Origin of the sequence: Pseudomonas paraglycinae (assembly GCF_021601625.1) — a bacterium.
Taxonomy (GTDB): domain Bacteria; phylum Pseudomonadota; class Gammaproteobacteria; order Pseudomonadales; family Pseudomonadaceae; genus Aquipseudomonas; species Aquipseudomonas paraglycinae.
Window position 1 is genome coordinate 115344 of the sequence record NZ_BQHR01000012.1, and the last position, 57671, is coordinate 173014.

Genomic DNA, 57671 nt, shown 5'->3' on the forward strand with positions numbered 1-57671 from the left:
TATGAAAAACGACGACCTGCGCGCCGACCGCGACGATCTGGATGACTTCATCCCCCGCGCCCCGGCCAAACGCGGCAACAACCTGGTGCTGCAAGTCGCGGCCGGGGTGTTTCTCGGCGGGCTGGCGCTGTGGCTGGTGCAACTGGGCGCAACGATGCTGTACGCCAAACTGATGCTCGGCACCTTCACGTTCGGCGGTTAAGCCAGTTCCGCTGCACGCTGAGTCGCCGCATCGTCATAAACGACGTAGAGCGATTCCGCGATCTGGCTCTTGATGGCCTTGGTGCTTTCCAGACCGAGGACAAAACCTTCGGCCTTGCCGCCTGCACGGTTCAGCTCTTCAGCCGTGGCGGCCTGAGTGATCGCGTCGAAAAGCTTTTCGGCGTGTGTACCGACGCCTTTGGGCAGGCTGATTTGTGCGGTGCTCATGCGAACACCTCGACAGGACGATGAGTGAGGATGGGGCTATTCATGGCGCGTACCTTTTCGGCGAATGGCCGGCAGCGCGTGTGACCACTTCCGGGCGGCCATGGTAGACCTCTGCTACGGTTCTGGTAACCGCCAATCGCCGATAAACCGCCGCCCGTCCTGACCTTTCCAACAAATTTACATCTCGCGCTTGACTAGTCTTTTTAAATCAGTAACATACGCACCAATTCCGCAATAGCTCAGTTGGTAGAGCAAGTGACTGTTAATCACTGGGTCCCTGGTTCGAGTCCAGGTTGTGGAGCCAAATACAGAGCCCCTGAATCGAGAGATTCAGGGGCTTTTTTGTGGGCATTGAAAAAGTCAGCGCCATAAAAAGGGCCGATCAGTTTCGCAACTGATCGGCCCTTTTCATTCAACTACAACGGTCAGACGTGCTCGCTGCTCTTGGCATGTACCTTCGGCACGCCGTGACCGTGATCCGCATCCGGATCGATCACCGGCACTTCATTGCCGTCGCAGTCATGCAGTTTGCCGTCGCTGAAGTAGTCGCCTTCACGCAACGCTGCCAGATCGCGATAACGCAGGGTCCGCTCTTCTGCCGCCGCAAACACCGACTGCTGATCCGAGTTACCCGCCGTGAAGTGGTTGAATGCCAGGTTCAGCAGGATCGCCATGATTGCCGACGAGCTGATGCCCGAATGGAAAATGGTCGCGAACCAGCTCGGGAAGTGATCATAGAAGTTCGGTGCGGCAATCGGGATCATGCCGAAGCCGATCGAGGTGGCGACGATGATCAGGTTGACGTTGTTGCGATAATCGACCTTGGACAGCGTGCGGATACCGCTCGCCGCCACGGTGCCGAACAGCACGATACCGGCACCACCGAGTACCGAGGTCGGCACCGCTGCGATGACCCGGCCCATGAACGGCAGCAGGCCGAGGATCACCAGGAAGATACCGCCGGTCGCCACCACATAGCGGCTCTTGATCCCGGTCACCGCCACCAGCCCGACGTTCTGGGCGAAGGCGCTTTGGGTGAACGAGCCGAAGATCGGTGCAAACATGCTCGACAGCATGTCCGCCCGCAGGCCGTTGCCCAGGCGTTTGGAGTCGACCTTGGTGCCGATGATTTCACCGACCGCCAGAATGTCCGCCGAGGTTTCCACCAGGGTCACCATGACCACGATGCACATCGACAGGATCGCGGCGAAGTGGAAGGTCGGCATGCCGAAATGGAACGGCGTCGGGAAGCCGAACATCGGGCCCTGGGTGACGTTGGAGAAATCCGCCATGCCGAGGAACACCGCCAGCACCGTGCCGATCACCATGGCCAACAGGATCGACAGACGCGAGATGGTGGAACTGCCGACCTTGCTCAGCAGCAACACCAGCACCAGCGTGACCGCCGCCAGACCGATGTTCTGCATGCTGCCGAAGTCAGGCGCGTGGCTGTTACCGCCCATGGCCCAGCGTGCGGCCACCGGCATCAGCGTCAGGCCGATGGTAGTGATCACGATGCCGGTAACAAGCGGAGGAAAGAACTTGGTGATTCGCGAAAAAACCGGCGTGATCAGCAAGCCGATCAGCGACGCCGCAATCACCGCGCCAAGCACCGACTGGAAGCCGCCCTCCCCGCCACTGCTGACAATCGCCACCATGGTGGCAACGCCGGAGAACGACACGCCCTGCACCAGCGGCAACTGACAGCCGAAAAACGGTAAACCCAGGGTTTGCAGCAACGTGGCCAGCCCCCCCGCAAACAATGAAGCAGCAATCAACAGACCGATGTCCGCCGGCGAAAGCCCGGCGGCCTGACCGATGATCAGTGGCACCGCGACGATACCGCCATACATGGTCAGAACGTGTTGCAGGCCGTAAGCCATATTCGCGCCGACCCCGAGATTCTCGTCCTCGGGCCGTTGGTGTGAAACATGGGGCGTTTTCATGGTGGGGGAGTTCCCTGGTTTTTGTTATGCGCACACTGTATGCAAGAGTCAGGACAAATGTCCATAGACTTGTATACAACTTATCAGTCACATAATGGTTAGCTAGCCACCCAACCTTCTAACCCGCTGCTTTCATCCCACAAATTCGGCAACACATCCCCAATCGAGTCCACGCTTTATCCGTCCAAGCTGAAGTGTTCATGGCGACCGACGGCGCGGTCGCGTTCTTTTTATACATATAAAGTATGCATAATGAAGTCATTCAAGATTCAGTTCGATAAAAGCAAGAATACTGCCAACGCATTCGAGCCCAGCGAGCGATGGCAACTTTGTGCAGAGGTGATCAATGAAAGATGAATACAATTTCAGCGACGGTAAACGCGGCGCCATTGCTCCCACCAAGGGTAAAACGCGCATCACCATCATGCTCGATGACGCGGTGATCGAAGCCGCGCGCGAGGTCGCTGAAAGCGAGGGGTTTGGCTATCAGACGGTCATCAACAACACCCTGCGCCACGCATTGCTTAACAGCCGTGGCGCTACCGAGGAACTCGAAAATTCCAGCGGGCCATTCAAGCAAGGCATCACCGCCACCGACCTCAAGAGCCTTGAGAAAAAACTGTCGGCGGCCGTGAACGAGATCCGGCGGGTGCTGGAACCGGACGTCAAACCGTAGCGTTCAAACTGGCTGAATCAAGCGCGCCAGAGCCTCTCGTGCACCGGGCTGGTGCGGCAAGTGCAGGCCGAACTCCCGTTCCAGCAATTCGATCAGTTCATCGACATCCGTCACTTCACGCCGCTCGCTCTCGGCGCCCATGCGATGGATCGCGAAACTGCCGTTGTTCAGTGTGCGCCGCCAGCCGTCGCCGGTACGCGCAACCATCAGGCGCTGAGCAAATGGCGAGTCCGGGTGGGTCGAGACGTACCAGTTGCCGAGGGTGTAATCGATGTCTTCCTGGCGTTGCAGGTCGAACAGATACATCGGCCGCCATTCGCCAGCAACCTTGGCTCGCAGCATGTAACCATCCGCCTGCACTTCGATGCGATACGGTTCGTGCGGCGTGGATTGCTCGGCGTCGGTATCGAGCACCAGCGGCGCGGTCGGCACCATGCCGCCGAAGCCGACGTCGGTGATGTAGCGCACGTCGTCAATGGTCACCAGGCTCAAGCGGTGAGTGCGCGCCGTCCAGCTGCCCTCGGGCTGATTCATGACCACGCGCCCGCTGATCCCCCGCGCATCGAACCCCAGCTCCAACAGCAACGCCAGAAACAGATTGTTCAGCTCGTAGCAGTAACCGCCCCGGGCGTCATTCAAAACTTTTCGCTCGATGGACGGCAGATCGATCAGGACGGGTTCGCCACTGAGCGTCGACAGGTTTTCGAAAGGAAAGGCGCCGGTGTGGCGCAATTGCAACGAGCGCAGGGTTTCAAGGGTCGGTGCCGGGGGCGCATCGAATCCCAGGCGTTGCAGGTACTGTTTCAGATTCGTCAGGCGTGGCTCGCTCATGGCTGGGTCCTTCTGCATGGGGGCGCGGATCGTTCCGCCGATGGTCGCCATGTATACGGGATCCGGGCATCGAATCGACAATTGAATTAACCAATCACCTGCTAGCGCCTTTTACGCGAATCGATGCGAATCCACGTCGGCGCGTGGTCGCTGGCATGCGGTTCGTTGCGCACCCAGGCATCCACACCGGCCTCGTGCAGATAAGGGCTCAGCTTTGGATTGAGCAGCAGATGGTCGATCCGCAGCCCGGAGTTCTTCTGCCAGTGTTGGCGGAAATAATCCCAGAAGGTGTACAGCCGATCTTCGGGATACAGATGCCGCAAAGAGTCCGTCCAACCCTGATCCAGCAGGCGCTGATAGCACTCGCGGCTCTCCGGTTGCAACAACGCATCCTTGAGCCACGAACGGGTGTTGTAGATATCCAGATCGGTAGGCACCACGTTGTAATCGCCGGCCAGTACCACCGGATGATCGCTGCTTTGCAAATCCCGGGCGTATTTGATCAGGCGTTCGAACCAGGCCAGTTTGTAGTCGAACTTCGGCCCCGGTTGCGGGTTGCCATTGGGCAGGTACAGGCACCCCACCAGCACTCCATGCACCGCCGCTTCGAGGTAGCGGCTGTGTTTATCGTCGGGATCGCCGGGCAGGCCGCGCCGGCTCTCCAGCGGTTGCGTATCGCGGGCAAGAATCGCCACGCCGTTCCATGACGCCTGGCCGTGCCAGATAGCGCCGTAACCGGCGGCCTCCAGATCGGCGGCAGGAAACGCGCTGTCCACCAGTTTCAGCTCCTGCAAGCAGACGATGTCCGGCTGCTCGCGCCTGAGCCATTCCAGCAGATTCGGCAGTCGAGCCCGCAGGCCGTTGACGTTGAACGTGGCAATGCGCATTTTTTTCATCGTCCGGTTTCCTGCCATTGACCGATAAAAACTGTGACATCCGCCCACCGCGACGGTTGCGTCTGATCCATCCAGTACGGCGTAATAAGCCCTCGCCCGATCCGCCGAGAATCCCCATATGCAAACCACGTTGCAAGGCCAGGGAATCGTTCTGCGCCCGCTTCAATACACCGACGCCGATGCCCTGCTCCACGCGGCTGCCGACGGGGAACTGTGGAACCTCACGGTCACCGTGGTGCCGTCGGCCACCACCGTCGACGCTTACCTGAAAAAGGCCCTCGACGGCCGTGAGGCTGGGACGGTCATGCCGTTTGTCATCGTGCTGAAGGAAACCGGCGAAGTGATCGGCTCGACCCGCTTCTGGAAGATCGACCCGCTCAACCGCAAGCTGGAGATCGGCAGCAGCTGGATTTCGGCACGTTTTCAGAAGACCTTCGTCAACACCGAGGCCAAGTACCTGATGCTGCGCCACGCCTTCGAGGTGCTCGATTGCGTGCGCGTGCAGTTCACCACCGACGAAAACAACCAGAAATCGCGTAATGCGATCCTGCGGCTCGGCGCGCAACAGGAAGGCATCGTCCGCCACGAACGCATCATGCCGGACGGCCGCAAGCGCAACTCGGTGCGCTTCAGCATCATCGATGACGAATGGCCGCAAGTACGCCTGAACCTGGAACGCAAACTGGCGGATTACGGCCTGCACTGAACGGTCAGACGCGATTGCGCAGCCATTGCAGGAAACCTTTCTTCGGCGCAGCTACCGGCGTTTCTTCGGTCAGGGATTGCGCCTTGTGCAGACGGAAATCGAGCAGCGCCTGCATCGCGTCGTTGATGTCGTGACGGGCGTCCAGGCACGGCTTGAGATAAGACTTCTCGATGCGGTACAGCGCGCAGAAAGTCTTGGCGGAGAAGTCGGCCGGCAATGATGTATCGGACAGAATCCCCGCCTCGCCGATCACTTCGCCCGGGCCCATCCGCCCGGACTCGAACGGTGTGCCGTGGCGTTTGAGCGTCACCGAGACCACGCCGGATTCGATGATGAACAGGTGATCGCTGACCTCGCCGCCCGCGAGGATCATCTCGCCGGCACGGAAAGTCTGCAGGTTCATGTTCTGGCTGAAGGTTTCTTTCTCCTCCTGACGCAGGGTGGAGAAAATCGGCGAGCTGTCGAGCAACGCCCGTGGCCTTGAGAGATTGCTCGGCACGCCAGGCTCATCGCTCGACAGCAGATTGACCCCGGACGCTTGCAGGTGTCGGTACGCCAGGTCGAACAGCTGATTGCGCACCACACGTTTTTCACTCATCGAGGCGACAAACCCGCTGATTTCATATTCGGTGCCGGCACTGCTGGAGTTCTTCAGCGCAACGCTCGGCGCGGGGCTCTCCAGCAATTGGCGGCAACCCTGCATCGCCCGCTCCAGGGCATCAATCACCGAGCTGGGCCGAGCATGGGGACTGACCTGCACGCTGACGGCAACCCCGAACATATTGCTCGGCCGGCTGAAGTTGATGATCTTGGCCTTGGCCGCCAGCGAGTTGGGAATCACCGCCATGCTGCCCTGACTGGTTTGCAGCCGCGTGGCGCGCCAGTCGATGTCGGTGACCCGGCCTTCGGTGCCGTCGATGGAGATCCAGTCATCCAGTTGATAAGGCTTGGTGGTGTTGAGCACGATCCCGGAAAACACGTCACTCAGGGTACTCTGCAACGCCAGACCGACGATGATCGCCAACGCCCCGGACGTCGCCAGCACGCCTTTGACCGGCAGGTCCAGCACGTAGGCCAACGCCGCAATGATCGCAATCAGGAAGATCACCGCGCCCAGCAGATCCTGCAACAACCGCCCGGTGTGCCCGACCCGCTGCATCATCACCGCGCCGATCAACACCGTCAGGGTGCGCGCGCCGAACAGCCACCAGCCGATCTGCAGCCCGGTCGCCGCCAGGTGCAACGGCACGTTGTCGGCCCACGGCGCAGGCTCCATCGGATTGAGCCCTTCGTTGAACAGCAAAATGCTGAACAGGGCAAAAATCAGTACCCGCACCAACAGTTTCCACGAACTGCCGTGGGAGCTGATCAGACGCCACAGACCGAGATCGATCAGGATCAGGATCAAGGCGCAAAACAACGGATGATCGGTGAGCAGAGACAGCATCAAACAACTCCGACAGGGGCCAGTCGCGAGAAGATCGCACAGATTGGGCTCAGTGTAGGAGTAATTGATTTGGCGGGATGAGCGCCACCGAACGCGCTCGAAAAAAACCGGCAGGCGCACGTGGCACCTGCCGGGATTTTCAGCCGTGCATCTGGCCGAAACGGCCGGACTGGAAGTCGGCGAAAGCCTGATGGATTTCCTGCTCGGTGTTCATCACGAACGGGCCGTGGCCGACGATCGGCTCGTCGATCGGCTCGCCGCTGAGCAGCAGCACTACCGCGTCCTGGCTGGCTTCGAGGGTGATGCGATCGCCATCACGCTCGAACAGCGCCAGTTGCCCTTCGCGCATCGACTCCACACCGTTGATCTGTACCGAACCCTTCAATACCACCAGCGCGGTGTTGCGGCCTTCGTGCAGATCGAGCGTAAGCAGCTTGCCGGTGTTCAGGCGCAGGTCCCACACGTCGATTGGCGTAAACGTGCGGGATGGGCCCTTGTGACCGTCGAACTCACCGGCGATCAGGCGCAGGCTGCCGGCACCGTCCTTGAGCGCGATATTCGGAATCTCACTGTCCAGAATGGTCTGGTAACCCGGCGCGGCCATTTTGTCCTTGGCCGGCAGATTCACCCACAGCTGCACCATTTCCAGATTGCCGCCGGTTCGGGCGAAGTTTTCCGAGTGGAATTCCTCATGCAGGATTCCGGAAGCCGCCGTCATCCACTGCACATCGCCCGGGCCGATGGTGCCGCCACTGCCAGTCGAGTCGCGGTGCTGCACTTCGCCTTCGTAAACGATGGTCACGGTCTCGAAGCCACGGTGCGGATGCTGACCCACGCCACGGCGTTCGGTGGTCGGGGTAAATTGCGCCGGGCCGGCGTGGTCCAGCAGCAGGAACGGACTGATGTGCTTGCCCAGGTTGTCGTAGGAAAACAGGGTACGCACCGGAAACCCATCGCCGACCCAGTGGCCGCGAGGGCTGGTGTAGAGACCGATCAGGTTTTTCATGGTGGACTCCGTCATCAGGTTGATCATGGAGCGATCATAAATTCGCCACGCATTTAGTACTAGTCAGCCAAAACCGTCCTCATCGTTCTATTGGTGGAACGATACCGATTGCGGTGATTCGTGACTTCCAGTCAACAGTACTTTGCCCCGACAGCGGTTTTTCCCAGGGAATCAGACGCGGATACTTCTGCCCATTCCCACTGCAACCCTGGAGTTCCTGCATGTCTGTTCCCGCTTTCGGTCTTGGTACGTTTCGCCTGCAAGGTCAGGTGGTCATCGATTCGGTGAGCACTGCCCTTGAACTCGGTTACCGGGTCATCGACACCGCTCAGATCTACGAAAACGAAGCCGACGTTGGCGAGGCCATCGCTGCCAGCGGCATCGCCCGTGAGAAGCTGTTCATCACCAGCAAGATCTGGATCGCCAACTTCGCCAAGGATCGCTTGATCGAAAGCCTCAAGGAGAGCCTGCAAAAACTGCAGACCGATTACCTCGACCTGACGCTGATCCACTGGCCGTCGCCGGAAAATCAGGTGCCGGTCGAAGAATTCATGGGCGCGCTGATGGAAGCCAAACGCCTGGGCCTGACCCGACAGATCGGCGTGTCCAACTTCACCATCGACCTGATGAAACAGGCGATTGCTGCGGTCGGCGCGGAAAATATCGCTACCAATCAGATCGAATTGCACCCGTACCTGCAAAACCGCAAGGTTGTCGAGTTCGCGCAAAGTCAGGGCATCCAGATCACGTCGTACATGACTCTGGCCTATGGCGAAGTGCTGAAGGATCCGCTGATCGTGCAGATCGCCGAGCGTCTGCAAGCCACCCCGGCGCAGGTCACCCTGGCGTGGGCGATGCAATCGGGTTACGCGGTGATTCCGTCGTCGACCAAACGCGCCAACCTGCAAGGCAACCTCGACGCCACGGCGCTGATCCTGAGCGACGCCGACATGGCGCGGATCGCCACACTGGATCGCGGCCATCGCCTGACCAGCCCCAAAGGCATCGCGCCGCAGTGGGATTGACCGATCAGGCCTGAAGCTGCTGCGCGAGGTCGTGCATGGCCACGCGCAGCAATTCGATGGCGGTCGTCAATGCCGCTTCGGGCTCATCGTCACGGCAAGCCTGTTCGAGCACCCGACACGCCGAAACCACGCGTTCGGCACCGATCATGTGCGCCCCGCCTGTGACGTGATGCGCCAGATCACGTAAATCTGCGCGATCACTTTTACGGCCCGAATCATCCAGACGCTTCAGGTCGATGCGCAGACTATTCAGTACTTCCTCACGCAATTGCCCGATCAGCGGGTTGTCCGCACCCGCCAGTTGCAACAGCGCACTCAGATCGAATTCGGCCACTGCCGGATCGTCTACGCTCTCGACTGGCGCTCCCCCGGATGCGGCGGCCATCAGCGCCTGGCTCAATTCACGCAGCAGCACCGGCTTGAACAGGCAATCGTCCATCCCGGCCGCCCGGCATCGCTGCTTTTCTTCCATTTGCGCATTGGCGGTAAATCCGAGGATCAGACAGGGCGCCCTGCCCGTCGCGGCCTCTTCCTGACGCACCGCTCGCGTCAGCTCGTAACCGTTGAGCCCCGGCATGTTGCAGTCGCTGATCAGTGCATCGAAGGCGTGCCCGCGCCAAAGCGCCAGCCCCTCCTCACCGCCACCGGCGTCAAAGGCACGATGCCCGAGTTCACTCAACTGCCGACACAGCAGCAGGCGATTCACCGGATGGTCATCCACCACCAGCACGCTCAGCGAATTAACCATCGTCGCCGCTGGCGCCGGCGCGGCCTCTTGCACAAGCGGCGCCAGCACCGGCAGTTCCATTCGCAGCATGACCTGAGTGCCCCTTCCCGGTTCGCTGGTCATCCACAAATCACCGCCCATCATCCGGCACAGGTTGCGGCTGATAACCAGCCCCAGACCAGAACCTCCATGCGCCACAGACTGATGATCGCCGACCTGCACAAACGGGCGGAACAACCGCTGCTGATCCTCGGCGCTGATCCCTCGGCCACTGTCTTCGATGATCACGCCCGCTTCAATCAGCCCGTCCTGTTCGCCGAACACGCGCAGGCGCAGGCTCACCTCGCCGTCCTCGGTGAACTTGATTGCATTGCTCAGCAGGTTCGACAGCACTTGTTTGAACCGCAGGGGATCGAGCATCACCACGACGTTGCTGCGCTCATCCATTTCTACATGCCACAACAATTGTTTCTGCCGGGCCAGGCCTTCGAAAATCCGACACACCGACGCCACCACTTCATGCAGATTGACGCGCTCGGGGGCCAGTGACAGATGCCCGGACTCGATGCGTGCGATGTCGAGAATATCGCCGATCAATGCCAGCAGTTGCTGCCCGGCGCTGGACGCCACCTCGATCGCCTGGCGATCGGTCACGCCTTCATCGGCACGCTTGAGGGCCAGTTCGAGCATGCCGATCAGGGCGTTCATCGGTGTGCGGATTTCATGGCTCATGGTCGCCAGAAACGTGCTCTTGGCGCGATTGGCTTCATCGGCTGCGTCCTTGGCCTCCTGCAATTGCCGTAGCCATTGCTGGCGCTGGCGGATCTGCCGACGCTGAAAGCCGATCCAGCCCAACGCCAACAGCAACAGCCCTGCCGCCACTGCAAACCCGCGCAGTATTTGCGTTTGATGACGCTGCCAATAGCTGTCTTGCAGCACCACGTTACGACTCCAACGCGCGACCAGTCCGTCGATTTCCTGGGGTGCGATGCTCAGCAGTGCCTTGTTCAGAATCGATTGCAGCTGCGGGGCCTCAAGCGACGTCGCCATGGCAACCCGCGCCGGCAAATCACCCAGCGTGGAGACAATCCGCAAACGATCGCGGTACTGGTGATCGATCTGGTAGCGCGCCACCAGCAACGAACTCAATGTCGCGTCAGCCTTGCCGTCGAGCAGCGCCTGCGTGCCGTCGGCCGGACTTGGCAACTCGATCAGGCGGATCTGCGGCACGTTCTCCAGCAGATAATCGTGCAACGGACTACGGCGATAAAGCGCCAGACGTTTACCCGCCATGTCGTCCAGACTGCGCGGCGCCTGCGCCTTCGAGTCGGTAATGAGCACAAAGGGGCTGTTCACGTACGACCGAGTGAACAGCATTGCAGTTTCACGCTCGCGGCTCGGTGTCATCACCGGCAACAGGTCCAGCTCACCGCTTTTGAGCTGCTCGACCTGATGATCCAGAGTTTGACCGCGCACCACCTCGAAGGTCAGACCGCTGCGCTGACTGATCAGGTTGAGCAATTGAGCGGCCAGACCACTGAAACGGCCATCGGCGTCAAAGTATGTCAGCGGGGCAAAATCATCGACAGCGCCGACCCGTATCACCGGATGCTGATCCAGCCATTGTTGCTCGCTGTCGCTCAGGCTCACCCGCGACTGCGCCGCCATGTCGGCGCGACCGGCGCTCCAGCGCAGCTCCATGGCCAGGCGCTGCTCCATGGGAATGGCCAGCAGGGCCTTGTCGACCAGACGTTTCAAACGCGGGTTGCTGCGGGCCAGGGCAAAGCCGAAAGGGTTGGCATCAAGGCCCGAAGGCCCGGCCAGTTGCAAGTCGTTGTGAAAATGGGTGTTGATCAGGTAACTGGCGCTGATGAAGTCGCCCAGGTACAGATCATCCCGACCGAACGCGACAGCGCCGAGGGCATCGAGAATCGATCGATAACGCTGCAGGGAAGCTTGCGGGTAAGCCTCTTCGATGGTCGAGGCTGGCAGGTAGTCGTCCACCATGGCAATGCGCTTGCCAGCCAGATCGCCAGGCAACGGATTGTCGATCCGAGTGACCCACATCGGCTGATCTTCAGCGTAGGCACGGGACAGCATCAGGCGAGGATTAGCGTCTTCAAACTTGTTCGACGTGCCCAGAAGGTGCACTTTACCAGCCACGAGCGCAGCCATGGCGCTTGCGCGGTCGGGATAGCACCAGACTTCGACGCCGATGTTCAAAATCTGTGCAATCGCGTCGGCGTAATCGGCCGTAAGACCTTCCAGTTCATGGCGTTTGCGGGTCAACTCAAACGGCGGGTAATCCGGCCAGGAGGCGCCGATGCGCAATACCGGGTTGGCGCTCAGCCACTGTTTATCCTGCTCATCAAGGCGGACCTGCACGCCTTCCAGACGGGTGCGGGAGACTATTTCCAGCCTTTGCGCGCTAGTCGCCGCCTGCGCTGTGCCCGCAAGCAGCATCAGCAGCAGGACGCATCGCAAAAGGCTCATCATGGGGATCCTCTCAGAGCAAATGGTTGCGAATGGCAAACTCTCGCAGTACCACCGACGACTTGATCCCGAGCTTGAGCATCAAGCGGGTCTTGTAGGTGCTGATGGTTTTGTGACTTCGGTTCATATCCTCGGCAATCTGCTTGTTCGATATGCCTCGCGCCAGCTCTATCAGGATTTGCAACTCGCGATCGGACAGCGACGCGATCAGCTTGCCTTCATCACTGTGCAACTCAGTCTGCCCTGCGGTGACGTTCGGCAAGTCCAGGAAATAGCTATAGCCAGCGCGGACAGCCTTGATCGCACTCTGCAGCTGCTGCAATTCGGCGGATTTGGTGACGAAGGCCATCGCACCGGCTCGCCGGCAACGCATCAGAAATTGATCGGGATTGGCAGTGGAAAAAACCACGACTTTACAGGACAGTCCGACTTTCTTTAGGTGCTCCAGCGTTTCCAGGCCACCCGGGCCTGGTAAGTTCAGATCGAGCACCATGAGATCCGGCTCGTATAAACGGACCAACGACACCACCTCACTACTGTCCGAGGTGACATAAACTGGCTTGTAGCCGAGCGACTCCAGAACCAGCCGAACGGCACTGACCACAACGGGATGATCATCGACGATCAATGCTGAACCCATGAACACTCCCGGGGCGAATACATGACATGACGCCACCGATCTTGCATGAACGGGACTATTGGTAGCTGCGCCACAACTGTTACACGCTGTGCACGTTGCTTCACCTGTCAGATCTGACAGTTGTGCGCCAGACCGATCTGTGATCGAACACGCGAAGAGCGCCCAAGCGATGCCTCGACTGAGGTCATCAACTGCTCGATGGCTCGGATGGATGGCAACGGCGCAGGACTGGTGATGATCTTTGCCCCGAATTGCCGGGGAACACCTGAAGAATCCGCCGGCTCACCATAGACCAGCGCCCGCCGGATTTGCGGATGGTCAAACAGGAAACCGCGAAGATCCGCGATCCCGACCGCCAGTTCGGCGTTGATCACCAGGACATCGAACGGCTGACAGCCGTAGTCGACCAGCGTCAGCAGTTCGGCAAGGTTTTGCACCGGTGCAATGCGGTAGTAATCGAGGCCGTTGAACATTCGTTCGATCTTCATCCGCTGAAAATGCTGCAAGTCGGCGATCAGGATACGCAGGGTTTTGTCGGTCAACGTGGAGGTCCGGGTAGTCGCTTCAAGTGGCGGCAAGACTACCCAAGCGCCGAGGCGCACTCTGTAGGACTTTTCCGAAAAACACCGTCATTCATCCGCATTGAACGCTTTATTCCGTAGTGCTCGGACTCCAGAAAGCCTGCACCACCAGGCTTGAAGTGGAAATCCGCTTCACCAGTGCATCCAGCTCATCGCCGTCCACCGAAGTGGTCGCCAGCGTCGCTTCGATCTCGATTTCATCGGCCCCGAAGGCGTGCACATCGACGTCACTGGCCGGGTAGTTGCTGCGTTCGAGCTCGGCTTCAAGCAAGGCGAACACGGCCGTTTGCTGCGAACGCCGGGCGATGACGTAGACGATGTTGGTGACTTCCGCCGAGACCACATCGAGCGGCTGACGGTTGATGTTGTTGACGATCGGCCGCAGCAAGGTATTGGCGGCGAGCACGAACAAGGTGCCCAGCACCGCTTCGGCCAGCAGGTCGGCACCAGCGCAGGCGCCGACGGCCGCCGAGGTCCAGAGCGTGGCGGCGGTGTTGAGCCCGCGTACGTTGCCCTCTTCGCGCATGATCACGCCGGCACCGAGAAAGCCGATGCCGGAGACCACGTAGGCAACCACCCGGACCGCGCCTTCGGCAACGGCGAGACGGTTGGCCATGTCGACGAAAATCGCCGCCCCCACCGCCACCAGCACGTTGGTGCGCAAGCCCGCCGTGCGTTGCCGGTACTGGCGCTCGAAGCCGATCAGGCCGCCGAGGATGAACGCCGCGCTGAGGCTGACCAAAGTGTCGAGCAATGAGGTGAGGTTGAGATTGTTGATCGCTTGCATGTCGAACTCCTTGAAACCGCCCCCTTGCTCCCACAAGGGGGGAATCTTGCCTGTTACTGCCAGCCGAAGCGGCGGATGTAGAAGCCTTTGACGGCCTGGGTCAGCGCCATGTACGCCAGCAGGATCACCGGCAGGAACACGAAGTACATCGACGGCAGCGCCTGCAGTTTGAAGTAGTGCGCCAGCGGCCCCATCGGCAGGAAGATGCCGACGGCCATGATGATTCCAGTCATCACCAGCAACGGCATGGCCGCGCGGCTTTGCAGGAACGGAATCTTCGGCGTGCGGATCATGTGCACGATCAGCGTCTGGGTCAGCAGCCCCACCACGAACCAGCCGGACTGGAACAGGGTCTGGTGATCCGGGGTGTTGGCATCGAACACGTACCACATCAAGGCGAACGTTGTGATGTCGAAGATCGAACTGATCGGACCGAAGAACAGCATGAAGCGCCCGACATCGCCCGGCTGCCAGCGTTGTGGCTGTTTCAGCATCTCGTCGTCGACGTTGTCGAACGGGATCGCAATCTGCGAAATGTCATACAGCAGGTTCTGCACCAGCAGGTGCATCGGCAGCATAGGCAGGAACGGAATGAACGCGCTGGCCACCAGCACCGAGAACACGTTGCCGAAGTTCGAGCTGGCGGTCATCTTGATGTACTTGAGCATGTTGGCGAAGGTCCGGCGCCCTTCCAGCACGCCCTCCTCCAGCACCATCAGGCTCTTCTCCAGCAGGATGATGTCGGCCGCTTCCTTGGCGATGTCCACTGCGCTGTCCACGGAAATCCCGATGTCTGCGGTGCGCAGCGCCGGGGCGTCGTTGATGCCGTCGCCCATGAACCCGACCACGTGACCATTACCCTTGAGGATGCGCACGATGCGCTCCTTGTGCGACGGCGTCAGCTTGGCGAACACGTTGGTGGTTTCCACCGCCACGGCCAGTTCAGCGTCGCTCATGCGCTCGATGTCGTTGCCCATCAGCAGGCCTTGCTGGGCCAGGCCGACTTCGCGGCAGATCTTGGCGGTCACCAGCTCGTTGTCGCCGGTCAGCACTTTCACCGCCACGCCGTGTTCGGCCAAGGCCTTGAGTGCCGGGGCGGTGCTTTCCTTCGGTGGATCGAGAAACGCCACGTAACCGATCAGCGTCAGTTCCTGCTCGTCGCTCAGGCTGTAAGTGTCACGCCCCTCCGGCATCGACCGTGCTGCCACCGCTACCACGCGCAAGCCTTCAGCGTTGAATGCTGCAGTGACCTGACGGATTTTTGCCAGCAATTCATCGCTCAAGGCTTCGTCGACTTCACCGTGACGAACCCGGCTGCACACCGACAGAACCTCCTCCACCGCGCCTTTGCAGATCAGTTGATGCGGCTGGCCGCGCCCCTCGACAACCACCGACATGCGCCGGCGGTTGAAGTCGAACGGGATCTCGTCGACCTTGCGAAACGCCGTGCCAACCTTCAGCTCACGGTGGATTTCCACATGTTCCAGCACCGCCACGTCGAGCAGGTTTTTCAGGCCGGTCTGGTAATAGCTGTTGAGGTAGGCCATTTCCAGCACGTCATCGGAGTCTTCGCCCCAGACGTCGACATTGCGCGCCAGGAAGATCTTGTCCTGGGTCAGGGTGCCGGTCTTGTCGGTGCACAGCACGTCCATGGCGCCGAAGTTCTGGATTGCATCCAGTCGTTTGACGATGACTTTCTTGCGCGACAGGAACACCGCGCCTTTGGCCAGCGTCGAGGTGACGATCATCGGCAGCATTTCCGGGGTCAGGCCCACGGCAATCGACAGCGCGAATAGCAGCGCTTCGGTCCAGTCGCCCTTGGTGAAACCGTTGATGAACAACACCAGCGGCGCCATGACAAACATGAAACGGATCAATAGCCAGCTGACTTTGTTCACGCCTTGCTGGAACGAAGTCACCGCGCGATCAGTCGCCCCGACCCGCTGTGCCAGCGCACCGAAATAGGTGCTGTTGCCGGTGGTGAGAATCACCGCCACCGCCGTCCCGGACACCACGTTGGTGCCCATGAACAGGATGTTGTCGAGCTCCAGCGGATTGCGCGTGTCGCAATCGGCCTGACGCGGGAATTTTTCCACCGGCATCGATTCACCCGTCATCGCCGCCTGGCTGACGAACAGGTCCTTGGCGCTGAGCACCCGGCAATCGGCAGGAATCATGTCGCCGGCCGAGAGCACGATCAAATCGCCGGGCACCAGTTGCTTGATCGGCAACTCAGCGCGCGGCGCATCCCGGCGCAGCACGGTGGCGGTGTTGCTGACCATCGCTTTGAGCGCGTCGGCGGCCTGGTTGGATTTGCTTTCCTGCCAGAAGCGCAGCAGCGTCGACAGCACAACCATCGAGAAAATCACGATGGCGGCCTTGAGGTCTTCGGTCAGCCACGAGATCACCGCCAGCAAGGTCAGCAGCAGGTTGAACGGGTTTTTGTAGCAGTGCCACAGGTGGGTCCACCACGGCAGCGGTTGCTCGTGTTCGACTTCGTTGAGGCCATGCTGCGCGCGCAGCACATCGACTTCGAAATCGGTGAGGCCGTCGGTGTGGGTGCCGAGGTTCGACAGCAGCACGCCGCTGTCGCAATGGGCGGCGTCCACCAGTGTATTGGCGAGAGTCGGCGGCACTTCACGGCTGACCGTGGTGTCGCTGAGGGTTTCCAGCAAAGCCAGGCGACGGAAGTGCCGGGCGATGTGGCGGGTCCGCAGGAAGCCTGCGAAAAATTCCTTGAGCGTAAGTTTCATGGCTGTTGCCCCTATGGTCAGCCGGGAAACCGTCGAGCAGGTACGTCCTCGTCTCGGGCACCGGAAAACCGGCACGGCAAGGCGTGGCGCGCCGGTCAGAAAAGACAGGCGTGTCGATAGGGCTGCAATGACGACGATGAAGTCGACTTCACAGGCTTTTCAGTGTCGATGAGAAGGACGTCGGGACATGACCGGGACCGGTCATGATCGGGATGCCGCTGCTCGCTGTTCGGCGAGACAACGGCACAAAGGAATGCGCGTTATCTTGCCGAGAATCCGCCGGTTACAAGGACCGGCCGACAACTGTCACTCGAACAAGTACCCACTGTGGGTCTCCGCTATTGATGAAAACGCGCGAAGCTTACGCCCCGATGTCTGGAGAGTAAACCCGCAAAAGGAAGTGTGTCGGGGAATATGACGGGTGTTCAGGAAGGGTTCAGGATTGCCCCCGAGATCGCCGAGATCGTTCCCACGCTCTGCGTGGGAACGATCAACGGTCTGGTTTAGCTGGCAGTCGCCAACAACAGATCCATCACCGAACGGCTGTGCCCGCGGTTCTTGCCATGCTCATACAGCGAGCCGGCAATCTCGTCCGCGCGGATCGGCAGGATCGACAGCAGCGTATCGCTCAGACCGTGGCTGGCCTGGCAGAAGCCCTGCATGTACAGACCGGCCTTGCAGCGCTCGTCGGTGATCAGCCGGTAATTGCGGTCGACCTCGAAATCGCCCAGGTATTCCTCCAGCGGCGCCAGCAGTTTGCGATGCATCTGACGCTCGTAACCGGTGGCCAGAACGACCGCGTCGTAGGCACGCACGGTGACTTCGCCGGTGGCGTTGTTGTGCACGGTCAGTTCGATACCGCGCTCGGTGGCGGTGGCTTTCTCGACCGTGGTCAGAGTGCGGAACGCATGGCGCGCAACACCGGAAACCTTCTGGCGATAGAAGATGCCGTAGATGCGCTCGATCAGGTCGATGTCGACCACCGAATAGTTGGTGTTGTGGTACTCGTTGACCAGACGCTCACGCTCGCTGCTCTTCTGCTGGAAAATCAGGTCGGTGAATTCCGGCGAGAACACTTCGTTGACGAACGGGCTGTCGTCCGCCGGTTTCAGGGCCGAGCCGCGCAGGATCATGTCGACCTGCACCGACGGGAACGAATCGTTCAAGTCGATGAAGGCTTCCGCCGCGCTCTGGCCGCCACCGATGATCGCGATGCTCATCGGCTGGTTGTTGTTGCACGGCTGCTTGGCCATCTCGGCCAGGTATTGCGAGTGATGGAACACCCGACCGTCGCCCTTCAGTGCCTTGAACGCCTCGGGAATGCGCGGCGTACCACCGGCGCTGACCACCACCGAACGCGCGGTGCGCACGAATTGCTGGCCTTCGGTATCACGGGAAATCACCCGCAGCGCTTCGACCTGATGGTTGTGCAGCACCGGCTCGATGGTCAGCACTTCTTCACCGTAGCGGCTCTGCTCGGTGAACTGCGCGGCGACCCAGCGCAGGTAGTCGTTGTACTCCATGCGGCAGGGGTAGAAGGTGCCGAGGTTGATGAAGTCCACCAGACGGCCGTGGTGCTTGAGGTAGTTGACGAACGAGTACGGGCTGGTCGGATTGCGCAGGGTCACCAGATCCTTGAGGAAGGAAATCTGCAACTCGCTCTGGGTCGACAGGGTGTTGCCGTGCCAGCTGTAGTTGGGTTGTTTGTCGAGAAACAGAACATCCAGTTCCCCCTGGGTCGGGCCGCGCTCCTGCAGAGCGATGGCCAGCGCCAGGTTCGAAGGGCCGAAACCGACGCCGATCAGGTCGTGAACGATGGGCGATGCAATTGCCTGTGTCATTTCCAGTGTCCTCTGGACGAAAAGCCTGAGTGACCTGACCGGCCTTGAGCAGGACAGCAGATCGTCTGTTGAGTAGGAACGAGGACAGTGAAATAAAATTTAACGACGACGGCTCAATGGGCGTCCCATTGTTTGATGCGCAGGCGGCAATGCTTCATGGCGTTGACGATGTGCTTTTCCACCAGAGCCTTGGAAATCCCTAGGTGTTCGGCAATCTCGGGGTGCGACAGACCTTCGATCTTGCGCAGCAGAAAACTTTCGCGGCACAGCGGCGAAAGTTCTGCCAGGGCACGCTGAAGCATCTCCAGGCGCTGACTGTGGTCGAAGGTACTGTGAGGGGACGGAGTGAAATAGCGTTCTTCGCTGTCGAGCACATCCAGTGATTCAACCTGACGCAGGGCATTGCGCCGATGGTCGTCGATTACCAGATTGAGCGCGGTGCGGTAGAGGAAAGCCCGGGGTTGCTCGATCGGCGTGTCGCTGGAGCGCTCCAGCACCCGCACATAAGCGTCATGCACCACATCTTCGGCGACCTGGCGGTTGCCGAGCTTGGCGTTCAGGAAACACACCAATTCGCGATAGTAGTTTTCCAACATGACTCCCGGCCGCGTGGGGTGCGGTTTCTGTCCTTGAGCCCGATCCTGACTGCCCTGGAGGCAGTAGCACGATAGTGGCAACTTGAGGGGCGTAATTTATAGTAATTCTCATATAGATTTAAAGTAGTGATTCTCTTCACCAGACAAATAGTCCTGCCGGGCGACCTGTAACTTCGTGTGTGAGCACTTAAATTCCCTTGCGCATTCATCGTTTACAGGACAGCTCCCCGTGTCTGTCGTGCCTTGCGACAGCGTTCAGCGACCGACCGAACCTGTTCACCTGCTGAACGACGGGCCGAATTCCACTGGCCGGAACCCTGCATGAAACGTCCCCGCCCCGCCCGACGCGCCCTGTTCATCGCCCTTTGCCTGATCCCTGTCATCGCCGTTGCCGCGTGGCAGGTGTTGCCGCCGGGCCGTGAGACCCTCGCCACTGTTCAAGTGACACGCGGCGATATCGAAAACAGCGTGACTGCACTCGGCACCCTGCAACCGAGGCGCTATGTGGATGTCGGTGCCCAGGCGTCCGGGCAGATCCAGAAAATTCACGTCGAGGCCGGCGATGTGGTCAAGGAAGGCCAGTTGCTGGTGGAAATCGACCCGTCCACGCAAAAGGCCAAGCTCGACGCAGGCCGGTTCTCCATCGAGAATCTCAAGGCCCAGTTGCAGGAACAACGCGCCCAGCATGAGCTGGCGCAGCAAAAGTACCAGCGTCAGCAGAAACTCGCCGCCGGCGGCGCCACCCGCGAGGAAGACGTCCAGACCGCCCGGGCCGAAGTGCGCGCCACGCAGGCCCGCATCGACATGTTCCAGGCGCAGATCCGCCAGGCGCAGGCCAGCCTGCGCAGCGACGAAGCCGAGCTCGGTTACACACGCATCTATGCGCCGATGTCCGGCACGGTGGTGGCGGTAGGCGCCCGGGAAGGCCAGACGCTCAACGCGCAACAGCAGACCCCGCTGATTCTGCGGATCGCGCGGCTCTCCCCGATGACCGTGTGGGCCGAAGTCTCCGAGGCCGACATCGGTCACGTCAAACCGGGCATGACCGCTTACTTCACCACCCTCAGCGGCGGCAGCCGTCGCTGGAGCAGTACCGTACGGCAGATTCTGCCGGTGCCGCCGCGCCCGCTCGAACAGAGTCAGGGCGCCAGCCCCACCAGCGGTCGCAGTGGCAGCGAACGGGTGGTGCTTTACACGGTATTGCTGGATGTCGATAACGCCGATAACACCCTGATGACCGACATGACCGCCCAGGTGTTCTTTGTTTCGCAGCAGGCACAGAACACCCTGACCGTGCCCACCGCCGCCCTGCAACACAGCGCTCGCGCGGACTGGCAACTGGCGCAGGTGGTCGCCGCCAATGGCGAGGTTCAATCCCGGGAAGTCCGTACCGGCATCCGCGACCGCTTGCGCACGCAGGTTCTTGAAGGACTTGTCGAAGGCGATCATGTCCTGAGCAGCCCGGCCACAGGCAACGGAGGCTGAATGCAAACGCCCCTGATTGACCTGCGGCAGATCCGCAAAGCCTATGGCGGCGGCGACAGTCCGCGGGTGGAAGTGCTGCGCGGCATAGATCTGTCGATTCATGCCGGCGAATTCGTGGCGATCGTCGGCGCGTCCGGTTCCGGCAAATCGACACTGATGAACATCCTCGGCTGCCTCGACCGACCGACCAGCGGCGAATACCTGTTTGCCGGTGAAGAGGTCGCGCGGCTGGACACCGACGCTCTGGCCTGGCTGCGACGCGAGGCGTTCGGCTTCGTGTTTCAGGGCTATCACCTGATTCCGTCAGGTTCGGCCCAGGAAAACGTCGAAATGCCGGCCATCTACGCAGGCACACCGGCCGCCGAACGCCACGCCCGAGCCCACGCGTTGCTGACTCGCCTGGGTCTTGCCGGGCGCACCGCCAACCGCCCGCACCAACTCTCCGGCGGACAGCAGCAGCGGGTATCGATTGCCCGTGCGCTGATGAATGGCGGTCATATCATTCTCGCCGACGAACCCACCGGTGCACTCGACAGCCAAAGCGGCGCCGAAGTCATGACCCTGCTCGATGAACTGGCGGATCAGGGCCATGTGGTGATTCTCATCACCCACGACCGCGAAGTTGCGCAACGCGCCAAGCGCATCATCGAGATCCGCGACGGCCTGATCATCAGCGACACCGCCGATCCGTCATCGCCCCCCTCGCCCGCCGTCGGTTCCGGCGCATTGCAGGCCGTGGATCTGCGCGAGCGTCTGAACACCGGCAGCACCCAGACCGGCGCCTGGAAAGGCGAATTGGTGGACGCCGTGCAAGCGGCGTGGCGAGTGATGTGGGTCAACCGATTCCGCACCGCGCTGACCCTGCTGGGCATCGTCATCGGCGTCGCGTCCGTGGTGGTGATGCTGGCGGTGGGCGAAGGCAGCAAGCGCCAGGTGATGGCGCAAATGGGCGCCTTCGGCTCCAACATCATTTACCTCAGCGGCGCCGCCCCAAACCCGCGCACGCCACCGGGCATCATCACCCTCGATGACGTCGCCGAACTGGCCGCCCTGCCCCAGGTGGAGCGCATCATGCCGGTCAACGGCTCGACCGCCGGCGTGCGCTTCGGCAATGCCGACCACACCAGTTACGTGGGCGGCAATGACACCAATTTCCCGACCATTTTCAATTGGCCGGTGGTCCAGGGCAGCTACTTCACGCAAGCCGACGAAGACAGCGCCGCTGCCGTGGCGGTAATCGGCACCAAGGTTCGCGACAAGCTGCTCAAGGATGTCGCCGATCCCGTCGGTCAATACATCCTGATCGAAAACGTACCGTTCCAGGTGCTCGGAGTCCTCGCGGAAAAAGGCTCCAGCTCTGGCGACTCGGACAGTGACAACCGGATCGCCGTGCCCTACTCCGCCGCCAGCATGCGCCTGTTCGGCAGCCGCAATCCCGAGTATGTGGTCATCGCCGCGCGGGACGCCCGCAAGGTCAAAGAGGCTGAGCAAGCCATCGAGCAATCGATGCTGCGCCGGCACAACGGCAAAAAGGATTTCGAGCTGACCAACAACGCGGCCATGATTCAGGCCGAGGCGCGAACCCAGGGCACGCTGTCGCTGATGCTCGGCGCGATTGCCGCCATTTCCCTGCTGGTGGGCGGTATCGGCGTGATGAATATCATGCTCATGACCGTGCGCGAGCGTACCCGGGAAATCGGCATCCGCATGGCCACCGGCGCCCGTCAGCGCGACATCCTGCGCCAGTTCCTGACCGAGGCAGTGATGCTCTCGGTAGTCGGCGGCGTTGCCGGGATCAGCCTGGCGATGCTGGTCGGTGGTGTGCTGCAACTCAGCGGCGTCGCCATGGCGTTCCAGTGGATTGCAGTGTTCGGCGCCTTCGGTTGCGCGCTGGCCACCGGTGTCATCTTCGGCTTCATGCCTGCCCGCAAGGCCGCCCGGCTCGATCCGGTCAAGGCCCTCACCAGTGAATGATCGACCTATGAAAGCCCACCTGACACTTCTCGCCGCCAGCGTTTTGCTGGCGGCCTGCGGCAGCCCCGCGCCACGTCCCGACAGCGGCCTGCGACCACCGCCCGCCTGGCAATCGCCCGAACATCCCGGCGCCAGCCAAAGCGATCGACAATGGTGGACGCATTTCGGCAGCACGGAACTCGATCATCTGATCGAACAGGCCCGGCTGGGCAGCCATGACCTGGCCGCCGCCGTCGCCCGGGTGAGGCAGGCGCAGGCCAGCGCGACCATCGCCGGTGCGCCGCTGCTGCCCGAGGTCAAGGCCGGGCTGAATGCCAATCGCCAGAAACTCTTGCGAGGCAAAGGCTACAGCCAGCTCGACGTGAACCCCGACAACCGCTCGCTGGATTACTACGACGCCGAGTTGAGCGCCAGTTACGAAATCGATTTCTGGGGCGGCAAACGCGCCGCCCGGGACAGCGCGGTGTTCGGCGTGCAGGCCAGCGAGTTCGATCGCTCGACGGTGGAACTGACCCTGCAAAGTGCCGTCGCCAATAGCTACACACAGGCCTTGGCGCTGCGCGAACAGGCGCGGATCGCCGAACTCAATCTGACCAATGCGCAAAGCGTTCTGCATCTGGTGCAGACCCGCTACGACGCTGGCAGCGCCACCGCGCTGGAACTGGCTCAGCAGAAAAGCCTGGTCGCCGAACAACAGCGCAAACTGCCGTTGGTGCAACAACAGGCCCGCGAGGCACTGATCACCCTGGCCGCGCTGCTCGGCCAACCGGTGCAGGAGTTGCCGACACCCCGACAGGCTTTCGCCCAACTGCAATGGCCGGACATCGCCAGCGGTGTGCCCAGCGATCTGCTGCAACGGCGCCCGGACATCGCCAGCGCCGAAGCCAGACTGGCCGCCGCCCAGGCCGATGTGACCGTCGCCCGCGCCGCCATGCTGCCCAAGGTCACGCTGACCGCCAGCCTCGGCACCGGCGCGGACCTCGCATCGAATCTGCTGCGCACGACCTTCTACAACCTGTCGTCAGGTCTGGTGGCACCGATCTTCAACAATGGCCGCCTGCGTGCCGAGCGCGACAAGGCCACGGCGCGCCAGGAAGAATTGCTGGAGACCTATCGCGGCGCAATCATCAATGGTTTCGCGGACGTGGAAAAAGCCCTGACGAGCATTCGCGGCCTCGATGAACAGCGTCAATGGCAAGGCGAGGAACTGCGCCAGGCACAGACCGCGTTCGATATCGCCCAGAGCCGCTATCAGGCCGGCGCCGAGGATCTGCTGACGGTGTTGCAGACTCAACGCACGCTGTATGCCGCCCAGGACATGAACGTGCAGCTGCGGCTGTCACGCCTGCAGGCCAGCATCGCGCTGTACAAGGCGCTGGGCGGGGGTTGGCAAGTCATCTGAACAGCGCTTTGTTCAAGGCAAAAAAAATCGCAGCCCGACGCTGCGATTTTTTTTGCCTTCAGAGTTGTCGCCCCTTGACCTTCAGATGCCTGGCGTACCACGGCCGCTGCGGCACTTTGCGGAACAGGTCGGCCATGTTGTCTTCATCGCCGAACGTGATGCGCAATGCCAGCTTCATGGTCTCCGGGTCCATCTCCACCGAACGTCCCGCCTGAAGGCCGGGAACGGTGCTGCAACCATGGGAGTCGGGGCCGAGCCACGGATCATCGACCTCGACCCAGCGCCCCGGTGCAAACCATTGGACGCCATTGACTTGCAGGCGGCTCACTTCACCTGGATGAAAGCGTTCGTGAGCGCGATACCAGTCTTCGATGCGGTCGTCGATCCAGCCATGGAAACGCCAGAACACCGGGTTCACATGGGAGGAAAACGGATCGCCGAGAAAATCGTTTTCCGGGGCATACCAGCGCGCCGCGAAATCAGCCTGATCCCGAGCCATCGGCACTGGAATATCATTGGACGGATCACGGGCCACCGATGCCCAGCGCATGTGCAGCCAGTCGTGCAGGCCCAGCTCGACTTCCGAGCCGAACTGGCCGAGCGTCAGCTTCGAGAGATAGCGCGGATCGGTGTACTGCGATTCCCAGACCTGGAAGTTGCTGTGGTAGGTCTCGGCCGTCTTGATGTCGCTGACCCACTGTGTGTATTCGTCATCGCCTTCCGTCAGCCAGGTCGGCGGCAAGGCATCGCCGTCGTGGTTGTCGAAGTAGCGGGCGAACCCCAGACGATCACGCTCGAGCTCCGGTTGCGGCGCGGGGAATTTCAACCAGGACGGCAAGTCCTGCATTGAGCGGGCGGTGCCCAGCATGTGCCGGTGCATGAAGAAAAAGTCGATGCCCGAGCCGTTGCGATCCTTGCGCGGACCGCGCGCATCACGCTCCTTGTAACGCGGGCCGGGTTGCCAGCCGATGCCGCGCAACGCATCGCGTTTTTTCTCGGACAGTTTGTGCCACTTGTCCCGCGAGGCATGCCAGAGCTGGTGAAACAGGCGATGCTCGGGCGACACCAGCCACGCCAGCAAGGTCGGGTTCAGACCGGTTCGCTCACGCGCCTCGGGGAAGCGACGCTTGATGGCGATGAAACGGTTATCGAGCTCCGGCAGACCCAACGGCCGATCCAGGCGCAGCACCTGCCCGGTGAACGTGCCGCTGCCGGCATTGCCGAAGGCCGCCCAGACTTCGTCCAGTTTGACATCGAGCTCGTAGACCGCCGGCGCCTGTGGCTGGTCCGTGCGCATCAGACGCCAGTACAGCTGCGCGCCATTACCCGAGACCAGATCGCCAATGACGTCATAGCGGGGCAACCCGTCGCCCCGCAACCGCGCGCCGGTGTCGAGACAGCCGCGCAAGCCGCGCCCGCGCTGGGCAATGTCGAGAAACAATTCCAGGCCTTCACGGGGCAGGCCGTCGAGCCCGGCATCGGCACCCGTGAAGCGGATGTCCCAGACCCCGCGCAAGTTGTTGGCCAACTGCTGGCCGGCGGTGTCCGCCAGATCCACCGTGGCCTCGCCGGGCGTGATCGGCTCGTCCTCGCGGGTCAGCTCACGATGTGCATAAAAAGCGGCAGGCAGCGCAGCGCCCGTGAGTGCCATGCCCGCCATGAACCAGCGTCGAGAGATCGTCATTGCCCTACCTGTGTCAGCCATGAAGCAGGCTTTATCCAAGCTAGAACGTTTGCTGGTGCGACAAATTTATCGCCTGCCCGAAAAGATCTCCGAAGGCCCGGACCGCGTTCGCGCGTTCTTTTGCCGCCTCGCTAAATTCTTTGCCTCCCCAGTCGTTCCTCCCAGATAGCAAAGGCCCCTGCGCCTGTACCTCGACGGCGAACCTGAATGAGATGGCAATGACAAAACCGCGTTCGAAAAAGGCTCTATACATCGGCCTGCCGCTGGCCTTGGCGATCAGCGCCGGCGCAGGCTTTCTGGCCTGGGATTACTGGTTCAGGGACAACCCCGGCTACCCGGTCAAGGTGATGAAACAGGCCACCGAACTGCAGGAGCGGATCCTGTCGTTCGACAGCCACATCACCGTGCCCTTGAGTTTCGGCGCCCATGGCAATGAAGCCGACAAGGACGGCTCCGGGCAGTTCGACCTGATCAAGGCCAACCGTGGACGGCTGTCCGGCGCGGCGCTGACGGTGTTCGGCTGGCCGGAAATGTGGAACGGCCCGAACGCGCCTCACCGCCCCACCGACGGTTTCGTCGAAGAGGCCCGCAATCAACAGGAAGTGCGTTACAAGATCATCTCGGGCCTGGTGCGCGACTTCCCCAACCAGGTCGGCATCGCCTATACCCCCGACGATTTCCGCCGCCTGCATGGCGAAGGCAAGTTTGCGATTTTCATCAGCATGCTCAACGCCTACCCGCTGGGCAACGACCTGAGCAAACTGGACCTGTGGGCCGGTCGTGGCATGCGCATGTTCGGCTTCAGCTATATCGGCAACAACAGCTGGGCAGACTCCTCGCGCCCGTTGCCGTTTTTCAATGATTCCCCGGATGCGCTCGATGGCCTCTCGGACATCGGCAAACAGGCCGTGCACCGCCTCAATGACCTGGGCGTGATCATCGACGTCTCGCAGATGTCGACCAAGGGCCTGGAGCAGGTTGCGCAACTGAGCCGTACACCGCTGGTGGCTTCGCACTCCGCGCCGAGAGCGGCGGTGGACATTCCGCGTAACCTAAGCGACAAGGAACTGCAGCTGATCAAGAACAGCGGCGGCGTGGTGCAGGTGGTCGGTTTCTCGCAGTACCTCAAACCGCTGACCCAGGGCACCCAGGACAAACTCAACGCCCTGCGCGCCCGCTTCGATCTGCCGCCTCTGCCGAACCTGGCCATGGCGCTGATGCCGGGCGACCCGATCATCACCGCCTGGTCGGAACAGAAACTCGGTCAGTACGCCAGCGGCCTGTACGGAATTCTCGAAGAGGAACCGAAAGCCACCCTGAAGGACTTCGGCGACGCCATCGACTACACCGTGCGCAAGATCGGCATCGACCACGTCGGCATCTCTTCGGACTTCAATGACGGCGGCGGAATCAAGGGCTGGGAAAACGTCGGCGAGATCCGCAACGTCACCGCCGAACTGATCCAGCGCGGTTACTCCGAAGCCGACATCGCCAAGCTGTGGGGCGGCAACTTCCTGCGGGTCTGGGATCAGGTGCAGAAAGCCGCCAAACCTGCCCTGATCTCCCGTCAGGACACGACCCGACCATGACTGACCGCCGCACTTTTCTGAAGCAGGCCGGCGTACTGGCCGCCGCCCTGCCTCTGGGCGTGAGCCTGGCTGAACCGGCCCGCGCCGCCGCTTCGCCGCAGGACAAATGGGTAGCATTGCGCGGGATGTTCGAACAGGATCCGGACGCGATCCACTTCGCCAACTTCCTGGTGACATCGCACCCAAGGCCCGTTCGCGAGGCTATCGCTCGCCATCGTGCGGACATCGACCGCAATCCGGGCCTGGCCATGGACTGGGATCTGGGCGTCACCGAACAGCGCGAAGAAAACGTGCGGGTCTGGGCCGGCCAGTACTTGCAGGCCAGGCCGAGCCAGATCGCCCTCACCGGCAGCACCACCGAAGGTCTGGCGATGATCTACGGCAGTGTGCACGTGCGCCCGGATCAGGAAATCCTGACCACGGTTCACGAGCATTACTCTACCCGCAACATCCTCGACTTCCGCACCGCCCGCGACGGCACCCGGGTGCGCAAGCTCACGCTGTTCGAGAACCCGCAAAGCGTTTCGACGGATCAGGTGCTCGACATCATCAATCGCAACATCCGCCCCGAAACCCGCGTTCTCGGCATGACCTGGGTGCACTCGGGCAGCGGCGTGAAACTGCCGATCGCCGACATTGCCCGCCTCGTCGACGAACACAACCGAAACCGCGACGACAAGGACCGGATCATTTACGTGGTCGACGGCGTGCACGGTTTTGGTGTCGAAGACCTGAGCTTCCCGCAGATGAACTGCGATTTCTTCATCGCCGGCACGCACAAATGGATGTTCGGCCCGCGCGGCACCGGCATCGTCTGCAGTCGCAGCGACGAAGTGAAATACGTCAGCCCCAGCGTGCCGACCTTCTCCGAAGCCACGACCTTCGCCAAGACCATGACGCCCGGCGGCTATCACGCCTTCGAACATCGCTGGGCGGTGGACGAGGCGTTCAAGCTGCACCTGCAACTGGGCAAGGCCGACGTGCAGGCGCGCATCCATCAGCTCAACAGCTATTTGAAGCAGCGCTTGCTGGAACAGCCGAATGTCGAACTGGTGACCCCGGTCGATCCGGAGTTCTCTGCCGGTTTCAGCTTCTTCCGGGTCAAGGGCCGTGACAGCGATGACATCGCCGCCCGCCTGATGAAACACCGCGTGGTCTGTGATGCCGTCAGCCGCGACGTCGGCCCGGTGATCCGGACCGCGCCCGGTCTGCTCAACACTGAAGCCGAAGTGGACCGTTTCCTCGATTTGCTGGGCAAGACGCTGCGCGCCTGACCCCTGCGCCCCCGGTTTTACTTTAAACAGAGACGACTCATGAAAAAGCCTCACGCCTCAATCACCTTCAAGGCATTGCCCGCCCTGGCCCTGACCGCCCTGTGCGCGGGCCTTCTGCCGGGCGCCGCCCTGGCAGCCACCCCGCCGGCCCCCGGCAAAGTGTTCAAGGACTGCAAGGATTGTCCGGAAATGGTGGTGTTGCCGACCGGCACTTACACCATGGGCACACCGGACGACGAAGTCGGCCGCGAACCCGACGAAGGCCCGCGCCACGAAGTGACCTTCACCCGACCGTTCGCCATCAGCCGCTTTCAGGTGCTGGTCGGCGAGTGGGATGCGTATGTCCGCGAGACCGGCGCCAAGCCCTATGACTTCGATGATCGCCCGGGCCGCCGCTGCACCGCCGGCAAGCCCGAGTTCAAACAGACCAAACGCGACCCGGCCGTCTGCATGAACGTGGCCGAAGCCCAGGGCTACATCGACTGGCTGTCGAAAAAGACCGGCCACAGCTATCGCCTGCCGAGCGAGTCGATCCGCGAATACGCGGCCCGTGGCGGCAGCACCGGATCGTTCCCCTTCCCGTTCGACGAAGGCAGCGACTACCAGATTTCCAAACACGCCAACACCTACGGCGCCGCCGACGGTTACAACTTCACGTCCCCGGCCGGCACCTTCCCGGCCAACGCCTTTGGCGTGTACGACGCCCACGGCAACGTCTACGAATGGACAGCCGACTGTTATCACAAGGATTACTCCGGCGTACCCAACGACGGCCGCCCATGGGTACAGGAAAACTGCGAACGCCAGGTCATGCGGGGCAACGACTGGGGCGAAGCACCGGTGTTTTCCCGTTCCGGCAACCGCAACAGCAGTTGGCCGACCAGCAAGGGTGACTGGCTGGGCTTTCGCGTAGTGCGCGACCTCTGACCACGACTGCCAGCGACCGCAGCCCGTCTGCGGTCGTTTAAAGAAACCCCGTGACCATTCGTTTTCCTTACATACCGGCACTCCCTCCGCACCGAAGCAGGAATCCTCCATGACCAAGCCAACGCGTGGGGCGATCAACGAATTGTTCGCCCTGCTCAAGCCCTTCCGCCTGATTGTCTGCGTATCCATCGTGCTCGGCATGATCGGCGGCCTGAGCGTCACCGTGCTGCTGGCGACCATCAACAACGCCTTGCACTCGGCCGACGGACTGACCCGCACCGTGGTCATGATTTTCGCCGGGCTGTGCGCCCTGGCCTTGCTGACCACGATCCTGTCCGACATCGGCACCAACTACGTCGGCCAGCACATCATTGCCCGCCTGCGCAAAGAGCTGGGGGAGAAAGTGCTGTCGGCACCGATCGACCAGATCGAACGCTATCGCAGCCACCGCCTGATTCCGGTGCTGACCCACGACGTGGACACCATCAGCGACTTCGCCTTCGCGTTTGCACCGCTGGCCATTTCCATGACCGTGACCCTGGGTTGCCTCGGTTATCTGGCGATGCTGTCCTGGCCGATGTTCCTGATGATGCTGGTGGCAATCGCCATCGGCACCACCATCCAGGCGATTGCCCGCGCCAAGGGCATGCGCGGGTTTTACGCTGCGCGCGACTCCGAAGACGAGCTGCAAAAGCACTACAACGCGATCGCCGAAGGTGCCAAGGAACTGCGCATCCATCGCCCGCGCCGCCAGCGCATGTTTGTGTCGGGTATCCAGAAGACTGCCGAAAAGATCTGCGACACCCAGATCAAATCGATCAACACCTTCGTGATCGCCAAGTCCTTCGGATCGATGCTGTTCTTCGTGGTGATCGGCATGGCCCTGGCCCTGCAATCGTTCTGGCCGAGCGGTGACAAGGCCGTGATGAGCGGCTTCGTGTTGGTGCTGCTGTACATGAAAGGCCCGCTGGAACATCTGGTCAGCACACTGCCGATCATCAGCCGCGCGCAGATTGCCTTCCGACGGATTGCCGAACTGAGCGAGCAGTTCTCCTCGCCCGAGCCGCACCTGCTGCTGGAAGACCAGGGCAAGAAGCCCGGTGCCGTCAACCGTCTGGAATTGAACAATGTGCGTTATGCCTTCCCGCCGGTTGCAGGCAGCGAACCGTTCCGCCTCGGACCGGTCAACCTGCGCATCGAGCAAGGCGACATCGTGTTCATCGTCGGTGAAAACGGCTGCGGCAAAACCACCCTGATCAAACTGCTGTTGGGCCTGTATGCGCCGACCGAAGGCGAGATCAAGGTCAACGGCCAGCCGATCACCGCGTTGAACCGTGACGACTACCGACAGAACTTCACCACGATCTTTGCCGACTACTACCTGTTCGACGACCTGATCCAGGGTGACCGCGAAGTGCCGCAGGACGCTACCCGCTACCTCGAACGCCTGGAGATCGCGCACAAGGTCAGCGTGCGCGACGGAGCGTTCACCACCACCGATCTGTCCACCGGCCAGCGCAAGCGTCTGGCACTGGTCAACGCCTGGCTCGAAGAGCGCCCGGTGCTGGTGTTCGACGAATGGGCCGCCGATCAGGACCCGACATTCCGGCGGATTTTCTACACCGAACTCCTGCCCGACCTGAAACGGCTGGGCAAGACCATCATCGTGATCTCCCACGATGACCGTTACTTCGACGTTGCCGATCAACTGGTGCGCATGGAGGCCGGAAAGGTCAAAAGCGAACTGCAAACCGCTTGATCGACGAAGCCGCGGCCAGACCGGAAAAATATTTTCCGGTTTACCGCGGCTTTCTCGTCTTAATGAGATGAATAAGAACCATTAACAACTATACCTGCCAAGGTCTTAACCTCATGTCCGCATCCCGCTTCATGCTTCGCCCACTGACCCGAGCCCTGCTCATGCACGGTGCTACCCGCTCCCGTCTGGCCACCACCGGCCTGGGACTGGCAATGACGCTGGCCGTCGCCCCGTATGTCCAGGCCCAGGAATGGACCCTGAACATCCCGGCGCAACCTTTGGCCCAGGCCCTGCAATCGCTCGGTCAGCAGACCAGCCTGCAAATCATCTACAGCCCGGAAAGCCTGCAAGGCCTGCGCTCCACCGCCCTCAACGGCCGGTACGCGGACGACAGCGCCATCGCGGCCATCCTCAAGGGCACCGGCATCCGTCATCAGCGTGACGGCAATACCGTGACCCTGCTGGCCCCCGCCACCGGCAGCGCGATGGAACTGGCACCGACCAACATCGACGGGCAACGACTGACGGCCACTACCGAAGGCAGCAACTCCTACACCACCGGTGGCGTGACCATCGGCAAGGGCGTGCACTCGCTGAAGGAAACCCCGCAGTCGGTCACGGTCATGACCCGCAAGATGCTGGACGACCAGAACCTCAACACCATCGAACAAGTGATGGAAAAGACTCCGGGCATCACCGTTTACGACTCGCCCATGGGCGGCAAGTATTTCTACTCGCGCGGTTTTCGCATGACCGGCCAGTACCAGTACGACGGCGTGCCGCTGGACATCGGCAGCAGCTACGTACAGGCCGACAGTTTCAACAGCGACATGGCCATTTATGACCGCGTCGAAGTGCTGCGCGGTGCTGCCGGCATGATGAAAGGCGCAGGCGGTACGGCCGGTGGCGTCAACTTCGTGCGCAAGCGCGGCCAGGACACCCCGCACACCCAACTGTCGCTGTCGGCAGGCTCGTGGGACAACTATCGTGGTCAGGTCGACACCGGCGGCCCGCTGAACGACGCCGGCACCCTCCGTGGCCGCGCCGTGGTCACCCAGCAGACCCGTCAGTACTTCTATGACGTGGCCAGCCGCAAGGACCAGATCTACTACGGTGCCCTGGACTTCGACCTCAGCCCCGACACCACCCTGGGCCTGGGCATGGCCTATGAAGACGTCGACGCCACACCTTGCTGGGGCGGTCTGCCGCGCTACGCCGATGGCTCCGACCTGCACCTCAAGCGCTCCACCTGCCTGAACACCTCGTGGAACAACCAGCGCAGCAAACGCGCCACCTACTTCGGCGACGTGAAACACCAGTTCAACGACGACTGGTCCCTGAAAGTGGCCGGGGTCTTCTCGCGCAACACCCAGGACATGGAATACGCGTTCCCGAGCGGCGCGGTGCCGGTAGGCGCCACCAGCTCCAACACGCTGATGCTGGGGAGCATCTACGACTACGAGCAGACCGACTACGGCTTCGATGCCTACGTGGACGGCAAATTCGACGCGTTCGGCCAGCAGCACGAACTCACCGTCGGCGCCAACGCCAGCCGTTCCCACAAGGATGACTTCTACGCCGTGGCGGCCTTGCCACAGCGCCAGAACGTACTGAACCCAAACCATCACCTGCCCCAGCCTGACGAAAGCTACTACCTGGCCAATGCCTCCCGGGGCGGTCCGGTAGATATGCACATCAAGCAATACGGTGTTTACTCCACCGCCCGCCTGAAGCTGGCAGATCCACTGACCTTCGTGCTGGGCAGCCGTGTCAGCTGGTACAAGTCCGACACCGACTCCGTGCAGTACTTCCGCGGCGAAGGCACCCCGGTCAACACCAAGTCCACCGAAACCGGACAGGTCACCCCGTTTGCCGGACTGTTGTTCGATCTCAACGACAACCTGACCGCGTACGCCAGCTACACCGATATCTTCACCCCGCAAGGCGGCTACAAGACCATCGACGGCGGCACCCTCAAACCCCTGATCGGCCAGAGCTACGAGCTGGGGATCAAGGGCGAGTGGTTCGACGGTCGCCTGAACAGCTCCTTCAACCTGTTCCGCACCATTCAGAAAGATGCGGCCCAGGATGACCCGCGCTGTGAAGACAGTTCCTGCTCGCTGAACTCCGGCAAGGTCCGCGCCCAGGGCTTCGAAGCGGAAGTCAGCGGTGAAGTGATCGATCGCCTGCAACTGCTGGCCGGCTACACCTACACCCAGACCAAAGTGCTGGAAGACGCCGACGCCACCCAGGACGGCGTGATCTACAACTCCTACGTACCACGTCACCTGCTGCGCGTCTGGGGTGATTACAGCCTGAGCGGCCCTCTGGATCGCGTCACCATCGGTGCCGGCGTCAACGCCCAGAGCGGCAACTACCGCACCTCGCCACTGGGCGGTGACAACATCACCCAGTCGGGTTACGCGGTCTGGAACGGTCGCATCGGCTACCGCATCGATGACACCTGGTCCGTCGCCCTCAACGGCAACAACCTGTTCGACAAACGCTACTACGCCACTGTGGGCACCGAAGGTTTCGGTAACTTCTATGGCGACCCGCGCAATTTCGTGATGTCGGTCAAAGCTGACTTCTGATTACAGCGACCATGAAAAAACCCCGCATTGCGGGGTTTTTTCTGGCCTGCGAATTTGTCCGGGTTCAGCTCAATGCGCGATGCAGCGCACGGCTCAGGGTTTCGTGTACCTGCAGGACATCGGGCATCACCGACGCCAGCCTGAGCAAGTCGTGGGTCAGCCCCGGGCAGTGCTCGAGCTCGACGCTCACACCGTGCTCACGCAACTTGTCGACATACGCCTGGCCCTCATCGAGCAGCGGATCGAACCCGGCCAGCACGACAATGGCCGGGGCGACGCCACGCAGATCTTCGGCCAGCAACGGCGAGAAACGCCAGTCCAGATAATCTTCCGGGGTGCGCGCGTAATGCCCATAAAACCAGTCCAGTGTCTCGTCTTCCAGCAGATAGCCTTCGCTGAACAGGGCCCGCGAATCATGGGCACGGGAGGCGTCGGTGACTGGATAGCACAACAACTGAACCTTGGGTACGATGGCCACGGTGTGCGGCTGAACCACCGCTTGCACCGCCAGTACGGTGGCCAGCGTGGCCCCGGCGCTGTCACCGCCGAAGGCGACCCGGCCCGAGTCCAGGCCCAACGAAGCCGCGTGTTCGGCCAGCCACGACAAGGCGTCCTCACCGTCTTCCAGTGCCGTCGGGAAACGGTGCTCCGGCGCCAGTCGATAGCCCACGGAGAGCACCGCGCATGGCGTGCGCCGGCAGAACTCGCGACACACGCCGTCATGGGAATCGAGGCTTCCGACCACAAACCCGCCACCGTGGAAATACACCAGCACCGGCATTGGCGCTGACACACCGTGCGGGCGATAAAGTCGCAGTGCCAGCGGCGCACCGTCCCGGGCGGTCGCGCTGATGGCCTGCACGTCCAGGTCTTCGGGCGCCGTCCAGCGCAACTGCGCAGTGGTCTGTTCGAAGGTGTCCCGGGCCTGGGCCGGAGTCATTTGGTGCAGCGCCGGCAGACCGGCATCCTGGCTGTCTTGAGCCAGGTCGAGAAAGGCTTCCAGATCAGGGTGTAACGACATCGCGAAGATCCTTGTATCAGCAAAAAAGGGGCGCGCCTCGGCAACGCCCCTCAAAAATGATCCAGCGTGCAGCGATCAGCCCACACGCGCCATGCAATGCTCGATCAGCGCTTCAAGTTCACGCTGGTAATCCTGCATCAGTGCGTCCATGGTGCCGGCGCGATAACGCTGGCTGCTGTAGATGCAACGCAACGCCAACTGGCCGTCATACACCTGGCCGACAATTTCCAGCCAGTTGCCCAGGTTCGCCTTCAGGCTGTAGTTGTCGCCGGTTTCTTCCAGCGCCGGCACCAGCAGAGCCTGCTCGTCGAAACTCTGGTCGAACTGCCCCAGGTAGTTGAACGTCACCCGCGCCTGCGGCAGATCCGCCAGTTGCCGGGACACCTCGGCGCCCGCCAGATGACGCAGCACGCCATACCCGATGCCCTTCTGCGGCACCGCCGCCAGCTGCGCCTGTACGTCGATGATCGAACGTCCGATATCGTCGCTGTCCGGACGCAACCGGACCGGGAACATGCTGGTGAACCAGCCAAGGCTTCGGCTCAGGTCGATGGATTCAAACAGATCCTCGCGGCCGTGCCCTTCCAGCAAAATCAGCGCCGATGGCTGACCGCTCCAGCGGCACAGTGCCCGACCGAGTGCCGACAGCAGCAGGTCGTTGATTTGCGTGCGATAGACCGCCGGCGCCTGCTTGAGCAATTGTTCGGTGTGCTCGCGGGACAACTTGAGCCGCGCCTGCGCCTGCTGGCGCACCTGATTCTTGCCACGGTAGTTGTCGCACGGCAGATCGACGCCCGGTTGATCGAGCTGCTCCAGCCAGTACGCCAGCTCCTGTTCGGCAATCGCCGGGGCCTGTGCCTGCAAGGCCTCGGCAAACGAACGATAGCTGCTGGTACGAATCGGCAGTTGCGGCGCCAGCCCTTGCACACACGCTTCATAAGCGGTTTTCAGGTCATCGAGCAGGATCCGCCAGGACACGGTGTCGACCACCAGGTGATGAATCACCACCAGCAGTCGCGCCTGACCGTCCGGCAGGGCGACATGCATCACCCGCCAGACCGGCCCGTCGTCCAGCTTGAGGCTGCGCTGGGCAAGGTTGGCCAGCGCTTCGACCTGTTCGCTGTTCTCGGCTTCACGGCGCCAGAGCACCGCCTCGCCCTGTTCGTTGGCGGTGCAGTAGCGTTGCAGCCAGCGCCCGCCCTCCCGAGTGAAGCGCAGGCGCAGCGAGTCATGGTGTTGCTCGATCCAGCCCAGGGCCTGCTCGAGCGCATCCAGATCCAGTGGCTGGCGCGCACTCAACAGCAGTGACTGGTTGTAGTGATGGGCTTCGGACATGCCCTCGGCGAAGAACCACTCCTGAATCGGCAACAGATTGAACAACCCCTCGCCCGCCACCTGCGTGACGTCCACCAGTGGCTGTCCGGCGCCTTCCTTCGTCACGTTCTGTTCGACGATGCCAGCGATGGTCTGATAGCGCATCAGATCGCGCAGCTTCAGATCCATCTGCAACGTCGGGTGGTTCCTGACCCGGGAAATGACCTGCAGGCTGAGAATCGAGTCGCCGCCCAGTTCGAAGAAGTTATCCGTGATGCCCACCTGCTCGACTTGCAGCACCTGGGCCCAGATCTCGGCCAGCAGTGTTTCCTGCTCGTTGCGCGGGGCGACATATTCCTCGCTCTTGAAGTCCGGCTCCGGCAGCGCCTTGCGGTCGAGTTTGCCGTTGGGCGTGACCGGGAAAGCACTCAGGCAGACAATCTGCGCCGGCACCATGTACTCCGGCAGCGAGGCGCGCAGCCCGGCCTTGAGTTCATCGCCCACGTCTTCGCCCGTCGGCGTCACCACATAACCGATCAGTTGCTTGCCGGACGCATTGTCCCGGGCGATCACCAGCGCATCGGTCACACCCTCCAGTTGGCGCAGGCTGGCCTCGACTTCACCCAGCTCGATGCGGAAACCGCGCACCTTGACCTGATGGTCGATGCGCCCGACGTAATCGACCACGCCGTCCTGACGCAAACGCACCAGGTCGCCGCTGCGATACAGGCGCTCGCCGACCGCGAACGGATTGGGTACGAAGCGCTCGCAGGTCAGATCCGCACGGCCGTGGTAACCACGGGCAACCCCATAACCGCCGATGTACAGCTCACCGGCAAAACCTGGCGGCAGCGGGTTCAGATCCTCGTCCAGCACGTACAGCGAACGTGCGCCGACGGCACGACCGATCGGTGCATAGGCCGCTTCACAATGCTGGCTCACCGGGACCTTCCAGAGCATCGGCGTGACCACGGTTTCCGTCGGGCCATAACCGTTGGTGAAGTACTCGGGACGCAGGGCCGCTTTCACCTGTTCAAAGGTCTGGTCCGGCACGGCATCACCGCCGAAGCAGTAGATGCGCACCGGTGGCGGCGCGATGCCGCTGGCCGCCGCGTACTCGGCCAACTGTTTGAGATAGGCCGGCGGGAAGCAGGCGATGGTGACGCCATACTCGTGCAAGGCGGCGTAGGTCTGCTCCGGCGTCCACAGGCAACCGTCGCGAATCACCAGACGGCCACCGCTGTAGAGCGTGCTCAACCAGCGTTCATGGGCGCCGTCGAAAGCGAATGACATGAAGTGCAGCTCGCAGCTGCTGGTGTCCATTTCATACAGCTCGGCGATGGCCTGACAGTGCATGCTCAACGGCCCTTGCGTGACCGCAACGCCCTTCGGCCGACCGGTGGAACCGGAGGTATAAACCAGATACGCCAGCCCTTGCTCCTGCACACGGGAAACCGGCGCGTGATCGGGGTAGCGGGACTCGTCGAGATGATCGATTTCCAGACGCAGCAGCCCTTCAGGCGCCGGCAAGGTGGCGCGCAGGCTGCTCTGGGTCAGCAACAGGGCCATGCCCGAATCCTCGATCATGTACGCCAGTCGCTCAGGCGGATAATCGATGTCCAGCGGCACGTACGCCGCACCGCTCTTGAGCACGGCGAGGAAGCTGACGACCATTTCCAGCGAGCGCGGCAGCGCCACGCCGATCACCACTTCCGGGCCCGCCCCGTGTTCGGTCAGGCAGTGGGCCAGACGATTGGCCCGCTGTTCGAGTTCGGCATAGCTCAGGCTCAATCCGGCGCACTGCAGGGCGATAGCCTCTGGCTGCTGCTGCGCATGACGGCTGATCAGTTGCGGCAACAGCACCGGTTCGTGGCTGGAGACCGGTTCGGCACTCCAGGCCTGGATCGCCTGCCACTGCTCGTTCGACAGGCGCTGCAGATTGCCCAGTCGCTCGTAAGGCGCACGCATCATCGCTTCGAGGGTGTTTTCCAGCGTCAGGCGAATGCCTTCCACGGCCTCGGCGCTGAAGTGGCTGCGCAGGTACAGGTACTCGATCGACAGCTCGTCACCCAGCATCACCGCGAGGTCCATCGGTACGTTGGTCACGCCGTGGCCGATGGATTTGCCGAAGGTCAGGTCGGTGTCGTTTTCTTCTTGCAGGCGATCATCGATCGGGAAGTTCTCGAACACGATGATGCTGTCGAACAGTGCCTGGCCACCGAGGTTGGACCAGCGCTGCACATCGGCCAGCGGCGCCTGGGAATAGTCACGAATGTCCAGGTTGTAGGCCTGCACTTCGCCGAGCCAGTCCGCCAGGCGCTGATCGGCCTGCGGCGTCTGGATGATCGGCAAGGTGTTGATGAACAGACCCAGCATGTTGCCGACATTCGCCAGCCCTTCGGGACGCCCCGAAACGGTGGCACCGAACGTGACCGTGCGCTGCCCGGTGTAGCGCTGCAACAGCAGCAGCCAGGCACCCTGAATCAACGTGTTGGGGGTGATGCGCAGGTCGCGGCAGAACTGCAGCAGGCGTGCGGTTTGCGCCTGATCCCAGTTCGAGTAGATCGCATCGTGGCCGCAGACATCGGCCGAATGGCGCGGATGGATCGCCTGGCTCAACGCCGTCGGCTCGTTGACCGCCGCCAGACGCGCTTTCCAGAACAGCTCCTGCGCGTCCTGATCCTGTGCCTGCAACCAGGCGATGAAGTCGCGGTAACGACCGTTCTCACCGCTGACCTTGCCCTTGGAGTAGTACTGCAAGACTTCGCCGAACAGGCGCGAACTGCTCCAGCCGTCCATCAGGATGTGGTGGCTGGTCCAGATCATCTGATAGCGGTCATCGCTCAGGCGCAACAGCGTCACCCGCTGCAGACGTGCCTGGGACAGATCGAAGCCGAGGGCACGATCATCGCTGGCGAATTCGGCGATCAACTCATCGCTGACCTCACGCTCGCGCCAGTCGAGCACCTCCATTTGCAGCGGGGCCTGACGATGGACCACTTGCAACGGCTTGGCCAGCCCGTCCTGCCAGTGAAAACTGGTCCGCAGGATCGCCTGGCGATCGATGACAAATTCCCAGGCGCCCCGGAAACGCTCTACATCCAGGCCCTGGATCGGCAAGCTGACCTGGTTGACGTACAGGCTGCTGCCATTGTCCGAGAGCGTGTGGAACAGCATGCCCTCCTGCATCGGCGACAGCGGATAAACGTCCTCGATCAGATCCGCCGGCACCGGCAACGCATCAAGCTGCGCCTGCTCCAGACGCGCCAGCGGGTAGTTTTCCGGCGTGCCGTCGGCCTGCTGCGCGGACTCCACCGACGCCACCGACGCCACCGTCGCCAGTTTCTGCACGGTCTGTTGCTGGAACAGATCCTTGGGGGTAAAGCGAATGCCCTGCTGGCGCGCACGGCTGACCAGCTGGATGGAGATGATCGAATCACCGCCCAGGCTGAAGAAGTTATCGGTCACACCGACCCGGTCAATCTTCAGGATGTCTTGCCAGACCACAACCAACTGTTGCTCAAGCTCCGTTGACGGGGCGACATAGTCCCGGGCCGACTGATTGACGTCCGGCGCCGGCAAGGCCTTGCGGTCCAGTTTGCCGTTGGGGGTCAGCGGCAGCGCCTCGAGGTACAGCCACTGCGCAGGCACCATGTAATCCGGCAGGTGCGCCTTGAGGGCGGATTGCAGCGATTCGCTCAGCTCATCCTGCTCCTGAAGGCTGAGGCCGGATTGGGCCGGCACCACATACGCCACCAGTTGTTGACCGCTGAGGCCGTCCACCGCCAGCACCACGCCTTCACGCACGCGGTCATGGGCCAGCAGGCGCGCTTCGATTTCACCCAGTTCGATGCGGAAACCGCGCACCTTGACCTGATGGTCGATGCGGCCCACGTATTCGATCCGACCGTCGTCACCCAGGCGCGTCAGGTCGCCGGTGCGGTACATCCGTTCGCCGCTGGTCGAGGCCGGGTTCGGCACAAAACGCTCGGCGGTCAGGCCCGGACGGAACAGGTAACCGCGGGTGATGCCGTCACCGGCCAGATACAGCTCGGCCGCCACCCCGATCGGCGACGCTTGCAGTTGCCCGTCCAGCAGGTACGCGGTGGTGTTGACCAGCGGCCGGCCGATGTTGGCCTGGCCGCCGGCTTCGCGGCGGGTCCAGGTCGAATAGGTGGTGTCTTCCGACGGCCCGTACAGGTCATAGACGTGCTCCACCGACGTCTCGCGGTACAGGCTGTCGACCACACTTTGCTTGAGCGGCTCGCCGGCCAGATTGATGATCCGCACGCCATTCGGAATATGCCCGGCACGGTGCAAGGCAGCGATGGCCGACGGCACGGTGTTGATCAGACGCACCTGATCGCGCTCCGGCAGGTCCGGCAGTTCCAGGGCATTGCGCGCCATGACGATCGAACCGCCACGCGCGAGGGTGACAAAAATCTCCCACACCGACAGGTCGAAGCAGACCGACGTCGAGGCGAGCACGCCTTGCAGGTCAGCCTCGCTGTAGACGTCGGCGGACCAGTGGATCAGTGCCTGGACGTTACGATGGGCAATCGCTACGCCTTTGGGTTTGCCGGTGGAGCCGGAGGTGTAAATGACGTAGGCCAGGTTCGCCGAATCGCCACGCACGTCGAGGTTATCGGCAGCCGCATCGGCAAAGGCATCGCCGCCCGCCTCCACCAGCACCACCTGTGCGTCGGTCTGCGGCAGTTGCGCCAGCAACGATTGTTGCGTCAGCAGGACCTTCGCCTGGCTGTCTTCCAACATGTACGCCACGCGGTCGGCCGGGTAGTCCGGGTCCAGCGGCACGTAGGTGCCACCGGCCTTGAGCACCGCCATCAAGGCAATCACCAGTTCCGCCGAGCGCGGCATCGCCACGCCCACCCGGACCTCGGCGCCGACGCCCAGCGTCGACAGATGACGGGCCAGCTGGTTGGCCCGGCGATTGAGTTCGGCATAACTCAGGGCCACACCGCCATGGCTCAGGGCCACAGCGTGCGGACGGGCCTGGACCTGCGCCTCGAAGCTTTGATGAATCAGACGCTCGGCCGGATACCCGGCGTGGTTGTCGTTCCACTGCGCCAGCGTTGTGTGCTCCGCACTCGACAGCATTCCGACTTCACCCAGCAGCCGCTGCGGTGCGTCGAGGAACTGCTGCAGAACGGTTTCCAGATGCGTGGCCAATCCAGCCACGCCGCGCTCGGAAAACTGCTCGGTCAGGTAGTTGAAGTCCAGACTCAGGACCTCGCCGGCACCGGCGATCAGGGTCAGGCCGTAGTTGGTCTGCTCGCGGTGTTCCAGACCACCGAAGCGCAAGCCTCCCGGATTGGCCTCCAGCGTCTCCGACACCGGGTAGTTTTCGAACACCAGCAAGGTGTCGAACAGCGCTTCGCCGTTGAGCTCGGCAAGCCGCTGGATGTCTTGCAGCGGCGTCTGTTCGAAGTCGCGCAGCAGCAGGTTCTTGTCCTGCACGCTGCGCACCCAGTCGCGCACGCTGACGCCCGGTTGCGGGCTGGCGATCACCGGCAAGGTGTTGATGAACAGCCCCAGTTGCTGCTCGATGCCCGGCAAGTCCACCGGACGCCCGGACACCGTGGCGCCGAACGCGACCGTGGCCTGACCGGTGTAGCGTTGCAGAATCAGCAGCCATGCTGCCTGCACCAGACTGTTCAGAGTGACCTGCTGCTGGCGCGAGAAGCTGTTCAGGCGGCGCGTGAACGCTGCGTCGAACGTCAGGCGATGCACGCCCTTGCCCGCCCCCGGCTGCACGTTGCCCGGGCACGCCGAGGCCAGACGGGTCGGCTCGTCGAGCTCGGCCAGTTGTCCGCGCCAGAAAGCCTGCGCGGCCTGTTTGTCCTGGCCTTGCAGCCAGGCCAGGAAGTCCCGGTAACGGCCCTGCGCACCCGGCACCGGATGGCCGGCGTAATCCTGCAGCACCTCACCGAACATCCGCGAGTTGCTCCAGCCATCCATCAGGATGTGGTGGCAGGTAAAGATCAGGCGATGGCGATCATCAGCCGTGCGCAACAGGCACAGACGCAGCAGCGGCGGGTTCTGCAAATCGAAACCACGCTCCAGATCCGCCCGTGCCCGCGCCTCCATGGCCACGGCCAGATCCGGCTCGTGGCGCATGTCCACTTCCGGCATTTCCAGGGTCAGCTGGCGATGAATGACTTGCAGTGGCGTGTCGAGACCGTCGCGACCCCAGATGAAACCGGCGCGCAGCACTTCATGGCGATCGACCACCCGCTGCCAGGCCTGCTGGAAGCGCGCGACGTCCAGACCTTCGATGTCCAGCAGCATCTGATAGACATAAGCGCTGGCATCGGCGTCATAGAGACTGTGGAACAGAATGCCCTGCTGCATCGGCGCCAGCGGATAGATGTCTTCGATCCGCTGGGCAACGATCGGCAGGTTGTCCAGATGGGTCTGGGACAACCCGGCCAGCGGCACGTCGGACGGTGTCAGACCACCGCTCGCGTGATTAAGGCAATGGTCGATCAACTCGGCCAGCGCGCCTTCATAGGCACGTGCCAGCGCATGGATGGTCGCGTCTTCGAACACATCGCCGCTGTAGGTCCAGGTCAGGCTCAACTGCCCCTGATAGACCCGGCCATCGATGGTCAGCGTGTTGGCCATCGGCGCGCGCTCGTCCTGCCCGGCGCCCTTGTCTTCGGTGGCCGGCACCCACAACGCGCCTTCATCGAAGTTGTTGTCGAACTGGCCGAGGTAGTTGAACGTCACCTTCGGCTGCGCCGCGCCGCTCAGGGCAGCCTGTGCCTCGGCGCTGCCCAGATATCGCAACAGGCCGTAGCCAATGCCTTTGTTGGGGATCGCCCGCAGCTGTTCCTTGATGCCCTTGATCGAGGTTTCGAAACCGGCGCCGGGGGTAAGACGCACCGGGAACATGCTGGTGAACCAGCCCACCGTGCGGCTCAGGTCGACATCGTCGAACAGGTCTTCACGACCATGACCCTCGAGCTGCACCAGCGCGCTCTCGGCACCGGTCCATTCGCACAGCACCTTGGCCAGCGCAGTCAGCAACAGGTCGTTGACCTGGGTGCGGTAGACCGCCGGGGCCTGTTGCAGCAACTGCCGGGTGCGCTCGGCATCCAGACGCGTATCGACGCTACGCTCGAAACGGTTGCTCAACTGACCTCGCGGGTTGTCCAGCGGCAGCTCGATGCCCGCGCCGCTCAACTGCCCGCGCCAGTAATCCAGCTCGGCTTCCAGCACGGCACTGCGCGCATGCCCTTGCAGGCGCGCGCCCCAGTCCTTGAACGCGGTGGTCTTGGCCGGCAGGCGCACAACCTGCCCCGCCGTCAGCTGTTGATAAACGGTTTGCAGGTCTTCCAGCACGATCCGCCAGGACACCCCGTCGACCACCAGGTGATGGATCACCAGCAACAGGCGCTGGCTGGCGTCCGGCAAGTCCACCAGCACCGCGCGGATCAGCGGGCCGTTGTCCAGATCGAGGCTGCGTTGCAGTTCCTGGCACAGCGTCGGCAAGGCCGCGCTGTCCTGCAAGGTCACGGTGCGCAGCAGCTCCAGATTGTGTTCGACCGGCGCGTGGGTCTGTTGCCAGCCACCCTCGAGGTCGCGGTAACGCAGACGCAAGGCGTCATGGTGCCGTTGCAGGTGCTGCAACGCCTGCTCCAGTGCAGTCGCCGCCAGCGGTGCGGTCGGGGTCAGCAGGATCGACTGGTTCCAGTGATGACGCGCCGGGATATCGCTGTGGAAAAAATACTGCTGGATCGGCGTCAGCACCGCCTCGCCGAGCACATCGCCCTGGGTCGCGAGTACCACGTCGCTCTGCTGCGCGACCGTGGCCAGGCGTTGCACCGTCTGATGCTGGAAGATGTCCTTGGGCGTGAAACGGATGCCCGCCTGACGGGCGCGGCTGACCACCTGAATCGAAATGATCGAGTCGCCGCCCAGCTCGAAGAAATTGTCGTTGAGGCCGACACGCTCGACCTTCAACACGTCCTGCCAGATGGCGGCCAGTTGCTGTTCCAGCTCACTGCGCGGCGCGGCATACGCTTCCTGCACCTGAGCGACCTGCGGCTGCGGCAGTTGCTTGCGATCGAGTTTGCCGTTGGCGGTCAACGGCAGGCGTTCGAGGAATGCCCAGCTGACCGGCACCATGTAGTCCGGCAAGGCTTCGCGCAGTTGCGCCTTGATCGAGTCGCGCAGCGTCGCCTCGGTATCGGCTTGCAGTGCCTCGTTCGGCACGATCCAGGTCGCCAGTTGCTGACCGCTCGGGCCTTCGACCGCCAGCACCACTGCCTCGCGCACCGCCGGGTGCTTGAGCAGCCGGGTTTCGATTTCCCCCAGCTCGATACGGAAACCGCGGATCTTCACTTGATGGTCGATACGACCGATGTACTCGATCACCCCGTCGCCGCGCAGGCGCGCCAGGTCGCCGGTGCGATACAGGCGCTCGCCGGCCTGCGGGTTGAACGGGTCGGGCACAAAACGCGTAGCGCTCATGCCCGGTTGATTCAGGTAACCCCGGGCCAGACCGGCACCGGCGATGTACAGCTCGCCGATGCAACCTTGCGGCACCAGGTTCAGCGCGCTGTCGAGCAGGTACCACGACAGGTCGACGATCGGCTCGCCGATCGGGCTGCTGTGACTTTGCTCAAGGTCGGCCATCGACAATGGACGGTACGTCACGTGCACGGTGGTTTCAGTGATGCCATACATGTTCACCAGCATCGGTGCACGGTCGCCGAAACGCTCGAACCATGGCCGCAGGTTCTGCACTTCCAGGGCTTCGCCACCGAACACCACGTAACGCAGCGAATGGTCGCGCGAGGATTCACTGGCCAGTTGCATCAGCGGCTTGAACGCCGATGGCGTCTGGTTCAGCACCGTGACGTGTTCATCGCACAGCAGGGTGTAGAAATCTTCCGGGGAACGGGTGACGTCGTGGGGTACGACCACCAGTTTTCCGCCGTACAGCAGCGCGCCGAAAATTTCCCAGACCGAGAAGTCGAACGCGTAGGAATGGAACAGGGTCCAGCTGTCGTCCGGGCCGAAACCGAACCAGTGGTCGGTGGCGCTGAACAGGCGGATGACGTTGCTGTGCGGCAGCAATGCACCTTTGGGTTTGCCGGTCGAACCGGAGGTGTAGATGACGTACGCCAGGTTATCCGGCGTGGTCAGGCACACCGGGTTTTCGCTGTTGCCCGGCTCCAGTGTCTGGCTCAGGTCCAGGCAGGTGAGGCCCGGCGGAATCGGCAGCTGTGCCTGCAAGTGACCCTGGGTCAGCAGCAGACCGATGCCACTGTCCTCGATCATGTAACTCAGGCGGTCTTGCGGGTAGCCCGGATCCAGCGGCACGTAGGCACCGCCGGCTTTCAGCACGGCGACGATGGCGACGATCATGTCCAGCGAACGCTCGACCGCCACACCGACCCGCACATCCGGGCCGACGCCGTTCGCGATCAACCGGTGCGCCCACTGATTGGCCCGGCGATTGAGCTCGGCGTAGGTCAGCCGTTGCCCGGCAAAGGTCACGGCGACCGCCTCGGGATGAAGTTCCGCCTGGGCTTCGATGGCCTGATGAATGCACTGCTCGACCGGGTGCTCGACCCGTGTCGGATTCCATTGGCTCAGCAGTTGTTGCTGACGGGCGTCATCGAGCATCGGCAACTGCCCGATGCTGCGCGACGGGTCGGCGACGATCGCCTGCAACAGCGCGGTCCAGTGCTGCGCCAGACGCTCGATGGTCGTCGCGTCGAACAGGTCGGTGGCGTACTTGAGCACCGCTTCGATGCCGTGGGCCTGTTCGGTGGTGTTCAGCGTCAGGTCGAACTGGGCGGTCTGGCTCTGCCATTCCAGCGGCTCGATGCTCAGGCCGTTGAGGCGCGTCTCGACACTGCTGCGGCGTTCCGCCTGATGGTTGAACATGACCTGAAACAGCGGACTGTGGCTCAGGCTGCGACCCGGTTCCAGGGCTTCCACCAGTTGCTCGAAAGGCAAGTCCTGATGGGCCTGGGCTTCCTGCGCGGTCTGTTTGACCTGACGCAGCAAATCGACAAACGAGGTCTGGCTGTCAACGTCGGCCTTGAGCACCTGCGTGTTGACGAAGAAACCGATCAGACGCTCGATTTCCACCCGGCCACGGTTGGCCACCGGCACGCCGACACGGATGTCCGACTGCCCGCTGTAGCGGTGCAACAGCGCTTGGAAAGACGCCAGCAGCAAGACGAACAGCGTGACGTTTTCCTGCCGCGCAAAGGCTTTCAGGCCCTGGCTCAGCTGCGCATCGAGAATCAGGTTGTGGCTGGCACCGGCAAAGCTCTGATCGACACTGCGCGCGCGGTCGAGCGGCAGTTCCAGCACCGGTTGTTCGCCGCCAAGTTTTTCCTGCCAGTAGGCCAGTTGCCGCGCCTGCTCGCCGGCCTCCATCCACTGGCGCTGCCACAAGGCGTAGTCGGCGTATTGAATCGGCAGGGGCGGCAGACCGGCATCGTGACCGAGGCTGAAACCGGCATAGAGCTGCACCAGCTCTTCGATCATCACTTGCAGCGACCAGCCGTCGGAGACGATGTGGTGCAGGGTCAGCACCAGCACATGGTCGTTCGGGTTGACCTGCAACAGGGCCGCGCGCAGCAGCGGGCCTTGCTGCAGATCGAAAGTCTTCTGGCTCTGAGTCTGGACGAACGCCTGGATCGAAGCATCCGGGTCGCTCGCCAGCTCAGGGCTCAACGGGTAGGTTTCCAGTGCAAACGGTCCTGGCGGCAGGATCGTTTGCAGCGGTTGCTCGGTTTCCTGGGAGAACACCGTGCGCAAGGTTTCGTGTCGTTCAATCAGCGCCTGAAGGCTGCGCTCCAGCGCCGACTCATCCAGCGGACCCTGCAAGCGCAGGGCCGTCGGAATGTTGTAGGCCGCGCTGTGCGGCGCCCACTGCCAGAGAAACCACTGGCGCTGCTGGGCGTAGGACAGCAGCAGCGGCTCTTCGGCCGTGCGCTTGAAAACCGGGGCAATGTCAAAGAGGTTGACGCCTTTCTGCTTGAGCAGAACCGCCAGAGCCTTTCTTTGCTTAGCCGAAAGTTGTCCTACCGACTCGATTAACTCTTGCACGCGTTTTTCCCTCTCAAGAAATCAGTTTTTCCAGATCATCGAGGGATAGACGTTTGAGGGCCTCCAGGGATTTAGCCAATTCGTCCTGAACGGGCGACATTTCGACGCGCAGCGCCTCGATCCGGTTGCAGAACGCTTTCAGCGTATCGGCTTCGAACAGCTCCTTGAGCGGCACCTTGTCGCCCAGACGCTCCTTGATCCGGGTCACCACCAGCGTCGCCAGCAACGAATGGCCGCCGAGCTGGAAGAAGTTGTCCGCCAGGCCCACGCGCTCGACTTCCAGCACTTCCTGCCAGACCGTCGCCACCTCCCATTGCAAGTCGGTCTGCGGCGCTTCGTACTGCTGCTGCGACGGGCTGACGCCCAATGCCATCAGCGCCTTGCGGTCGAGCTTGCCGTTCGGGGTCAGCGGCACCGCCTCGATCACATGCAGATGCCCCGGCACCATGTGCGCCGGCAAACGACTGGCCAACGCTGCGCGCAGACGCTCGGCCAGCGCCGCCGGGTCGGTCGCCGGTTGCGCCGCCACGACGTAGCCGTGCAGGTGCTTGCCCGCCGCGCCGTCCTGCGCCAGCACCACCGCCTCGCGCACCTCGTCCTGCTCCAGCAGGCGCGCTTCGACCTCGCTCAGTTCGATACGGAAACCACGGATCTTCACCTGATGGTCGGCGCGCCCCAGGTACTCGATGTTGTCGTCCGCGCCCTGGCGCACCAGGTCGCCGGTGCGGTAAAGCCGCTCGCCGTTGCCGGCATACGGGTTGGGCACGAAGCGCTCGGCGGTCAGCCCCGGGCGCATCAGATAGCCCCGGGTCACGCCGGCGCCGCCCAGGTACAACTCGGCCGCCACACCGGCCGGCAAGCCATTGAGTTGCGTGTCGAGCAGGTACGCCACGGTGTTGTCCAGCGGCCGGCCGATGTTGGCCTGACCGTGCGCGGTGCGCAGGGTGAACGTCGAATACGTGGTGTCTTCCGACGGACCGTACAGGTCGTAGACCTGCCTGACCGATGGGGTCGCGTACAGCGTGTCTACCAGGCTCTGTTTCAGCGGCTCGCCGGCCAGATTGATGGTCGCGACCGACGATGGAATCTGCCCGGCCCGTTGCAGCGCGGCAATCGCCGACGGCACCGTGTTGATCAGCGTGACCCGCTCGCGGGCCGGCAACTCCGCCAGGGCCAGCGCGTTGTCCGCCAGCACCATGCAGCCACCGCTGGCCAGGGTGACAAAGATCTCCCAGACCGACAGGTCGAAACAGATCGAAGTCGACGCCAGCACACCGCGCAACTGCTCCTCGCGGTACACCCCTTGCGACCACTGGATCAGCGCAGTGAGGTTGGCGTGACTGATGGCCACACCCTTGGGCTTGCCGGTGGAACCCGAGGTGTAAATGACGTAAGCCAAGTTTTGCCCGCTGATCCCGGCCACCGGCGCAGTGGTCGGATACCCGGCCAGCGATTGCTCGCCCTCCTCCACCAGCACCACCTGAGCGCTCAACGCGTCAGGCAGCATCGCCTGCGCTGCCGGCTCGGTCAGCAATACCGCGGCGCGGCTGTCGTCGAGCATGTGCAGCAGACGTTCCTGCGGGTAATCCGGGTCCAGCGGCACATAGGCGCCACCGGCCTTGAGAATTGCCAACAGCGCGACCAGCATGTCCGGGGTACGGCGCATGCACACACCGACCCGCACCTCCGGCCCCACGCCCAGCGCTTGCAGTTTGTGCGCCAGACGATTGGCCCGCAGGTCGAGGTGGCGATAGTCGATCTGCTGTTCGGCGTAGATCACCGCCGCTGCATCCGGTCGCAGTGCAACGCGGGACTCGATGAACTCGAGCACCGTGCGCGAATCGGTCGCCGTGACGCCGGCCTTGCCCCAGTCGATCGCTTGCTTGCGCTGCGGCTCGTCGAGCAATTGCAAGGTGCCCAACGGTTGCGTGGCGTTGCCGAGGAACTGGCTCAACAGACTTTCGAGCTGACGACTCAGGCCGACGATCGTCGCAGCACCGAACAGGGCCTGATCGTAACTGACGCCCAGGCTCAGCTCGCGACCGGTGACCGCCACCAGCGTCAGCGGGTAGTTGGTCTGCTCCTGACGGCGGATCGCCGAGAACACCAGACCGGTATCCGGCCCCTGTTGCAGGGCTTCGGCCATCGGGTAGTTCTCGAACACCAGAATGCTGTCGAACAGCGCTCCCGCACCGAGTCCGGCCCAGCGCTGAATCTCGTAGAGCGGCGTGTGCTCATGCTCGCGCAGCGCCAGGTTGAGGCCCTGCACGTGTTGCAACCAGCGCTCGACCGGCATCTCGGCGGACGGCGCCGCCACGACCGGCAAGGTGTTGATGAACAGGCCGATCTGCTGCTCGACGCCGGGCAGATCGGTCGGACGTCCGGCCACCGTAGCGCCGAAGGCCACGCTGTCCTGACCGGTGTAACGCTGCAACAGCACCAGCCACGCCGCTTGCACCAGGGTGTTGAGGGTGACTTTCTGCTCCCGGGCGAAACGGTTCAGATCCGCCGTCAGCTGTTCGCTGAACAGATGCTGGTGATCGGCATAACCGCTGACGCCGGACGTCTGCGTCGGCACGGCACTGGCCAGACGCGTCGGCTCTTCGAGCTCGGCCAGCGCGTGCTTCCAGAACGCCCGACTGGCTGGCTGATCGCGCTGACCCAGCCATTCGATGTAGTCGCGATAACGTCCCTGGGCAGCAACCGGAGTCAGGCCCGCATAACGCTGCAGCACTTCACCGAACAACTGCGAGGTACTCCAGCCATCCATCAGGATGTGATGGCAGGTGTAGATCAGGTGATGCGTCGAATCATCGGTACGCACCAGCGAAACCCGCAACAGCGGCGCGCCCGTCAGCTCGAAACCGTTGGCCAGATCATCGCCGGCCAGTTGTTCCAGCGCAGTGTCGAGGTCGGTTCGACCCCGCCAGTCCTGCACGCTCCACGGCATTTGCACGCTCTGGCGAACCACTTGCACCGCTGCAGCGGCGTCGCTCGGCCAGACAAACGCGGTACGCAGAATGTCGTGGGCGTCGAGGGTCTGCTGCCAGGCCTGACGGAAACGCTCGGCCTCCAGATGTTGCACGTCGACCCGCAGCTGGTTGGTGTAAGCCGGGCTGTCGGGGTCGTTGAGGCTGTGGAACAGAATGCCTTGCTGCATCGGCGACAGCGGGTACAGATCGGTGATCTCCCGGGCCGGAATCGGCAGTGCCGAAAGTTGCGCCTGCGTCAGGCTCACCAGACTGAAATCGGACGGCGTGACGCCGGCCTCGCCGCTGTCGCAGCAGTGCTCGATCAGCCGTTCCAGCTCCAGGCGATAAGCCTCGGCCAGTGCCTGCACCGTGTCGGTACGGTACATGCCCGAACCGAATGTCCAGGTCAGTTCCAGCTCGCCGCCATACACCTGACCGTCAATGCTCAACCAGTTGCCCAACGGTGCCGTGGCGTCCTGATTGGCCCCGGTGCTTTCGCCGGACGGCACGAACAGGGCGCCCTCGGCGGCACTGAAGTCGCCGTCGAACTGGCCCAGATAGTTGAAGGTCACCCGTGGCGGGGCCGGCGAACGCAGCTCGGCGGCACCGGTCAGGTAGCGCAGCACGCCGTAACCGATGCCTTTGCCCGGCACGGCGCGCAGTTGCTCCTTGATCGCGCACAACGATTCGCCCGGCCCTGCCTGCGGTGTCAGACGCACCGGGAACAGGCTGCTGAACCAGCCCACCGTACGACTCAGATCGAGTTCCTCGAACAGGTCTTCGCGACCATGGCCTTCAAGCTGGATCAGCACCGACGGCTGTCGGCTCCAGTCACACAACACCCGCGCCAGCGCCGTGAGCAGCAGATCGTTGATCTGCGTGCGATACGCGGCCGGAGCAACCTTGAGCAACTTGTGGGTCAGTGCCTGGCTCAGGCGCGAACTGACGCGTTGCGCCTGCTCCTGAGTCTGCACGTCTTGTGCAAAGTCCCGTGGCAACTCCACGTCGCCCGCGCTCAGGGTCGTCAGCCAATACTCGCGCTCGCGGCCCAAGGTTTCACTTTGGGCATAACGGTGCAGACGCTCGGCCCAGCTCTGCAACGAACTGCTCTTGCCCGGCAACACCAGCGGCTTGCCCGAGGCCAGTGCGGTGTAACCGAGCTGCAAGTCTTCCAGCAGGACGCGCCAGGACACGCCATCGACCACCAGGTGATGGATCACCAGCAACAGACGCTGTTCACCGCCGGGCAGATTAGCCAGCACCGCCCGCAACAGTCGCCCCTGTTGCAGATCCAGACTGCGCTGGGCCAGATCCGCCAGCGCCGTCAGTTGATCCAGGCTGTCCAGATCACGCACCCACAACAGCTCCGGGTCGCGTTGCGTCTGGAACGTTGCCTGCCACACATCGCCCGACGCCTGGAAGTTCAACGCCAGTGCATCATGCTGCTCGATCAGTGCCGCCAGTGCGGCTTGCAGATGACTGGCATCAAGCGGCGCCTGCGGTTGCAGCATCACCGACTGGTTCCAGTGCTCTCGCCGGGCAATCGGTGTTTCGAAAAAGCGCGCCTGAATCGGCAGCAAAGCCATCTGCCCGCCGACCTTCTGCGGCGCTGCCGCCACGGGTTTGGCTTCGATCAGTTTGGCCACCGCCGCCAACTGGCCCACGGTCTGCTTCTCGAACAATTGCTTGGGGCTGAGCTTGATGCCCTGGCGCTTGGCCCGGGCAATGATTTGCAGGCTGAGGATCGAGTCCCCGCCCAGTTCGAAGAAATTGTCGGTGCTGCCCACACGCTCGAGCTTGAGCACATCGGCCCAGATCGCCGCGAGTTTTTCCTCGACCTCGCCCACCGGCGCGACGAAGCGCTGCGTCACCACGCCCGGCACCGGCAAGGCGCGCTTGTCCAGTTTGCCGTTGGCGGTCAGCGGCAATTGCTCCAGCAGTACAATCTGCGCCGGCACCATGTAATCCGGCAGACGGGCTTGCAGTTGCTCGCGCAGTGTTTCCGCCTTCAGCGCTGCATCTGCCGCCGGCACGCACCAGGCCACCAATTGCAGGCGTGCCGGGTCGTCATCCAGCGCCAACGCGAGTACCGCCGCTTCGCTGACACCGTCCAGGCCGAGCAGCACCCGGGCGACTTCCGCGGGTTCTACCCGATACCCGCGCACCTTGACCTGATCGTCGGCGCGCCCGATGAACTCCACCGCCTGCTGGCGATTGCGACGCACCCGGTCGCCACTGCGATAGACCCGCGCACCGGCCGGCCCGAACGGGTCGGGAACGAAGCGCTCGGCCGTCAGCCCCGGCTGCCCAAGGTAACCGAGGGCAACACTGTCGCCGCCGATGTACAGCTCGCCCGCAACCTGATCGGCCACGCTGTTGAGTACATCGTCAAGCACATACACATGGGCCCCGGCCAATGGCGTGCCGACCGGCACACTGCGAGCCCCCGGTTCCAGCGAACCGACTTCGTGGGCCAGTACACCGACGGTGGTTTCGCTCGGGCCGTAGTGGTTGATGACCCGGCAACCCGGCTTGAGCTGACGCACACGCTCCACCAGCGCCGGCGAACACGCTTCGCCGCCGACAATCAGCGCCTGCTCCGGCAGCACATCGGCTGCACGCGACGCCTGCAACAAGGCCGCCAGATGTCCCGGAACGATTTTCAGCATGCCCACCCGGTGCCCGGCCATGTACTCGGCGAAGCGATCCGGATCGAAGCCCAGCTCTTCCGGCAATACATGCAGCAACCGGCCCGAGCACAGCGCGCCGAACAGCACGGTGAAACCCAGGTCCGCCGCGATGGTGGAGACCAGCGCCATGCTGGTGTCCGGCGCCGGATCGAGACGCTCCAGCACACCGCGCACGTAACTGGCCAACGCACCGTGGCTGACCAGCACGCCCTTGGGTTGTCCAGTGGAACCGGAGGTGTGAATCACATAGGCCGGCGACTGCGCCGACAACTCACAGGCCGGGGCCGTCGCCGGCTGCTGTTGCCATTGCTGCGCATCGAATGCCAGCCCCTGACAACCGGCGACCGCCAGTTCCGGAACCCGCGAATCACCCTCGGCACACACCACTGCCCGAGCCTTCGCGGCGCCGAGCATCTGTTGCAAGCGCGCCATCGGCGCCTTGACGTCCAGCGGCATGTACACCGCGCCAGCCTTGATGATCGCCAGCACGCACGTCAGCCAGTCGAGCGAGCGCTCCATCAGCACCGCCACCGGTTGACCGGCAATCGCGCCTTGGGCCAGCAGATGATGCGCGAGGCGATTGGCAGCCTGATCCAGTGCCTGGAAGCTCAAGCCGCCATTCAGATCCCGCGCTGCCAGCGCTTGCGGCTGGCGCGCGACTTCGCGTTCCCAGTGCTGCAACACCGACTGTGCCGGTTCACGCGGTGCCGCGAGCGCGCTCGGCAATGCCGTCGCCACGGTGTGCAGCGGCGCTTGCGGCGCTTTCAGCAGTGCACCGAACAGACCAAGCAGCGCCGGGACAAAACCTTCAACCGTCGCGTGTCGATAGAGGTCGCTGGCGTAGGTCATCTGCCCGTGGATCAACGTGCCGTCATCGGTGATGTCCAGCGCCAGATCGAAGTGCGTGCCGTCCTTGTCCAGCGGATACTCCGCCACGGTCAGGCCCGGCAACGCCATCGAACGCTGTTTCTGCATGCCGACGTTCTGGTTGAACTTGGCCTGGAACAACGGGTTGTGCCCCAACGTACGCTCGGCGACCAACTCGTCCACCAATTGCTCGAACGGCAGCTCCTGATGGGCCTGGGCGCCGAATGACGCCTCGCGCACCCGCGCCAGCAAGTCCTCGAAACTGCCTCGCTCATCCACCTCGCAGCGCAGCACCTGGGTATTGACGAAGAAGCCGATCAGCCCTTCGACTTCGGCGCGACTGCGGTTGGCGTTGGGCACGCCGACGCGGATGTCACGCTCTCCGGCCTGACGCGAGAGGAACAGCGAGAACCCTGCGAGCACCAGCATGAACAGACTGATGCCTTGAGCACGGGCAAAGCCGTTGAGTTGACGCGACAGATCCGCGCCGAAATCGAAGCTCAGAGTCTGGCCTTCAAAACTCTGGGTCAGCGGCCGGGCGAAGTCCGGGGCGACTTCCAGCAGCGGATGCTCCTCACCCAGTTGCTGGCGCCAGTAATCGAGTTGACGCTCGCCCTCGCCCGCTTCCAGCCAGCGCCGCTGCCAGATGGCGTAGTCGGCGTATTGCAAGGCCAGCGCCGGCAACTGCGGTTCGCGCTGCAGGCTGAACGCCTGATAGCACTGCACGAATTCCTTGACCATCACGTCCATCGACCAGCCGTCGGAGACGATGTGGTGCATGCTCACCACCAGCACGAACTCATCGTCCGCCAGGCAAAACAGACTGGCGCGCAGCAACGGGCCGTGACGCAGATCGAACGGCTGCGCCGTCACCTTCTGCACGTGCTCGGCCAGCGTCTGCTCGCGTTCTTGCGCGGCAACACCGGTCAAGTCGATGCGTTCCAGCGCAACGCCCTGCGGTTCGAGGATCACTTGATGCGGCTGCTCGCCGTCGGTGAGGAACACCGTGCGCAGCACTTCATGGCGAGCCAGCAGGTGATCGAACGAGCGGGTCAGCGCCGCTTCGTCCAGCCGTCCTTTCAGGCGCAGGCCGGCGACCATGTTGTACGCGGCGCTCTGCGGCTCGAGCTGCCAGAGAAACAGCAAACGCTGCTGGGCGAACGACAGCGGGATCTGCGCGCAGTCGTGACGACTGACCGGCAGCGGCAGCAGGCTGAAATCCTTGCCCTCTTCGCGCAGCTTGGCCAGAAACAGCCGACGCTGCTCAAGCGGCAAGCCGACGAACCTTTTAGCGATGCGCTCCGCCATGGTGCCGCTCATACTTCTTCTCCTTCCAATTCATTCATGAACAGGTCTATGTCGGACCAGTCGTTATCCGCTGCACCGTCGGCCAACTGCGCCACTGCCTGGGCCAGTTCACCGAGCAGCGGCTTTTCGAACAGGTTGCGCAGCGGCAACACCACGTTCAGCTGTTTCTTGATCCGGCCGATCACTTGCGCCGCCAGCAGCGAATGGCCGCCCAGCTCGAAGAAGTGATCGTCCAGACCGACGCGCGGCACTTGCAGCACATCCGCCCAGATATGCGCCAGGGCTTGTTCGATGTCCGATTGCGGGGCGCGGTAATCGACCTGCAATTGGTCCATGTCCGGCGCCGGCAAGGCCTTGCGATCGAGCTTGCCGCTCGGCGTCAGTGGCAACTCCGCCAACAGCAGCAGATGGCCCGGCACCATGTAGTCCGGCAGCCTGGCCTGCAGCGAAGCCCTGACCTGCTGACGGAACGCCGACTGAGCGGCCACCCCGTCCAGCACGTCCTGATCGGCCACCAGATACGCCACCAGTTGCAGGCTGCCATTGAGCGGCAAGGCCAGCACCACGGCCTCGCGGATGCCCGGGCATTGCTGCAGGCGCGATTCGATTTCACCCAGCTCGATACGGAAACCGCGGATCTTCACTTGATGATCCACGCGACCGACGTATTCCACCGCGCCGTCAGCGCGCAAACGTGCGCGGTCGCCGGTGCGGTACAGGCGCTCGCCGCTGGCAAACGGGTCGGCTATGAAACGCTCGGCGCTCAGGGTCGGTTGTCGGTGGTAGCCGCGCGCCAGGCCCGGGCCGCCGATGTACAACTCGCCCACCGCGCCTTGCGGCAGCAGGTTCAAATCATCGTCCAGCACGTACAGGCGACGTGCGGCTAGACCGTGACCAATCGGAATGCCGCGCCACGACACGGCGTCAGGGGTCAGCGCCGAGCAGTCGTGGATCGTCGACACCACGGTGGCCTCGGTCGGCCCGTAGGTATTGAGCAGGCGCACATGACCCAATCCGGCCTGCTTCCACAGGCGCAGACCGTCCACCGCCATCGCCTCGCCGCCCACGTGAATCTGGCGCAGGGCACCGAAATGCGCCGGAGGATTGGCAGCGTATTCCTGCACCAGCCAGTACCAGTACGCCGCCGGCAAGTCGGCCAGGGTGATGCCGTGTTCGAGGATCACTTGATGCAATGTCGCGCTGTCCCACAGACGCGCGTCGCGCAGCACGACGCTCGCGCCGTGACAGAGCGGCGGGAAAAACTGCTCGACGAACCCGTCGAAGCTGCTGGTCGCGAACTGCAAGACCCGGTCGCCTTCGCGCAGGTCGCTGTAGTCGATGGCGCGCTCGATGAACTCGCTCAGCGCGGCATGACTGATCGCCACGCCCTTGGGCCGACCGGTCGAGCCGGAGGTATAGATCACGTAGGCGAGGTTTTGCGGCTCGACCGTCACCGGCAGATTGTCGCTGGCGCCATCGTCGGGCAGCGTGTCCAGGCACAGGCTTTGCACACCGTCGAGAGCCGGCAGAACGGCCAGCGTCTGCCGGTCGGTCAGCAACAGGTTCAGTCCGCTGTCGTCGAGCACATGGCGCAAACGCTCGCCCGGCGTCTGCGGATCCAGCGGCACATAGGCGCCGCCGGCCTTGAGCACGGCCAGCAAGGCGACGGCCAGTTCCAGCGAACGCCCCAGCGCCACGCCGACCAGCACATCTGGGCCGACACCCCGGGCGCGCAGTTGATGGGCCAGGCGATTGCTGCGCCGGTTCAGTTCGGCATAGCTGATCGAGGGTGACGGCTCGCTCGCCAGAATCACCGCCGGCGCCTCGGGGGTACGGGCCACTTGCGCTTCGAACAGGGTCTGAAAGCTGGCCAGTCGCGGGCTCGTTTCGGCGATCTGGATCAAGCCCTGCTGCTCGGCGACGTCCAGCATCGAAAGGTTGCCGATCAACTGCTGCGGATCACGGCAGACCGACACCAGCACGTTGCGCCAGTGCCCGGCCAGCGCGGCGATGGTGGACTCGTCGAAAATATCGGTGGCGTAGGTGAACGCGGCGAACAGTTGCTCGCCCTCTTCACGGGTGTCGAGCATCAGATCGCTGGTGGCCGCATGTTCGCGGCCGCTGCCGGTCAGTTGTTCCTCGGTCAGGTAACCGACCCGCAAGCCTGACGCCAACTGCGCCTGCTGCAAATCGGTCACCAGCGGCTGATGGTTGAACATCACCTGGAACAGCGGGTTATGGCTCTGACTGCGGGCCGGTTGCAGGGCTTCGATCAAGGCATCGAACGGCAGATCCTGATGGGACTGCGCGCCGGCCGCAGACTGGCGCAGGCTC

Annotated in this window: 30 protein-coding genes and 1 tRNA gene (1 of these 31 only partly in view); 13 read left to right on the forward strand and 18 right to left on the reverse strand. The window is 62.7% G+C overall.

What is annotated here, in order from left to right:
- The first annotated feature begins 1 nt into the window (after position 1).
- Positions 2-202, forward strand: coding sequence for a hypothetical protein (locus tag L6D82_RS19000; protein WP_007956421.1), 201 nt, complete (start codon positions 2-4; stop codon positions 200-202).
- Here the strand turns inward: L6D82_RS19000 and L6D82_RS19005 are convergent.
- A complete protein-coding gene (locus L6D82_RS19005) occupies positions 199-429 on the reverse strand; it encodes a hypothetical protein (RefSeq protein ID WP_102686996.1) in 231 nt (76 codons plus the stop codon). The two genes, L6D82_RS19000 and L6D82_RS19005, sit on opposite strands and share 4 nt — an antisense overlap.
- Before the next feature lie 228 nt (positions 430-657).
- Here L6D82_RS19005 and L6D82_RS19010 point away from each other — a divergent pair.
- A tRNA-Asn gene (locus tag L6D82_RS19010) sits at positions 658-733 on the forward strand.
- Positions 734-854: 121 nt separating this feature from the next.
- Here L6D82_RS19010 and L6D82_RS19015 read toward each other — a convergent pair.
- A complete protein-coding gene (locus L6D82_RS19015) occupies positions 855-2375 on the reverse strand; it encodes a nucleobase:cation symporter-2 family protein (RefSeq protein ID WP_085747843.1) in 1521 nt (506 codons plus the stop codon).
- 346 nt (positions 2376-2721) lie between these two features.
- Between L6D82_RS19015 and L6D82_RS19020 the strand changes: the two genes are divergently transcribed.
- Complete coding sequence (locus L6D82_RS19020) at positions 2722-3051, forward strand: BrnA antitoxin family protein (RefSeq protein ID WP_236190966.1); 330 nt, start codon at positions 2722-2724, stop codon at positions 3049-3051.
- A gap of 3 nt (positions 3052-3054) precedes the next feature.
- On the opposite strand, the gene L6D82_RS19025 is transcribed toward L6D82_RS19020, so the two are convergent.
- Positions 3055-3882 carry an arylamine N-acetyltransferase family protein gene (locus tag L6D82_RS19025; RefSeq protein ID WP_134020704.1) on the reverse strand — a complete coding sequence of 276 codons (828 nt, stop codon included), beginning with the start codon at positions 3880-3882 and terminating at the stop codon, positions 3055-3057.
- Between the two features lie 101 nt (positions 3883-3983).
- A complete protein-coding gene (locus L6D82_RS19030; RefSeq protein WP_102686992.1) occupies positions 3984-4778 on the reverse strand; it encodes an exodeoxyribonuclease III in 795 nt (264 codons plus the stop codon).
- A gap of 118 nt (positions 4779-4896) precedes the next feature.
- Here L6D82_RS19030 and L6D82_RS19035 point away from each other — a divergent pair, with 118 nt between their 5' ends.
- Entirely contained in the window at positions 4897-5484 is a 588-nt protein-coding gene (locus L6D82_RS19035) for a GNAT family N-acetyltransferase (protein WP_236190968.1), read from the forward strand.
- 4 nt (positions 5485-5488) lie between these two features.
- On the opposite strand, the gene L6D82_RS19040 is transcribed toward L6D82_RS19035, so the two are convergent.
- On the reverse strand, positions 5489-6931 hold the full coding sequence (locus L6D82_RS19040; RefSeq protein WP_236190971.1) for a mechanosensitive ion channel family protein: 1443 nt from the start codon (positions 6929-6931) through the stop codon (positions 5489-5491).
- A gap of 139 nt (positions 6932-7070) precedes the next feature.
- Entirely contained in the window at positions 7071-7937 is an 867-nt protein-coding gene (locus tag L6D82_RS19045; RefSeq protein WP_236190973.1) for a pirin family protein, read from the reverse strand.
- Between the two features lie 221 nt (positions 7938-8158).
- Here L6D82_RS19045 and dkgB point away from each other — a divergent pair, with 221 nt between their 5' ends.
- On the forward strand, positions 8159-8962 hold the full coding sequence (gene dkgB, locus L6D82_RS19050) for a 2,5-didehydrogluconate reductase DkgB (RefSeq protein ID WP_236190982.1): 804 nt from the start codon (positions 8159-8161) through the stop codon (positions 8960-8962).
- A gap of 4 nt (positions 8963-8966) precedes the next feature.
- On the opposite strand, the gene L6D82_RS19055 is transcribed toward dkgB, so the two are convergent.
- From L6D82_RS19055 to L6D82_RS19085, 7 genes are all read right to left on the reverse strand, one after another.
- Entirely contained in the window at positions 8967-12185 is a 3219-nt protein-coding gene (locus L6D82_RS19055; protein WP_236190991.1) for an ATP-binding protein, read from the reverse strand.
- A gap of 10 nt (positions 12186-12195) precedes the next feature.
- Positions 12196-12822 carry a response regulator transcription factor gene (locus L6D82_RS19060; RefSeq protein WP_085747851.1) on the reverse strand — a complete coding sequence of 209 codons (627 nt, stop codon included), beginning with the start codon at positions 12820-12822 and terminating at the stop codon, positions 12196-12198.
- A 107-nt stretch (positions 12823-12929) separates the two neighbouring features.
- Entirely contained in the window at positions 12930-13364 is a 435-nt protein-coding gene (locus L6D82_RS19065; RefSeq protein ID WP_085747852.1) for a chemotaxis protein CheY, read from the reverse strand.
- Between the two features lie 109 nt (positions 13365-13473).
- A complete protein-coding gene (locus L6D82_RS19070; protein ID WP_236190993.1) occupies positions 13474-14190 on the reverse strand; it encodes an MgtC/SapB family protein in 717 nt (238 codons plus the stop codon).
- A 53-nt stretch (positions 14191-14243) separates the two neighbouring features.
- Positions 14244-16943 carry a magnesium-translocating P-type ATPase gene (gene mgtA / locus L6D82_RS19075; RefSeq protein ID WP_236190995.1) on the reverse strand — a complete coding sequence of 900 codons (2700 nt, stop codon included), beginning with the start codon at positions 16941-16943 and terminating at the stop codon, positions 14244-14246.
- A gap of 503 nt (positions 16944-17446) precedes the next feature.
- A complete protein-coding gene (locus tag L6D82_RS19080) occupies positions 17447-18784 on the reverse strand; it encodes a lysine N(6)-hydroxylase/L-ornithine N(5)-oxygenase family protein (RefSeq protein ID WP_102717682.1) in 1338 nt (445 codons plus the stop codon).
- A 113-nt stretch (positions 18785-18897) separates the two neighbouring features.
- On the reverse strand, positions 18898-19380 hold the full coding sequence (locus L6D82_RS19085) for a sigma-70 family RNA polymerase sigma factor (RefSeq protein ID WP_085747855.1): 483 nt from the start codon (positions 19378-19380) through the stop codon (positions 18898-18900).
- Positions 19381-19701: 321 nt separating this feature from the next.
- Here L6D82_RS19085 and L6D82_RS19090 point away from each other — a divergent pair, with 321 nt between their 5' ends.
- From L6D82_RS19090 to L6D82_RS19100, 3 genes are read left to right on the forward strand one after another with little or no spacing between them, the layout of a single operon-like run.
- Positions 19702-20865: an efflux RND transporter periplasmic adaptor subunit gene (locus L6D82_RS19090; protein WP_129973119.1), complete on the forward strand. Its 1164-nt coding sequence runs from the start codon at positions 19702-19704 to the stop codon at positions 20863-20865.
- Positions 20866-22839, forward strand: a complete 1974-nt coding sequence (locus L6D82_RS19095) for a MacB family efflux pump subunit (protein WP_129973118.1) — start codon at positions 20866-20868, stop codon at positions 22837-22839.
- Between the two features lie 7 nt (positions 22840-22846).
- Entirely contained in the window at positions 22847-24241 is a 1395-nt protein-coding gene (locus tag L6D82_RS19100) for an efflux transporter outer membrane subunit (RefSeq protein ID WP_236190997.1), read from the forward strand.
- A gap of 58 nt (positions 24242-24299) precedes the next feature.
- Here L6D82_RS19100 and pvdP read toward each other — a convergent pair whose 3' ends face one another.
- Positions 24300-25925: a pyoverdine maturation tyrosinase PvdP gene (gene pvdP / locus L6D82_RS19105; RefSeq protein ID WP_236190999.1), complete on the reverse strand. Its 1626-nt coding sequence runs from the start codon at positions 25923-25925 to the stop codon at positions 24300-24302.
- A gap of 218 nt (positions 25926-26143) precedes the next feature.
- Between pvdP and pvdM the strand changes: the two genes are divergently transcribed.
- From pvdM to L6D82_RS19130, 5 genes are all read left to right on the forward strand, one after another.
- On the forward strand, positions 26144-27514 hold the full coding sequence (gene pvdM / locus L6D82_RS19110; protein WP_102717686.1) for a pyoverdine-tailoring dipeptidase-like protein PvdM: 1371 nt from the start codon (positions 26144-26146) through the stop codon (positions 27512-27514).
- A complete protein-coding gene (gene pvdN, locus L6D82_RS19115; protein WP_236191001.1) occupies positions 27511-28788 on the forward strand; it encodes a pyoverdine-tailoring periplasmic protein PvdN in 1278 nt (425 codons plus the stop codon). Before pvdM ends, pvdN begins: the two co-directional genes overlap by 4 nt.
- A 39-nt stretch (positions 28789-28827) precedes the next feature.
- Positions 28828-29715: a dihydropyoverdine dehydrogenase gene (gene pvdO, locus L6D82_RS19120; protein WP_102686980.1), complete on the forward strand. Its 888-nt coding sequence runs from the start codon at positions 28828-28830 to the stop codon at positions 29713-29715.
- Between the two features lie 109 nt (positions 29716-29824).
- A complete protein-coding gene (locus tag L6D82_RS19125) occupies positions 29825-31474 on the forward strand; it encodes a cyclic peptide export ABC transporter (RefSeq protein WP_236191003.1) in 1650 nt (549 codons plus the stop codon).
- A 113-nt stretch (positions 31475-31587) separates the two neighbouring features.
- Positions 31588-34068 (forward strand): TonB-dependent siderophore receptor, encoded by a 2481-nt coding sequence (locus tag L6D82_RS19130; protein WP_236191005.1) that lies wholly within the window; start codon positions 31588-31590, stop codon positions 34066-34068.
- 64 nt (positions 34069-34132) lie between these two features.
- Here L6D82_RS19130 and L6D82_RS19135 read toward each other — a convergent pair whose 3' ends face one another.
- The 4 genes from L6D82_RS19135 to L6D82_RS19150 all read right to left on the reverse strand — a co-directional run.
- Entirely contained in the window at positions 34133-35089 is a 957-nt protein-coding gene (locus L6D82_RS19135; RefSeq protein ID WP_236191007.1) for an alpha/beta hydrolase, read from the reverse strand.
- Positions 35090-35164: 75 nt separating this feature from the next.
- On the reverse strand, positions 35165-47500 hold the full coding sequence (locus L6D82_RS19140) for a non-ribosomal peptide synthase/polyketide synthase (protein WP_236191009.1): 12336 nt from the start codon (positions 47498-47500) through the stop codon (positions 35165-35167).
- Between the two features lie 13 nt (positions 47501-47513).
- On the reverse strand, positions 47514-55349 hold the full coding sequence (locus L6D82_RS19145) for a non-ribosomal peptide synthetase (RefSeq protein ID WP_236191011.1): 7836 nt from the start codon (positions 55347-55349) through the stop codon (positions 47514-47516).
- A protein-coding gene (locus tag L6D82_RS19150) for an amino acid adenylation domain-containing protein (RefSeq protein ID WP_236191013.1) crosses the window boundary here: on the reverse strand, positions 55346-57671 show its 3' portion. 1076 nt of this gene lie beyond the right edge of the window; the window shows 2326 of its 3402 coding nt (coding positions 1077-3402); its start codon lies beyond the right edge, outside the window; its stop codon occupies positions 55346-55348. The genes L6D82_RS19145 and L6D82_RS19150 overlap by 4 nt, the downstream gene beginning before the upstream one ends.

Excerpts from the sequence above, each read along its gene's own strand:
- mgtA (WP_236190995.1), bottom strand. The coding sequence starts at position 16,943 with ATGAAACTTACGCTCAAGGAATTTTTCGCAGGCTTCCTGCGGACCCGC.
- L6D82_RS19045 (WP_236190973.1), bottom strand. The coding sequence starts at position 7,937 with ATGAAAAACCTGATCGGTCTCTACACCAGCCCTCGCGGCCACTGGGTC.
- L6D82_RS19020 (WP_236190966.1), top strand. The coding sequence starts at position 2,722 with ATGAAAGATGAATACAATTTCAGCGACGGTAAACGCGGCGCCATTGCT.
- L6D82_RS19005 (WP_102686996.1), bottom strand. The coding sequence starts at position 429 with ATGAGCACCGCACAAATCAGCCTGCCCAAAGGCGTCGGTACACACGCC.
- L6D82_RS19000 (WP_007956421.1), top strand. The coding sequence starts at position 2 with ATGAAAAACGACGACCTGCGCGCCGACCGCGACGATCTGGATGACTTC.
- L6D82_RS19040 (WP_236190971.1), bottom strand. The coding sequence starts at position 6,931 with ATGCTGTCTCTGCTCACCGATCATCCGTTGTTTTGCGCCTTGATCCTG.
- L6D82_RS19055 (WP_236190991.1), bottom strand. The coding sequence starts at position 12,185 with ATGATGAGCCTTTTGCGATGCGTCCTGCTGCTGATGCTGCTTGCGGGC.
- L6D82_RS19100 (WP_236190997.1), top strand. The coding sequence starts at position 22,847 with ATGAAAGCCCACCTGACACTTCTCGCCGCCAGCGTTTTGCTGGCGGCC.
- pvdP (WP_236190999.1), bottom strand. The coding sequence starts at position 25,925 with ATGACGATCTCTCGACGCTGGTTCATGGCGGGCATGGCACTCACGGGC.
- dkgB (WP_236190982.1), top strand. The coding sequence starts at position 8,159 with ATGTCTGTTCCCGCTTTCGGTCTTGGTACGTTTCGCCTGCAAGGTCAG.
- L6D82_RS19095 (WP_129973118.1), top strand. The coding sequence starts at position 20,866 with ATGCAAACGCCCCTGATTGACCTGCGGCAGATCCGCAAAGCCTATGGC.
- L6D82_RS19070 (WP_236190993.1), bottom strand. The coding sequence starts at position 14,190 with ATGCAAGCGATCAACAATCTCAACCTCACCTCATTGCTCGACACTTTG.
- L6D82_RS19035 (WP_236190968.1), top strand. The coding sequence starts at position 4,897 with ATGCAAACCACGTTGCAAGGCCAGGGAATCGTTCTGCGCCCGCTTCAA.
- L6D82_RS19060 (WP_085747851.1), bottom strand. The coding sequence starts at position 12,822 with ATGGGTTCAGCATTGATCGTCGATGATCATCCCGTTGTGGTCAGTGCC.
- L6D82_RS19125 (WP_236191003.1), top strand. The coding sequence starts at position 29,825 with ATGACCAAGCCAACGCGTGGGGCGATCAACGAATTGTTCGCCCTGCTC.
- L6D82_RS19135 (WP_236191007.1), bottom strand. The coding sequence starts at position 35,089 with ATGTCGTTACACCCTGATCTGGAAGCCTTTCTCGACCTGGCTCAAGAC.
- pvdO (WP_102686980.1), top strand. The coding sequence starts at position 28,828 with ATGAAAAAGCCTCACGCCTCAATCACCTTCAAGGCATTGCCCGCCCTG.
- L6D82_RS19130 (WP_236191005.1), top strand. The coding sequence starts at position 31,588 with ATGTCCGCATCCCGCTTCATGCTTCGCCCACTGACCCGAGCCCTGCTC.
- L6D82_RS19025 (WP_134020704.1), bottom strand. The coding sequence starts at position 3,882 with ATGAGCGAGCCACGCCTGACGAATCTGAAACAGTACCTGCAACGCCTG.
- L6D82_RS19080 (WP_102717682.1), bottom strand. The coding sequence starts at position 18,784 with ATGACACAGGCAATTGCATCGCCCATCGTTCACGACCTGATCGGCGTC.
- L6D82_RS19030 (WP_102686992.1), bottom strand. The coding sequence starts at position 4,778 with ATGAAAAAAATGCGCATTGCCACGTTCAACGTCAACGGCCTGCGGGCT.
- pvdN (WP_236191001.1), top strand. The coding sequence starts at position 27,511 with ATGACTGACCGCCGCACTTTTCTGAAGCAGGCCGGCGTACTGGCCGCC.
- pvdM (WP_102717686.1), top strand. The coding sequence starts at position 26,144 with ATGACAAAACCGCGTTCGAAAAAGGCTCTATACATCGGCCTGCCGCTG.
- L6D82_RS19015 (WP_085747843.1), bottom strand. The coding sequence starts at position 2,375 with ATGAAAACGCCCCATGTTTCACACCAACGGCCCGAGGACGAGAATCTC.
- L6D82_RS19090 (WP_129973119.1), top strand. The coding sequence starts at position 19,702 with ATGAAACGTCCCCGCCCCGCCCGACGCGCCCTGTTCATCGCCCTTTGC.
- L6D82_RS19085 (WP_085747855.1), bottom strand. The coding sequence starts at position 19,380 with ATGTTGGAAAACTACTATCGCGAATTGGTGTGTTTCCTGAACGCCAAG.
- L6D82_RS19145 (WP_236191011.1), bottom strand. The coding sequence starts at position 55,349 with ATGAGCGGCACCATGGCGGAGCGCATCGCTAAAAGGTTCGTCGGCTTG.